This is a genomic window from Pseudomonas sp. F01002 (genome assembly GCF_004402115.1).
In the GTDB taxonomy this organism is placed as follows: domain Bacteria; phylum Pseudomonadota; class Gammaproteobacteria; order Pseudomonadales; family Pseudomonadaceae; genus Aquipseudomonas; species Aquipseudomonas frigoris.
This window is the reverse complement of record NZ_SOPU01000018.1, coordinates 458,912-515,387: the sequence shown is the minus strand read 5'-3', so window position 1 is coordinate 515,387 and position 56,476 is coordinate 458,912. Positions and strand designations below refer to the sequence as shown.

The window sequence follows — 56,476 nt, the reverse complement described above, 5'->3', positions numbered from 1 at the left end:
GCGTCTGCAAGACGTGCATCAGAAACTGCACGTTGATGTGCCGATTTATCTGGTCCTCAGCAAGGCCGACAAGCTGCTCGGTTTCGACGAGTTCTTCGATCAGCTGACCCGCGAAGAAAGCGATCAGGTGCTCGGCACCAGCTTCCGCAAAGAGCAGAGCGGCACCGACGTCGCCGTCCTGCGCGCCGAGTTCGAAGAGCTGCTGCGTCGCCTGAACAGCCAAGTGATCATGCGCATGCACCAGGAGCGCGACACCCAGCGCCGTGGTCGCATTCTCGACTTCCCGCATCAACTGGGGCAGATCGGCGAACGCCTGTGCCTGTTCGTCGACATGGCGTTCACCGGCAACCGTTACCAGCGTGTCAGCCAGTTGCGCGGTTTCTACCTGACCAGCGCGCCGCACCTGACTCAAGAGATGGACCAGACCACCGCCGGCATCGGCGCCAATCTGGGTATGAACGCTGGCGTGCTACCGACTTTGCGCAGCGGCCGTTCGCGCTTCATTCACCACTTGCTCAGCCGGGTGATTTTTCCCGAAGCCGACCTGGCCGGTCTGGACAAACGCGAACGCAGCCGCATCCACTGGGGTCAACGTGCCCTGTACGTGGGCGCTTTAGCGGCGCTGGCACTGTTCGGCATGCTGTGGGCGGGCGGATTCTCGGCCAACTACGAGCGTCTGGAAAACCTGCGCAACCTGGCGCAAAACTGGACTCAACAGCGCTCGGCCCTGACCGCGCGCGATGACTCCATGGCGGTGCTCAAGACCCTCGACACCAGCTACGCGGCGACTCAGGTCTTCCCGAAAAAAGGTGACGTGTCGTACCACGAACGTGGTGGTCTGTACCAGGGCGAAGAGGTCAATCCGGTGGTCAAGGAGGCCTACGAGCGGGAGCTTGAAGCGCAACTGCTGCCGAAGGTTGCGACGCTGCTGGAAGGGCAGATCCGCGCCAACATGAAGGACCGCGAACGCCTGCTCAACAGCCTGCGTGCGTACCTGATGTTGAACATGAAAGACCGTCGCGACGGCCCGTGGCTCAAGGATTGGGTCGCCACCGAATGGTCCCAGCGTTACGCCGGCAACACGTCGGTGCAGAACGGTTTGAACACGCACTTCGAGCGTTTGCTCAAGCAGCCGTTTATCTACCCGTTGAACGATCAACTGGTGGCCCAGGCGCGTCAGGTGTTGCGTAGCGAGTCGCTGGCCAACGTGGTTTACCGGATGCTGCGCGAGCAGGCTCGCAACCTGCCGGAATACCGTTTGAGCCAACACATGGGGCCGCAGGCTTCACTGTTTGTCGGCACCGAATACGTGATCCCGGGTTTCTACACCCAACAGGGTTATCAGCAGTACTTCTCGGTTCAGGGCAGTGCGCTGGTCACCGACATCCTGCGTGACAACTGGGTGCTGGGCGAAGGCTCGGGCATCAGCGGCATGGACTTGCGTCGCCTGATGGTCGAACTGGAGCAACTGTACTTCCGCGACTACGCCAACTTCTGGAGTGAAGCGGTCGGCCAGGTTGCCTTGCCACCGATCAACGACGCCGGTGAAGGCGCCGAGCAATTGGCAGGCCTGACGTCCGCTAATTCGCCTGTGCTGCAACTGCTGGTGGAAGTGCGCGAAAACACCCGTTTCCCGGTGATCGCGGACACCGCGGATGAAGCCGCCGAGGCGGCTGAAAAACTGGGCGAGAAGGGCGGCAAGCTCGGCAAACTGGCCGCTGCTGCAGCGGACAAGGCGTCGGACATGGCCAAGAACCTGCCCGACACCGCGAAGAAATCCCTGCAACGGCGCTTCGAACCGCTGCACCGTTTGCTGGATGACAACAACGGCCCGGCCGCTGATTTGACCCCGGCCCTGACGGCGCTCAACGACCTGCAACTGCAACTGGCGAGCCTCGCTCGTGCCAGTGCGCCGGAACAGGCTGCGTTCGAAATGGCCAAGACCCGCATGAGCGGCCAGCGTGATGCGCTGAGCAACTTGCGCAATGCCTCGAACCGTCTGCCGCGTCCGGTCAGCGTGTGGTTCAACGTACTGGCTGAAGACACCTGGCGCCTGGTGCTGAACGATTCCTACCAGTACCTGAACCAGCGTTATCAGAGCGAGCTGTACAGCTTCTATGGCAAGGCGATCAACAAGCGTTACCCGTTCAGCGCCCACAGCACCAGCGACGTTGCGATCAGCGACTTCCGCGAGTTCTTCAAGGCCCAGGGCATCAACGACCGCTTCTTCGAGACCTACATGCGTCCGTTCGTGAGTGGCGATCCAGGCAACTACCGTCTGCGCAGCATCGACGGTCACAGCATGCCGATCTCCAAGGTCTACCTCGACCAGATGGCCGCGGCACAAGTGATTCGCCAGAGCTTCTTCTCGATCAATCCGGCCGAGCCACAAGTGCAGTTCAAACTGGAGCCGTACACCCTCGACCCCGCCGTCAGCCGTTCCGAGTTCAAGTTTGGCGACAAGACCATCGAATACCGCCACGGCCCAATCGTGCCGGTGTCGTTCAAATGGCCAACCGATGCTGAAGATGGTCGCACCAGCCTGGTCCTCGACAAAATGGCCGGCCGCCCGATCGGCATCGAGAAGAACACCGGCCCATGGTCGCTGTTCCGTCTGTTCGACCTGATGCAGACCGAGTACCTGAGCGGTCGCGATGTGCTGGTGCTCAAAGCTGACGTAGGCGGCCTGCGCGCCAACTACTTGCTGTCGAGCCAACGCACACCGAACCCGTTCGACATGGGCGTGCTGCGTACCTTCCGTATGCCGGTGCAGCTCTGATGCTGGTTGCCAGTCCCTGGCGCAGCGCTGCGCGTACCGATCCGGGCAAGGTTCGGGCGCGCAACGAAGATGCTTTCCTGGACTGCCCACAGCAGGGGCTGTGGGTGGTCGCGGATGGCATGGGCGGTCATCAGGGTGGCGACATCGCCAGCCAGTTGATCGTCGCCAGCCTGGCGGAATTGCCGGTGCAGGATGATTTTGACGAACGACTCAAAGGCATACGCCAGTGCCTGCACTGGCTCAACCGCCGCTTGGGTCAGGAGTTGACCGTCACGGCCGGGCGCCACGACAGCATCATGGGCAGCACCGTGGTGGCGCTGCTGGTGGAAGGTAATCGCGCGGCCTGCATCTGGGCCGGCGACAGCCGTTGCTACCTGTGGCGTGGCCAGCGTTTGTATCAGCTGTCCAAGGACCATTCGCTGCAACAGCAACTCATCGACGAGCAACAGATGAGCATCGAGGACGCCCGTGCGCATCCTTCGGCCCATGCCCTGACCCGTGCGGTTGGGGCAGCCGATGTGCTGACGCTGGACGTGCTCGAACTCGAGGTTTACCCCGGCGATACGTTTCTGTTGTGCAGCGACGGTTTGTACCAGGGGCTGAGCACCGATGCCTTGGGCAACGCCCTGAGCCTGACCGCGCCGCACGTTGCGCTGGAGCGTCTGTTCGACGGCGCACTGCGTGGCTCGGCTCGGGACAACCTGACTGCTGTGGTGATCCGAAAATGACCCAACTCATGCCGCCGCTCGACGACCTGCTGGTGACCGACGAGGAGGCCAGTAACCTGACTTACTTTGCGTTCGCCAGATCCCATCAGGCTGAACCTGCGTTGGCGCCGACCAAGGCAAGCGTCGGTGAAATGCCGGAAGTACTCGCAGGCCGTTACCGCATCGAGCGCTTGCTCGGTGCTGGCGGCATGGGTGCGGTTTACCGCGCAAGGGATCTGCTGAGCGAGCAGTTCGGCGATCCCGACCCTTACATCGCGCTGAAAATCCTCAGCGAAGAATTTGCCGAATCGCCGGACGCCAGTGCCTTGCTCTACAGCGAGTTCGCCCTGACCCGACGCCTGCGCCACGACAACGTGCTGCGTTTGCACAGCTTTGAAGTGGACACCGACTGCCAGCGCGCCTTCATCACCATGGAACTCATGCGTGGGCTGACCCTGGACAAATTACTCTGCGAGCGGCCGCTGGGCCTGCCGTGGAAAGAACTGCGCGACATCGCGCTGCCGCTGCTCGACGCGCTGGCCTTCGCCCACGCTCGCGGCGTGCTGCACGGCGACATGAAGCCGAGCAACGTGATGCTCAGCGAAGAAGGCGTGCGCCTGTTCGACTTCGGTCTGGGCCAGGCCGAGGAAGGCATCTTGCCCGGCCTGCCACACCTGAGCCGCAACCGCTTCAACGCCTGGACCCCCGGCTACGCCGCCCCCGAACTGCTAGAAGGCCAACCGCTGTCGGCCAGTGCCGATGTCTACGGCGTGGCCTGCGTGCTCTACGAATTGGCGGGCGGCAAACACCCGTTCCGCCGCTTGCCCTCGACCGAGGCCCGCGACGGCCACCTCGAACGCGAGTTGCACGCACCCAGGAATCTACCGAAACACTGCTGGCCAGCCCTGCGAACGGCGCTGGCATTCAATGCGGCAGATCGAACGATCACTGCCGCCCAACTGCGTGACGCTATGGGCGCCACATCGTCTTGGCTGCAACGCCTGCGACGTCGGGCGTAACGGATGACTACCGAACAGGGATCAAGCAATGTTCAACTCAGCTAATGAAACCCACTTCAGCCTAATGGTTGAAGACTACGTCGGCGACCTGCAAGTGCTGTCGTTCACCGGCACCGAAGGCATCAGCCAGCCGTATCGCTTCGACCTGGAACTGGTCAGTGAAAACCCCGATCTGGACCTGGAAAAGCTCCTGCATAAACAGGCGTTTCTGGCGTTCGATCCGCAGGGAAGCGGCATCCACGGCCAGATCTACCGCGTTGCCCAAGGTGACGCCGGCAAACGCCTGACCCGCTACAAAATCTCCCTGGTGCCGCAACTGCAATACCTGCATCACCGCACTAACCAGCGCATCTATCAGCAGATGTCCGCGCCGAAAATCATCGCGCTGATCCTCGACGAACACGGCATCAAGGCCAACGCCTACAAATTCCAGCTGAGCCAGCCGTGCCCGGACCGCGACTACTGCGTGCAGTACGACGAAACCGACCTGCATTTCGTCCAACGCCTGTGCGAAGAAGAAGGCATTCACTACCACTTCCAGCACAGTTCCAAAGGTCATCTTTTGGTATTCGGCGATGACCAGACAGTGTTTCCAAAACTCGGGCAGCCCACCGCCTACGTACAAGGCAGCGGCATGGTCGCCGACGAGCCGGTGATCAAAGGATTCAAACTGCGCCTGGAAACCCGCCCCGGCCGCGTCACCCGCCGCGACTACGACTTCGAAAAACCACGCCTGCAACTCGAGTCCGCCTACAAACCCGAGGCGCAAAGCGATGCGCCGGACCTCGAAGACTACGACTACCCCGGCCGCTTCATCGACCGCGCACGCGGCAAATTCCTCAGCCAGCGCGCCCTTGAACGCCACCGCGCCGACTACCGCCAGGCCGAAGGCTTTGGTGACCAAACCCGCCTGATCAGCGGCCACTTCCTGGAACTCTCCGACCACCCACGCCAAGAGTGGAACGACCTCTGGCTACTGACCGAAATCTTCCACGAAGGCAAACAGCCGCAAGTCCTCGAAGAGTCGGTCACCAGCGACACCACCGACCACAAGGACGACTTCCACCAGGGCTACCGCAACCGCTTCCTCGCCACCCCGTGGGACGTGTTCTACCGCCCGGCGCTGGAACACCCGAAACCGCGTGTGCTCGGCAGCCAGACCGCCATGGTCACCGGGCCCAAAGGTGAAGAGATTCACTGCGACCAGTACGGCCGCATCAAGGTGCAATTCCACTGGGATCGCGAAGGTTTGGCTGATGACAAAACCAGCTGCTGGATGCGCGTCTCCTCCAGCTGGGCCGGCGACCGCTACGGCGCCATTGCTATCCCGCGCATTGGCATGGAAGTGCTGGTGACCTTCCTTGAAGGGGATCCTGATCGGCCGCTGGTGACCGGTTGCCTGTACCACAAGGAAAACCTCGTTCCCTACGATCTGCCGGCGAACAAAACCCGCAGCGTGTTCAAAACCCTCAGCTCACCGGGCGGCGGCGGGTACAACGAACTGCGGATTGAAGACAAGAAAGGGGCGGAGCAGATCTACATCCATGCCCAGCGGGATTGGGATGAAAACATTGAGCATGATCAGAAGGTTCGCGTGGGTAACGAGCGCCACGACACGGTGGAGAAGAACACTTACACCGAGCTGAAGGCGGAAGAACATCGGACCACGATTGCAGATCGCAAGACAGAAGCACGGATGGACGATCACCTGACGATTGGGCAGAACCAGCATGTGAAGCTGGGGACTGCGCAGCTGACTAGCGTTGGGAAAGAGATTCATCTGAAGGCTGGGGACAAGATTGTCATCGAAGCCGGGATGGAACTCACGGTTAAGGCCGGGGGGAGTTTTATCAAGCTGGATGCGGGTGGGATTACGGTTGTTGGGCCGGTGGTGAAGATTAATGCCGGTGGTTCGGTGGGATCGGGGACCGGGATCGGGATTAAACCGCCGGTGTTGCCGGGGGCTGCGGATAAGGATAAGGCGGGGAGTTTGATGGATCAGGCGTTGGGGAATGCGGTGCCTGAGAAGGTTAAACCTACTGTCGATTACCCTTTCTCGCTATGAACGGACTGACAAGCGTCAATATGAACAAGGAATTTTTTGAATGATCATTAGCCCTCCCTTTATTCCAGCTCCAGTTGCGGGAGAGACCGACGAGGCCTTCCTGGCTCGCGCCATGGTTGGCGGCGTTCCTGGCGATGGTGGGTATCCACTGAGCTTTGACCTCAACTGGCATGGTGGCATGCACCTGACCGCTCCAAAGGACGGTCAGAACGCTTTGCCAGTGCGCGCGATTTCTGACGGAACGTTGGCGTACTTTCGAAATCCGACGCCGGAGAACCCTGATCCGAATCATCCGCTACGCTACCGTGATAAATGGACCGATGATGGGTGTGTTGTTATTCGACATGAAACTGAGATTGGTGAAGGCGCGAAAGCTAAAGTCGCTTTCTATTCCATTTACATGCATCTATCGAAAATTTTGCTGGCAAGTCCTCAAAAAGGTAAGGCCATTTCCCGAAAGGATAAAGTCGGAGAGGCTGGAAGCATCTATGGCGAAAAGGACAGAATTCACTTCGAGGTGGTTGCAGATCAAAGCCAGATTGAGAACCTGGTAGGAAGAAAAGAAAGAGATCTAAAATTCCAGACAAGCCATGGAAGGGTAGATAGCTTTTGGGGTGATGCATATTTTTTTATACCGCCCGAAGTGCTCATTTACGAGAAGCCTCCTCAAAACATCCTGCAAGCGCAGAACAACTCGCCAGTTGTCTACCGCTGTCCAGCTATGCCCTCGGGGCCTGCCCCAATCCAGGAAGCCGGGTCGCCAGCCCCATCTGCCGGGACATCGGATTCAGTACAAGGGTACGAATGGGCAATAGCATCAGAATTGCAAAATGGCCTGTTTGTTCGAATGAACTATGCCAAAGGACAATGTAAGCTCACAACTTTCACCCATTCCGGGTTTGAGTTGGGAATCCAGGTCGAGAAAGCAGATTACGAATATGATTTATACAAAACAGCTTTAGAGACATTTCCGCAGTCCCCTAGCGCAGGGTTCGAGCTATTGCGATTTGGTCGAGTGCTAGGTGAGGATCGTCTTGTACCTGCTGACGCTGCCCACTGGCGTCAGATAAAGTTTCCTGGAAAAGCAGGTGAAGATAGTAAATCGGGTTGGGTAAACCTGAATTCTTTAACAATTAATAAGTTTAGCGATGCTGACTTCCCACATTGGCAGGGCTGGCGACTAATTGATGACGATACGGATTCGGATAGCCACTGCCAATCCGTATTTATCAGAGCGTTCTTGAGTCTGGACGCCAATAAAGTCGTTTCTGATAGCACAGATGCGGTCGGAATCGCAACTTCCCCGGCTTATAACGCACTCTCTCCAGATGAACAGAAAAAACTGTCAGAGCGTTATGTCTCTGAGCGTGGTGTAAGTAAAGCTAAACTTGAAACAGCGGAAACTCAAGAGCGTATAAAACGATTCATATGTAAATTCCCTAGTGAGTGGTGCAAGAGTGATTTTGATACCCGCTATGGCTGGTTGCTTAAAGTTGCTGAGGGCGGTCCTTTGCCCCAAGACAGATATGCGAAGCTAAAAGCCCACCAGCAAGCATTAGGCTTTTGGGAAGAGGCAGCTTTGGAGGGTATTGATCATACGCATTGGCATTTTCCTCCCAGAGAGTTTATTCATAATTTTAGACAATGCGGCTGGCTAAGTGAGCGCGATCTAAAAGGTATATATCCAGAAGCCACGAACGCCAAGATCGCTAAATACGTCGTTCATATCAATAAAACACTTCTAAAGTATCTTGTCGTAGGTGGTCTAAGGCGGTCGCACTTCTTTGGCCAAGCAGGAGTGGAAACAAATCAGCTTGTCTGGATGTCGGAGTTATATAGTGGAGACCCGTATACCTACTTTAGACGTTACGCAAACGCCAAGAATTTCAAGGGGTGGCTTGGTAACATAAAATATGATGATGGGGGTGATTTTAGAGGAAGAGGAATGAAGCAATTAACTGGCAGAGCGAATTACGCCGGGTATTGGGTTTATCGCGGGTGGCTCCGATTAGACTCATTCTTGGAGAATTGGTGGAAAAATTCTTTGTGGTGGGGGATCTCAGGCAACGTCGTAACTGCGAGTCAGTCCAGTACGCTTCCAATACAAAATGCTGCCTCTATTGCGCAATTAGAATCGACAATGCGGCCGCCAGTTATCATTAACCCCGATAGAGTTATGAATGAGCCATTCACTTGTGCAGATACTGCAGGTTGGTTTTGGGCTAAAAATAAACTAATAAAAACTGCTGACTTAAATGATATATCGGACATGACTAGACGTATTCGAGGAGACGGGCCTGGGGTTGGGGTGGGTAATACTCCATGGCCTGCCGCTGCAAACTTTCCGGGTAGGGAAGCATTGACAAATAAATTACTGAAGCATTTTTGAGGTTTGCCCATGAATCGTTTAATCGCTGTATGTGTATTTTTCTATTGTGGTGTGGCTTGGTCTGATGCTGATCGTCAATTGGAGTGTAAAAAGGGGAGTGACGTGCCCGGTGAATTGACACTCTCATTCAAAGAACAGGTATTCACGTTAAAGAACTCGGAGCGAGGGTGTGAATCAGAATACACATATAGAGATGTGTCTGATAAAACTAAGACGTATCTCATTTTTTCGGCGCCTGGTGGCGATGATATGGGCCTTAACGCTCAAAATATGATTTATGCAGTCCCGCCAGGAAGCAGTGAGGCGAAGTACATTGGATCTATTCCTGTAAGTGCAATTGAACTAGAAGATGGTAACTATAAAGACATCCAGCAGGTTGGCGGATCTATATACGAAAGTGTGTACGTAGTGGGTGACGAGAAAATTTCTACTGTTTCTCCAAGTAAGGAGCTAGTTATTTCTGGCGTTCAATGCGTGTACCAGGAGAAAAACGATAAAGCGTGTAAAAAAATGCAGGGTAGCTTCAAAAAACCATTGTGCGTGCTTAATTATGGTGAGCGTAAGGTGATTTCAAAAGCTGCAGACTGCGCTGGTATGAGTGACAGTTTATAACGCGCTGATCGAGAAAGGGCGGATTGGGTGCTATGTGCCAGGCATAAATAAATCCGTCCCTTTTTAGGATTGCAGTGCAGCAGGGCGTAGCAGACCGATTTTTTTCAGAAAAGACGAAAGCACAGGCGCGTTTGAAAGATGAAAGCGGCTACTAATATTTTGGTGTTTTCTGTTGCAGTGCTTTTTGCTAGTATTTCAATGGCTCAAAACAGTCTGGCGCTTTACGTTTCCAATTCAGGAAGTGCAGCTGTAACTGAAGTGCGAGGGAGCACCTCACTATTAGTTCTTGCTGGAGGAAATGATAATGGGCAGGCTACGTCGGGTAGTTGCGTAATCGCAGCCAGCTTAACAGCTGTAGAAGGAGGCTTTAAAGGTAGCCTCTTGCCAACTAGCACCGGCATAAACAGCTATAGTGAAGAACAAGCGCAGGGGAAAAAACTAAACGTTGAGAGTGATTCTGCGGCGATAATTATAACTGATGTGGAAGATGTCGGAATTTGCGCATTAGATAATAGCTTGGTTAATCACTACGGAAAAATTCTTCTCAATGACAAGAAACATAAAATTGTTTATGCGGAAATGATTGATCTCGCTCACGCCAATGCTCTGTCGTTGTTTAAAAAATGAAAAAAAAAGGAGGCGATCATCGGGCTTTCTCCTTATGCGGAGAATTATAAGCCTGCTTGGCTGGCTGACAAAGAATTGGCTGGTGTAGTTGTTTCAGCGATAAATGATTATGCCTATTTTCTACAGGAGAATAATCAAGCGGCGGAATCTATCCCGTTTCTAAAAGATATCGTAATTGCTCAGCAAAATAGAGCGGTCGCTTGGTTAAATTTGGCGGATTCGAACTGGGCGGTTGGCAACAAAAACGATGCCGTAAAACAATATGCTGAATATAAAAAGCTCATGCTGTCGGTAAACAAAAAGTCAAAAATCCCGGCGCGAGTATTTGAGCGCTCTGGAATTTCTTCTAGTCTTTAACGAAAAAGGGAAAAGGGGGCGGATTTGTTTAATTGATCTCGCCATTTTGTGGCGAGTCGTTAAATAAATCTGTCATCTTTATATTAAGTATGAAAAGATTTTTGCTGGTGCTGATAGGTTTGTTTTCCTCTGCGGCCCAAAGCGACGTCACCACCGAGACTTTATGCTTTGAACTCTCCCAATTAAGCCCAGTAAAGTTTGAATTCAGAACGTACTATGAACCAGTCAGCAAGTGGTCAGGTGGTTTCGTAAAGTATGCCAAATCGAACGTCCCCATTTCTATCGTGTTGAAGGATTCCCAAGACGAAATACTCGACCCGCAGGCGCCCTGGCAGCACACCACGATATGGTCTGAAGTCATGGGCGGGAAGGTCACGGGAACTTATGAGTTGGTGACTCAGGGCGCTCAGATAGTCTCGATGTCGTACACGAAGAAATCTAATGGCAAGGCGTACAGCTTCATGATTAATGCCAGCATCGACTCTTCTTTGGAAACCGGATGTAAGTGGGAATAGGGCGAGCACATGCGATTCAAGTATCTAGCCATATCATTGCTCGGCCTGCTGTGGACGGCGCCGGTATTTGCCGATGCAACCACTTTCAGCCCAACCAAAAACGTCGAAGCGACGCTCGTGCTGGAAGGCTCAATGTTAACGGTCGCTGTTAAAAGCGATACCCAAAGTGAATCTCGGACAATCGCTTTTCAAGCTGAAAACGAACTGCATGTGCAAATAGATGATTTCAATTTCGACGGTGTAAAGGATTTTTCGGTCTGGCAGATCGATGACGGAATGGGCACCTACACCATTCACAGGATTTTTGTTTACCAGCCCGAAGCAGGTTTTTTCAAGGAGCTGACTCCAGCTTGTGGTGACGACTTTGCCAATCTGCTCGTAGAGCGTGAGAAGAGAGCTCTGCTCAGCACCTACTGGAAAATGAATGAGCCAACGGTCTGTCTCACCAATTTTTCCGCAGATTAGGTTGCCTAGATTTCATCTGAATAGATCAAGGATAGAAGACAGTGAAACGCTTCGTTTTAAGGGTTATTTGTGCGCTGACATGCCAAGCCGTTCTGCCGGTTTCAATCGCGCTTGCTCAGGATGAGTGCACCGGGATCACCACAAGCCAACAAGTTGATAAGTGCTCTGAGGTGTCGAAAATCGCTGCCGATTCACAGTTGAATACGAGTTATCACCAACTGATGGCTCGACTCGAAACTCAGTATCGAGCCGAACCCGACACGGGTACGGCGTATACGGCGAAGGTCAAAGAAGCACAGCGCGCGTGGATAAAATTGCGTGACGCGAATTGTCCGCTCGAAGCGTTTGAGATTAAACCAGGTACTTCTGCCTACACGACGACCGTGAACAATTGCATCGCAAGAATGAGTCGAGAGCGTTCAGTCTTTCTGGACAATGTAGCGCCCGATATCGTGAGTGGCTCAGCTGTAGGGCATGGGGCAGATGTCTCCTGTCCATCTCAGAACTTTGCTCAGTTTCTGCCATTGTTCTCCGTCAATGCTGAGTCCCAGAAGCGTCTTACTGCGCAGGCAGTGAAAATACTGGTGTTGAAGCAAACAGAAGAGCCGGGCCAGTTTGAACCTTTCATTACTGCGCAAACGAATTCCGGTTTGGCGTTTCCGCTGATGGCAGCGATGGGAGCAGAAAAGGCTGAAGGGGTTGAGATCCGAAAGGTGGACGACAGTCACGTCAACGTTGTGGATAAACGGGCAGGTAACAGCAATATCAAGATCTTTAACTTTGCCCGTCAGGCATGTTGGGTGCTTGTGGGGGTTGAAGACTGGTCGATCAATCAGAAAGATCTTTCTGCTCCAAGTAAGGCGGGCATGAGCCGCGCAGAGAGCATCTGTTTCCAACGCGCGGAAGCGTTCAATGGGCTAGACGGCGTTGCGCAGTCTCCGTTAGCGAAAGAGCTATTTGAAGCCATCTTGGAAAACTATGTATGTGCCGCGGCGTCGGGGGATCCCGAGGCAAGCTTGTCTGCTGCGGAGCTGAGTCTTTCGGGGATGGCGCCTCAATTGGAAACCAACAAATTGGAGACACTTTACAAGGCAGCAGCGACCACGTTGGCGAGAGGTGCTTTCGGATTGTCGAACTTTTATTGCGATGGCAACGATACGGCTGGAAAAGGGCCATGTCAGCATCCGGTTGAGGCAGAAAAAGAGCTTATTCGCGCCGCTTCCATGGGCTCAACGGATGCAATCATCTATCTGGGTTCGACCTTTGAGAAGGGGAATCTAGGTACGACAGATCTGCCTCGGGCTTTGGCTTGTTATCAATTGGCCTCCGACAAAGGAAGTCCATATGCCCCTGATAATGTGAAGCGGTTGACATCGCAAAAAATCGAATCTGCCGAGGTAGGCAAATGTTATTAGCGCGGAGATTTGTTGATAACTGATCTTTCACCGGAGCGGTGAAATCTTTGAAAGAGGGGACGCCAAGTCCCCCTTTTTTACATCGATTGATGCGCCGCTGTCGCCAGCAAGCCGACTCCTACATGTCAGCTGACTCGGCTTTGTTGCTTGGCGAAAATCGCCGCCATTTCCGGTTCATTCAGATGATCCAGCGCTCGTTCAACCAGCAAATGCACCCCGTCGGCCATACGGCTGAGCGCCAGGGCAACGGAACGGCGTGAGCCGTCCACACCGTCGGCGAGGCCGGCGGCGATGGCACTGATGGACAAGAGGTCTTCCGAGGCGTTGGCGAGGAGGGTTTCTGTGTTGATGTCGGGGCAAACGCTGAAGAGGTCGCCATTGCGACGTTTAGGTTTTTTATCCGCGGGTGTGCCGAGGTGAAGATCGAGGGCGCGTTCGGCGGCTTCGTGGAGTTTTTTGGAATCGAAGGATTCGTAGGGGGATGTGTCTTCGTGTTCGGGGGGATTCGGTGTTGGTTTGATCATTAGGTATCTTCCGGAAATTGGAGCTGACACCGTTTCGCTCGCACTTCGAAAGAGGTGGCAACTGTGTATAGGTGTGCAAGACCGGTCCGGAACTCCGGCAGACCCGAAGGTCTCCCACACACAGTCGCCATAACGATTCGCGAGCATAAGAAAATGCTCGGTCAATAGCCATAACGAATGTGTTCCAGACCGGACTTGCACGTCCGTGTCACCGATTTGCGGCGACCACCAGAGACTATCGGTGATACCGAAGACTGCCTAGTTCACGGACAGCCCGGCATGTTGAAGGAAATGTCCGAGAGGTTTGAGGGGATCAAGATCAAAAGATCGCAGCCTTCGGCAGCTCCTACAGGATTGTATTTCTTCAGGTGTAGGGGCGGTGTCGGGAGGTGACGCGGAGCGTCACGGGATGCGCATTCCTTTGCTGCGCGTGGGAACGATCAGGTTGGCGTGACTTGGTAGTCATTGGCGTCAAAAACACCTGCATCTTCTTCTAACGCAACCAGACAGTGGCGTTCTCACTTGAAGCCGCTACACTGCGCCGGCCGTTCATTTTCCTTTTGAGGCTGTGCGCATGAAATTTCGTTTTCTTCTGTGGATGCTGGGTTTGTTGATGGGTAAGGCAAGTCGGACTAATCCTGCGTTTCAGCAGCAGTTGGGTGACAAGGAATTGGTGTTCCAGCTACAGACCCTGGACGGGAAAGTGGCGCGGCATTTCTTTGTGAAGGATCAGCGTATTACCAGCAAGTCTGGCGTGTATGCCGAGCCTGCGTTTGCGATTGCCTTCAAAGATGCGGCGTATGGTTTTGCCACGATGCAGGCGAAGAACAAGCAGTTGGCGTTTATGACGGGGATTCAGGACAAGTCGATTCAGATCAAGGGCAACCCGGCGCTGGTGATGTGGTTCCAGGGGTTGACCAAGTATTTGAAGCCGCGGAAGAAGCCTGCGACCGCTCGTTGATCAAATTGATGTCCGCTGACGTTAAGGCTTAAAGGGTCAGCGCTTTGGCCTGAAAAGACAATAGAACTGTCATTTCTTACAGGTGCTGAGCGTTGGGGTTAACTGCTCCAATGAAGTTCGAATCCGAAACGAATTCATCACTATCGACGGAGCAAGGCCATGACTCAGATTCAATCAGCGGCGCGACCAGGCACTCTTGACCCAAGCTTTGGCGAGAAGGGAGTGCTCAAGCTGTCAATCCCCGGTGCTTCCGGAAAACTTCCAGGTGCTGTCCTGGCGTTACCCGACAATAAGTTACTTGTGGTCATTCAGTCCCAGACGCCCAAGATTTTTGTCTCGGTGGCAAAGCTGAATGCAGATGGGACCCCTGATGATCAGTTTGGCGTTGGAGGGGTTGTTAACGTGATTTTGCCCGATCACGAAATGGAGATCCTGCGTGGCTTCACTCCATTGGCCGACGGCGGATGGCTGATCAGCGGTCAGTATCGGCAAGGCATGGTGGTCTTGCGTCAACGCAAAGATGGCAAACTGGCAGATAACTTCGGTGAGGGCGGCGTACTGCTTTTACCCAACAGACCTGGGAGCGATTCCGAGTGGTCGGATACCAAGGGTATTGAAGCTCATCGGCATGGCGAAAATAGCGCTGAGCAAGCCCCCAAGGCCATGATGAGTGGCGCAGTTGCTTCTTTGGCTGAGGATCCGGATGGAAAAATCATTCTGGCCAAATACCACTGGGATGCTTCGGGTAATTCTGGACAGGCTGTGCTTCGACTAAATGCCGATGGTTCTCCCGACAAGAGTTTTAATGGGACAGGCTTTGCGTACATCGATCTGGGAGGTATCACAACTAACTACATTACCATCGTTGCTGTCGCAGTTCAGGCGAACGGCCGAGTATTGGTGTGCGGCAATTTCCAAAGCGAAACCGATCCGCTGGTTGCCTTTGTGACGCGTTTTGACGCGCAGGGACGAGTCGATCCTGAGTTTAATCGCGGCCGGCCCTTGATTTTGTCTCCTGCCAATATGCTCTGGACTGAGCTTCGTGCAATTAAGGTCAATGAGAGCGATGGCAGAATTGTCGCAGTGGGCCTAGCAATCCGGGAGGATAGGCAAAACACAGGACTGATTGTTGTTCTAAATGCTAGCGACTCTTTCAACCGTGTCTTCAATGAAGGGCAGCCATTGTTCTCCAATATGTTGCCTCAGGGACTCCGTTGGGACAAATGCGCCTTGCAGGCGAATGGAGCATTCATCGTCAGCGGGAGTGGTGGTGACGGCTATGTGAGTAAAGATCTCTGTGCCGTGACTGCGCGATATCTTCCTGATGGTTCGCTGGATGCGGATTTTAACGACGGTGATGGCTATAGCGTTTTCCTGGAAGAGGGCTTGTTTACGGCGACTCAGGACATGACGGTCATGGGCGATGGTCGGATCGTATTGTGTGGCAACTACTGGGTGGATGCTGAACCTTGGCCCGACGTGATTGGCGGTTGGGTTTTGCGCTATCTTGCGTGAGTTATTCAGTTAGACCGAGCTGGATTCATCGCGAGCAGGCTCGCTCCCACAGGGATCACCTAAATCCTGTGGGAGCGAGCCTGCTCCCGAATGCTTTTTACGCCTGGGTGAATTGCGAAGCCAGTTCGCGCAGCAGCACTTCAGCCTCAAGCACTTTGCTGACGACGTCGTTGGCTTTGTCGCGAGTCAGGCCAACACGCTCCAACAACGCATCCGGAATGTCTTCATCCGGACCAGAGCCAATCCCGCGACTACGCAGCAATCGCACAGCCAGGCACACGAGGTTTGGGTACTCGGCGTAATCGCCGTCGTAGCCCGGGTCGTGCTGGAAGCGCAGCGCGGTGGCCAGTTCTTCGGGCATGTCCCAGTAGCGCATCAGCCACGAACCGATCTGTTCACGGCTGATGCCCAGCAAGTGTTGCTCGACGTAGCTGTGGCACAGGTGCGGGTTGACCTCCAGGTGGCGGCAGATCAGCGAGAAGTGCGGCGGGAAGACGTGGGCCAGCAGCAAGTAGCCGAAGTTGTGCAGCAGGCCGGCGAGGTAGGTCAGGCCGGCCTCCGGGCGCTGGGCGCGCGGCATGGCGCGGGTCAGGCCTTCGATGACGGCGGCGGTGTAGATCGATTGCTGCCAGTAGGGCGTGGTGTGTTGCGGATGGTCTTTTGGCAGGCTCAGGGTTTTGCCCAGGGCCAGGCCCAGCGCCAGGTTGATCACCAGGTCGAAGCCCAGCACTCGCACGATGGCGTCTTCCACTGAACGAATCTTGCCCGGTGACGCGTAGTACGGCGACGCCGCCCAGCTCACGACTTGTGCGGCCAGGGCCGGGTCGGTTTCGACGACGCCGGTGATGTCGTCGATGGTGGCGTTGGGGTCGACGCGCAGTTTGATGATTTTCTGCGCGGTCTCGGCCAGCGGCGGAATTTCGATGGTCTCTTCCAGACGCTGCTGGATGCGCCGCGCGGTGAACGCTTGAACGGCCTGGGTGATTTCCTTGCGGTCATCGTGAGGGCGGTCGAGGTTTGGGCGAATGCTGGTCAGCGCTTCGCCGAAGTTGGCGGCGCTGGCCTTGGTCAGCATGGTCTTGAAGTCTTCACTGGTGACTTCCAGCAGCACGCCGGGCTCGCCCGAGTTGATCAGCAACTTCGGCTCGCGCAGCAGGCTCTCTTCATACAGGCACGGTGAACTGGTGAGCGCCGGCATACCGGGCAGCAGGCTCAGGTTGTGTTTACCGAGCATTTTTACCAGCCGTTCAGTCGACACGGCGGTGAGGCGGCGGCCGGTCAATTCGGCGAGGCTATTGAGGTCCAGCAATTGGCTCTGCGGGAACAGCACCATGAGCGTGCCCACGGCGTCATCGAGCAGAACAGCCTGCACTTTGCGTGCGGCGTTCAGGCCGTGATGGTCGAGGACTTCTTCGTACGCAATACCCAGTTTGCCCAGCATCAGCCGAATAACCGACGGAGCGTGCGGGGTGGCAGGTGCGAGGGCAACTTCGGTCATGGTCTGTATCCGTTTTAAAACAATGGCAGGAGTATAACCAGCTTGCTCAGAACGGTGGTTCAGAAACTGCGACGGTGCTCACACTTGGCCGTATTGCTGCCCATGACGTAGCCAGCGGTCGAGCAGCGGGCTGACGTGATCCGGCCAGCGTTCCAGCAGCGCCTGGGCGGCGTCGCGCACGGCGGGCAGCAGATCGGCGTCGCGCATCAGGTCGGCGACCTTGAATTGCAGCAGGCCGGTCTGGCGCGTACCGAGCATTTCGCCGGGGCCGCGCAGCTCAAGGTCTTTTTCGGCGATGACAAACCCGTCGTTGGTTTCGCGCATGATGCCCAAACGCTGACGGCCAATTTGCGACAGCGGCGGATGGTAGAGCAGCACGCAATGGCTGGCCGCACTGCCTCGACCGACTCGACCGCGCAACTGGTGCAATTGCGCGAGCCCGAGGCGTTCGGGGTTTTCGATGATCATCAGGCTGGCGTTGGGCACGTCGACGCCGACTTCAATCACCGTGGTGGCGACCAGCAGTTGCAGGTTGCCGGCCTTGAATTCGGCCATGACCGCGGCTTTTTCGACGGGCTTCATGCGACCGTGGATCAGCCCGACCTTCAACTCGCCAAGTGCGGCGGTGAGGTCTTCGTAAGTGGTTTCGGCAGCCTGGCAAGTCAGCTCTTCTGACTCTTCGATCAGCGTGCACACCCAATAGGCCTGGCGCCCTTCAGCGCAGGCGCCGCGCACCCGTTCGATGACTTCGACGCGCCGGGTATCGGTGATCAGCACGGTGTTCACCGGGGTCCGGCCAGGCGGTAGTTCGTCGAGGATCGAGGTGTCGAGGTCGGCGTAGGCGCTCATGGCCAGCGTCCGGGGAATCGGTGTCGCGGTCATGATCAGCTGGTGCGGGCACATCCGCCCGCCGACACCTTTCTGCCGCAACGCCAGCCGCTGTTGCACGCCGAAGCGGTGCTGTTCGTCGATGATCGCCAGTGCGAGGTTTTTGAACTGCACTTCGTCCTGGAACAACGCGTGGGTGCCGACCACCATTGGTGTGCCACTGGCGATCTGCTCCAGTGCGGCCACACGGTTCTTGCCTTTGAGCTTGCCGGCCAGCCACGCCACTTCAATGCCCAGCGGTTCGAGCCAGCGTTTGAAGGTGATGAAGTGCTGCTCGGCGAGGATTTCGGTGGGCGCCATCAGCGCGACTTGATAACCGGCCTCCAAGGCCTGGAGTGCAGCGAGGGCAGCGACCACGGTTTTACCCGCGCCGACGTCGCCCTGAATCAACCGCAACATGGGCTCGTGCTGACTGAGGTCGTAGGCGATTTCGTTGCCGACCCGTTGCTGAGCGCCGGTCGGAGTGAAACCGAGGTTGGCTAGATACTGGGCCGGCAGCCGGGTGGCTTTCGGCATTGCCGGCGCGCGCAGGGAACGCATGCTCTCGCGCAGGCGCTGCTGGGATAGTTGATGGGTCAGCAGTTCTTCGAAGGCCAGGCGGTGCTGCGCCCAGTGATGACCGAGGGCGAGTTCGTCGACGTCGGCATCGGCCGGCGGGTGGTGCAGGTAGCGGATCGCATCGGCCAGCGGCGCCAGTTGATAGTCCCGCGCCAGTTCGGTCGGCAGCCAGTCGGGCAGGCTGGTAGGGCCGAGCATCGTCAGGGTTTGCATGCACAACTGGCGCAAGCGCTGTTGAGTCAGGCCTTCAGTGAGCGGGTAAACCGGGGTCAGGGTTTCGTCCACCGGCGGCGGCTCGTCGCCGGTAATGGCGCGGTATTCCGGGTGGTAGATTTCCAGCCCCGACGCACCGGGTCGCGCTTCGCCGTAGCAGCGAATGCGCGTGCCGCGTTTGAGGCCTTCTTTCTGGGCGTTGCTGAAATGGTAGAAACGCAGACTGAGCCCGCCGGTCCCGTCCTGCAGGCGCACCACCAGGCTGCGGCGGCGACCCATGACCACATCGGCGCCGCTGACGGTGCCTTCGATCACTGCGTCTTGCCCGGGTCGCAAATGGCCGATCGGGACCACGCGGGTGCGGTCCTGATAGCGCAGCGGCAAGTGGAACAGCACGTCCTGGAGATTCTTCAGGCCGACCTTGGCCAACTTCTCGGCCATGGCTTCGCCGACACCCTTGAGTGCGGTCACCGACACTTGCGACAACTCGGTCATGGCAGCGACTTAGGCCGCAACCACCGGTGCTTGCGGCTTGGCCACCGAGCACAGGCGAATGGAGTCAGCGAGGATTTCAATCGCCTTCGGCCGCGGGAAGCTCGCGCGCCAGGCAATGGCCACGGTGCGGAACGGCACCGGAGGCGTCAGTGGACGCACTTCGATCACGCCGGGGGCGTAGTGATGGCTGTCAACTGCCGACAATGGCAGGATCGAGATGCCGAGGCCGGACGCAACCATGTGGCGGATGGTTTCCAGGGAACTGGATTCCACCGTGGTGTGTTTGGCGCCGTCGTTGCCTTTGGCCAGGGTCGGGCAGGCTTCCAGCACTTGATCACGGAAACAATGGCCTTCGCCGAGCAGCAGCAGGCTTTTGTCGTTGAGCAGGGCGGCGTCGATGGATTCTTTTTGGGTCCACGGGTGCTGGGCCGGCATCAGGACGTAGAACGGCTCGTCGTAGAGCTGCAGGGTCAGCACGTCGGCTTCGTTGAACGGCAGGGCGATGATGATCGCGTCGAGCTCGCCGTTGCGCAGTTTGTCGCGCAGCACGTGGGTGAAGTTTTCTTCGATGTACAACGGCATCTGCGGGGCGACCCGGTGCAGTTGTGGAATCAGGTGCGGAAACAGGTACGGGCCGACGGTGTAGATGGCGCCGACTTTCAGCGGCGCGGTCAGCTGGTTCTTGCCGGCCTGGGCCAGTTCGCGGATGCCTTGGGCCTGTTCCAGCACTTTCTGCGCCTGGGCGACAATGCCTTCACCAACCGGGGTCAGGCGCACGGCACTCTTGCTGCGCTCGAAAATCAGCACACCGAGTTCGTCTTCAAGCTTTTTCACGCCCACCGACAGGGTCGGCTGGCTGACGTGGCAACGCTCGGCCGCGTGGCCGAAGTGCTGCTCTTGGGCGAGGGTAACGATGTAGCGTAATTCTGTAAGAGTCATAGCAAGCGTCCATGAAGTTGCGAGCCAAGCATACCGGCTGCAATCGATAGACGCACGTTATCAGACTGAGTGCGTTGAGTGACACAGGGCAAAGCAGGTTTGCCGCTGGCGGATATGCAAAAGGCACCTTTCGGGTGCCTTATCGCCGCTATTTCTGTCGCTGAGGATCCCCTGTGGGAGCGGGCTTGCTCGCGAAGACGCTGTGTCAGTCAAAGTTGATGTCGACTGTCACACCGCTTTCGCGAGCAAGCCCGCTCCCACATGGGGATCTGCGGCGTTTTAGCGCCGGCGTTTTTCCAGCGAGTAAACAAACGGTGCAACGATTTCGATGGCGCCATTGGTCAACATGTCGGCCGGTGGCTTTGGCAGCGGTTGGGCGCGGCGGATCATTTCCAGGGTGGCCCGGTCCAGATCGGCAGTACCAGAGCCGCCCACCAGTTCGAACGACAACACGTTACCTTCGGCATCTACCACGAAGCGCAGACGGTTCATGCCTTCCTTGTTCCGCGCCTGCGCACTGGCCGGGTACTTCTTGTACTTGGCCAAGTGAGCGAGCAGGGTGCCTTGCCAGCTGGCCTTGGCCGCTTGCTGCGCCGGTGATGGGCCCGGTGCCGGCTGAGCGGATTTCTCTGTTGGCGCCTGAGTCGGTTGCGCGTCGCTCGGTTTTTCCTCGGACGGCTTCTCTTTAGGCGGTTCCGGCTTTTTCTCCACAGGCTTGGGCGGTTGAGGCTTTGGCTTGGGTTTGACCGGTTTCGGCACGGCGATCTCGGCCTTTGGCGCTTCAGCCAGCTTCGGTATCGGCAGTTCTTCCACCGGAGCGGGTGGCTGTGGCGGCGTTATGACCTTCGGCGGTGCCGGCGGTGGCGGGGCCGGAACCGGCGCCAACTCGACCATCATTGCCTGCGGCGGTAGCTCGATCGGTGGGCGCGACGTCCAGTTCAGCGCCAGCGCAATGGCCAGCGCATGGACGCCCAGCACCACGGCCAGGCTCCCGCTGTAACGCGTCAGCTTTTGGCGCGTCGTGATCATTTCTTGACTGCCGTCTCGAGTCCGACCAGACCCACCTTCAGGTAACCGGCAGAGCGCAGGTTGTCCATCACGCTCATCAAGTCGCCGTAATCCACGCCTTTATCGGCCTGGAAGAAGATCGTCGTGTCTTTCTTGCCTTTGGTCTTGGCGTCGAGGGTGGCGCCGAGTGCTTCGGCCTTCACTTCGTCTTCGCCGAGGAACAGGCGTTGGTCAGCCTTGACGCTGAGGAACACCGGTTTCTCTGGCCGTGGCGCCGGTTTGGCGCTGGAGGCCGGCAGGTCGACCTTGATGTCCACGGTGGCGAGCGGGGCCGCCACCATGAAGATGATCAACAGCACCAGCATCACGTCGATGAACGGTGTGACGTTGATTTCGTGGTTCTCGGCCAGATCGTCATCTGCGCCTTCTTTCAAATGCAAGCCCATGGCTGATTACCCTACTTTGACCATGTGGGGTTGCGCGGATCGCTCGGTGGTCGGCAGGTGATCGAGGTCGCGGCTGACCAGCAGCAGGACTTCAGCTGAGGCATCGGATACTTGCGCCTTGTAACCGGCAATGGAGCGGGCAAAGACGTTGTAGATCACTACGGCTGGAATCGCTGCAACCAGGCCCAACGCGGTTGCCAGCAGGGCTTCGGCGATGCCGGGAGCCACGACGGCGAGGTTGGTGGTCTGGGTTTTGGCGATACCGATGAAGCTGTTCATGATGCCCCACACGGTGCCGAACAGGCCGACAAACGGCGCGGTGGAACCGATGGTGGCGAGCACGCCGGTGCCGCTGCTCATGTTGCGACCGCAGGCTGCAACCAGACGCTCAAGGCGGAAGGCGACGCGTTCCTTGATGCCTTCTTTCTCGCGGCTGTTGACCGACAAGCGCATCTCTTCCAGGGCGTCATGCACCAGCAAATTGGCAAGGGTGCCTTGCTTGGTGGCTGTCGCACTGGCTTCTTTGAGCGTGGTGGCTTTTTTCAGGTGGACGATTTCGGTGCGCAGACGACGCTTGGCGCCCATCAGCTCGAAGCCTTTGGCGATCCAGATGGTCCAGGTGATGATCGAGGCGATGGCCAGACCAATCATCACGATTTTCACGATGATGTCGGCGTTCTGGTACATGCCCCATGGGGACAGGTCGTGGGCCATGCCCAGAGTGTTGTCGGCTTCGAGGACTTCCGGAACGTCTTCGGCGGTGGTGTCTACGGCTTGGGCCGGGTCGGTCGCAGCTGGGGTAACATGATCGGCTGGAGCTGGAGCTGGAGCTGGAGCAGCAGCGGCGGCAGCCGGAGTGGCTGGCGCTTGTGCGTCAGCGAAAGCGGCGGTCGGCGCCAGCATCAGGCTGAGCAGCAGGGCGGCCACCGCGCTCCAGGCGCGAGGTCGTTTGGTTGGCGAAGCGGGGAATTGATTGGGTGTCATGCTGGCCGGACCTGAGAAAGAAAAACGGTAGATGCTCTTCCAGGCCTCGTAAGGCCGAGAACAAAAGTGGCTGGCATTATTGCAATTAATTCTTGTTAACAAAAGTAATAGCGTCTCTTTTTTTCCTCCATTACTAGCCGCTCATCCATTTCGGGCGCTAGTCTGTACCTTTCTTGAGGGAGTTTTCTGATGTCCGCGCCTTCTGTTTTGATTGCCGGTTGCGGTGATATTGGCAGTCGTCTGGCTACGCAATTGGTCGCTTGCGGGTGGGAGGTTCATGGCCTGAGGCGTGACGTTTCACGCTTGCCCGAGGGCGTCATTAGCGTTGCCGGTGACTTGTTCAATGAAGACTGCCCGGCGACCTGGCCGGTCGGAGCGGTGGATTACCTGGTGTATTGCGCGGCTGCCACTGATCACGATGAGGCGGGTTACCGCGCCGCTTATGTTCAGGGTTTGCAGCACGTGCTGGAGTGGCTGGGCGACTACGGGCAAGAGCCCAATCGACTGCTGTTCGTTTCCAGTAGCAGCGTTTACGGCCAGCAGGACGGCGAGTGGGTCGACGAGACTTCGCCTGCTGTGGCCGCTGGCTATTCAGGGCGTGTGATGCTGGAAGCCGAGCAGATTGCCCTCAATAGCGGCATTCCGGCCAGCATTGTGCGTTTAACCGGTATCTATGGTCCGGGCCGTGAGTGGCTGTTGACCCAAGTTCGCCGCGGCTATCGCGTTGCGGTCGATCCACCGTTGTATGGCAACCGTATTCATGCAGACGACGCGGCGGGGCTGATGGCCTGCTTGCTTGAGGCGGACCGGCGCGGCGTGGCGCTGGATGACGTCTATATCGGCGTCGACGATGCGCCAGCACCACTGGCAGAAGTGGTGGGCTGGCTACGAGAGTATTTGGGCGTGACCGAATGGGATGACGATGCGAGCGTGCGGCGCACTGGCAGCAAGCGCTGCCGCAATGTGCGGGCCAAAGCCTTGGGCTGGACACCGAAGTACCCAAGTTACCGCGAAGGTTATGCCGCGATACTTGCCCAGGGGGAGTTGAGCTGAGCGAGCTTCTAAACAACAGGCGCCTGCGGGCGCCTTTGTTTTTGGGTCATTGTTTTACCAGCAGCCACTGGCGTGGGCCGGGGGTGAATTGGGGGATTTCGTCTGGCCGGGATTGATTGATTGCCTGGAAAATCTCCAGTTGCTTGCCTTTGCGAACGAAAATCCATGTGTCACTCAGGTCACCCGTGCCCAGATACAAGGTGTCATTCCCTGCGCCTTGGCTGGCGCAATCACCGTCCAGGCATAACTCGTATCGATCGGTTCCCGGTAACCCTGAAACATGGCCATCTTCCGTAAACTCGACCCGCTGGCCTGTTCCGTGACTGTCGAAGATTTTCCACTGCCCGCCCATATAAGCAGCGTTCAGGGCGCTCCTGAAGGTGCTACCCCACTTCGTATGCGTTTTGGCGGTCTTGCTGGGGCGACTGAACACCTGCTGGGGGACGTGCTCCTTGGCCAGTTGGGTCAGTCGCTTGCCATCCAGGCGCAGCTCGTCAGTGCCGTAGCCGTTGTAGTCGACGGTCCAGGCATTGGGGGACTTTTGCAGCAGTTGGCCTCCACCCCTCTCAAAACCGCTGCTCACTTGCGCCTTGCCGGTGCGAGTGTTGATGTCCCATTCCAGATTCCGGCCATGGGTGTTTAAGGATTCATGTAAAGACTGGCCTTGGGCCGCTGCATCGATGGCCGCCTGATTGATCCAGATACCACTGATATCCGTTTCGGCGGGAATAGAGGTGCAGCCGCCGAGCAGCAAAAGGCTGAGGACAAGCAGTGGGCGCATGTCAATCCTTGAGAGGGGTGAAGAATTTCACGGCGCAGGCTAAAGAAAAAGGAGCCCGTAGGCTCCTATATTCTGTATCACTGTTTTTCCAGCAACCACTTGCGATCACCCGGGGTGAACTGCGGCATTTCATCCGCCTGGGCGGTGTTCACTGCCTGGAGGATTTCCAGTTCCTTGCCCTTGCGCGCAAAGATCCAGGTGTTGCCCTGACCATTCGCCTGTAGCCACATGTTGTCATTGCCGCCGCTCATCGACGCGCAATCGCCCGCCAGACACAAGGCATAACGATCCGCTCCCGGCAGGCCGGCAACCTGGCCGTCAGCCTGGAATTGCACGGTATTGCCTTCACCGGGACCGCTGACGACTTTCCAGCTGCCGCCCATGTAGGCCGAATACAGTGCGCGTTCAAAACTGGCACCCATCGGTGCGCCATCCGGCACCGTAACCTGCGCGCGGTGGAAGACTTGCTCCGGCTCATTGTCGCTGGCGACTTGGCTCAGTTGCTTGCCGTCACGCTTCAGCTCGCTGGCGGAGCTGCCATAAAAGTCGACTTTCCAGGCGCCAGACTCTTCGCCCAGCAGCTTGCCGTCGACGTTTTCAAAACCATTGGTGTAGCGGGCCTGACCAGCCTTGGTGTTGACGTCCCATTCCAGGTTCGGGCCATAGGCCTGGAGCGCTTCGCGCAGGGGGCCGCCTTTGGCTGCAGCATCGATGGCCGCCTGATTGATCCAGGTGCCGCTGATGTCACGGTCGGCAGGGTTGCTGGCACAACCGCCCAAGAGTAGGGCGACCAGCGAGAGAGCTAGCGCTTGGCGCATGGTGGAATCCTTTCAGAACGAAGTCAGCGCAACCCTTTGAGGGCTGCGCCGTACGCATTTACTCGATGACCAGAATGGCATCCATCTCAACCTGCGAACCCTTTGGAAGGGCCGCTACGCCGATGGCGGCGCGGGCAGGGTAAGGCTGGTCAAAGTACTTGCCCATGATCTCGTTGACCTTGGCGAAGTGGCTCAGGTCGGTGAGGAAGATGTTCAGTTTGACGATGTCCTTGAACGAACCGCCAGCGGCTTCAGCCACGGCTTTGAGGTTCTCGAACACCTGGACGGTCTGGGCTTCGAAGCCTTCAACCAGTTCCATGGTTTTTGGGTCCAGAGGAATTTGACCCGACATGTAAACGGTGTTGCCAGCCTTGATCGCCTGGGAGTAAGTGCCGATGGCGGCCGGGGCCTTGTCGCTGGTGATAACTGTTTTGGTCATGAATGACTCCTTGTAATGAGTGGCTTACGCACGCATGCGAGTGATGCGAATCACCCCGGTCAGGGCGCGCAGTTTCTTGATCACGCGAGCCAGGTGCACGCGGTCGTGCACGCTGACCACCAGTTGGACCACGCTGATGCGACCATCGCGTTCGTCCATGCTGATTTTTTCGATATTGCCGTCGGCCGCGTTGACGCTGCTGGCCAGCAGAGCGATCAGGCCGCGCTGGTGTTCCAGCTCGACGCGCAGCTCGACATTGAATTCGCCGGTGACATCCTTGGCCCACGAGAGCTGGATGCATTTTTCCGGGTTGTGGCGGATTTCGCTGATGTTGCGGCAGTTGTCCAGGTGCACGACCATGCCTTTGCCCGCGGACAGGTGGCCGACAATCGGGTCGCCCGGGATCGGCGTGCAGCACTTGGCGTAACTGAGCACCAGGCCTTCGGTGCCGCGAATCGCCAGCGGGCCTTCCGCGCTCGGCAGCTGTTCGCCTTCACCAAGCAGTCGGCGGGCGACCACGTAAGCCATACGATTGCCTAGGCCGATGTCTTCGAGCAGGTCTTCGATCAGTTCCAGGCGGTACTCGGTGAGCATCGCCTTGACGCGCTCGGCTGCTACTTTCTCCAGCGAGCTGTCGAAACCGTTGAGGACCTTGTTCAGCAGGCGTTCGCCGAGGCTGATGGACTCGGAGCGGCGTTGCAGTTTCAGCGCATGGCGGATGTGGGTCCGCGCCTTGCCGGTGACCACGAAGTTGAGCCACGCCGGATTCGGTCGCGCACCGGGGGCGCTGACGATCTCGACCGTGGAGCCGCTTTGCAGCGGTTCGGACAGCGGTGCGAGACGTCGATTGATCCGACAGGCAATGCAGCTGTTGCCCACGTCGGTGTGCACCGCGTAAGCGAAGTCGACCGCCGTGGAGCCTTTGGGCAGCTCCATGATCCGGCCTTTGGGCGTGAACACGTAGACCTCGTCCGGAAACAGGTCGATCTTCACGCTCTCGATGAATTCCAGCGAGTTGCCGGCCCGTTGCTGCATCTCCAGCACGCCTTTGACCCACTGGCGGGCGCGGGCATGAGTGCCTTTTGGCTGCTCATCGCCACTGGATTTATAGAGCCAATGGGCGGCGATGCCGTTGTTGGCCATCTCTTCCATTTCACGGGTGCGGATCTGAATCTCGATCGGTACACCGTGCATGCCGAACAGCGTGGTGTGCAGCGACTGGTAGCCGTTGGCCTTGGGGATCGCGATGTAATCCTTGAAGCGTCCCGGCAACGGTTTGTACAAATTATGCACAGCACCCAGCACGCGATAGCAGGTATCGACCTTGTCGACGATGATCCGGAACGCATAGACGTCCATGATCTCGTTGAAGGCCCGACGCTTGCCGCGCATTTTCTTGTAGATGCCGTAGAGGTGTTTCTGACGACCGCTGACCTCGCCCTGAATGCCGTCGATGGCCAGGCAGTGGCTGAGGGATTCTTCGATCTTGTTGACGATTTCCTTGCGGTTGCCCCGGGCGCGTTTGACCGCCTGGTTGATCCGTGCGGAACGCATCGGGTGCATCGCCTTGAAGCCGAGGTCTTCGAATTCTATGCGGATGGCGTGCATGCCCAGCCGGTTGGCGATGGGCGCATAGATTTCCAGGGTTTCCTTGGCGATCCGTCGGCGTTTTTCGCCGGACAGGACTTCCAGGGTCCGCATGTTGTGCAAGCGGTCGGCGAGTTTGACCAGGATCACGCGAATATCGCGGGCCATGGCCATGGCCATTTTCTGGAAGTTTTCAGCCTGGGCTTCGGCCTTGGTCTCGAAGTTCATCTGGGTCAGTTTGCTGACCCCGTCGACCAGTTCGGCCACGGTTTCGCCGAACTGCGCTTGCAGGGCTTCCTTGGCAATACCGGTGTCTTCGATTACGTCATGCAGCATCGCAGCCATCAGGCTCTGATGGTCCATGTGCATGTCGGCAAGAATATTCGCAACCGCGAGTGGGTGCGTGACGTACGCCTCGCCGCTACGGCGGCGCTGGCCATCGTGGGCTTGTTCGGCGTAGAAGTACGCTCGGCGGACCAGGTTGACCTGGTCCTTGCCGAGGTAGGTCGATAAGCGATCGGCGAGGGCGTCTATGCTCGGCATGATGAAACCTGCCGTTCGCTGTGACCCCGCGCCGTGCTACGTCGACCAGGCATGGCTTAGACTGCCTCGTTGGACTCGTCCTCGAACGCTGCGAACAGCGGTTCGTCTTCGACGATTTCAGCGTTGGCGATGAACTCGTAGCTCATCAGGCCTTCAGCGATTTCACGCAAGGCTACAACGGTAGGCTTGTCGTTTTCCCACTGAACCAGTGGCTCTTTGCCGCCGGTGGCCAGTTGACGGGCACGTTTGGTAGACAGCATGACCAGCTCAAAGCGGTTTTCCACGTGGTTTAGGCAATCTTCAACGGTTACGCGGGCCATGGTATTCCTCGGAGCGAATGCAATATGCGCGCTGCCCGGTTGGGCGAGCGGACTCAACAGTTTAAAAAATCACCAGCGATTAGGGAAGCGCTGATTTTTTGACCAAGCCCTTCAACGCGCTACAAGTGCCAATGTAAAGCCCTTGCAACGGTTTTGGGAAGAGCTGTTTAGCCGAGCAATTCGGCCAAAAGTTTTCCGTTACGCTGCTGCTGACGCTTCTGATGCAGCTGATTGGCACGGAAAATCGCCTGCAAATCGCGCAGTGCGTGGGCGAAATCGTCGTTGATGATCAGGTAATCGTAGTCGACGTAGTGGCTCATTTCGCTGACGGCTTCGCGCATCCGGCCTTCGATGATCTCGTCGCTGTCCTGGCCACGATTGGTCAGGCGCTGGTGCAAGGCCTGCAGGGACGGCGGCAGAATGAAGATCGAACGGGCCTGAGGCATCAACTTGCGTACTTGCTCGGCGCCTTGCCAGTCGATTTCCAGAATCAGGTCGTGGCCTTCATCCAGGGTCTGCTGCAGGTGGCTTTGCGAAGTGCCGTAGAGATTGCCGAACACTTCGGCGCGCTCGAGGAAATCCCCATGCTCGATCATCTTCACGAACTCGCTGCGTTCGACGAAGTGATAGTTCACGCCGTTCACTTCACCGGGGCGCATGGCGCGGGTGGTGTGGGAGACGGAGACGCGGATCTCCTGATCAGCGTCGGTCAGGGCCTTGACCAAGCTGCTCTTGCCCGCGCCCGAAGGTGCGGAAATGATGTACAGGGTGCCGGTGCTGTGGGTCATGTCAGGGTTGCCTTACTCAATATTCTGCACTTGTTCGCGCATCTGCTCGATCAACACTTTGAGGTTGACCGCCGCCTGGGTGCTGCGCGGGTCGAAGGCTTTGGAGCCCAGTGTGTTGGCTTCGCGGTTGAGCTCTTGCATCAGGAAATCCAGGCGCCGACCGGCAGCGCCACCGGATTTGAGCACCCGGCGAACTTCTATGATGTGAGTGCTCAGGCGATCCAGTTCTTCGGCGACGTCGCTCTTTTGCGCGAGCATGACCATTTCCTGCTCCAGCCGCTGCGGGTCCATCTCGGCCTTCATGTCGGCAAAGCGGTCGAGCACTTTCTGGCGCTGGGTGGCAAGCATCTGCGGGACCAGTTCACGCAGGGTCACCACGTCTGCTTCAATGGAGGTCAGGCGATCGTTGATCAACCGCGCCAGCTCCGCGCCTTCGCGCTCGCGGCCGGCCTTGAGTTCTTTCAGGCCTTCGTTGAACAGTGCCAGGGCTTCGGCATTCAAGGCTTGCGGGTCGGTCGCATCGCCCACCAGCACGCCGGGCCAGGCCAGGACTTCCAGTGGGTTCAGCGCGGCTGGATTCTTGATCAGGCCGGCGATGGTCTCGGCGGCAGCGACCAATTGCGCGGCGCGCTCGCGGTCCACTTGCAGTGGTTTGTCGGTATTTTCTTCGGTGAAGCGCAGGGTGCATTCCAGCTTGCCGCGCGAGATTCCCTGGCGCAGCGCTTCGCGGACCGCGCCTTCGAGGTCGCGAAAGGACTCCGGCAGACGCAGGTGCGGCTCCAGGTAGCGGCTGTTGACCGAGCGCAGTTCCCAGCTCAGGGTGCCTTGGGCGCCGGCTTTTTCGACGCGGGCAAAGGCGGTCATGCTGTGCACCATGGAGGTACCTCGCAATGCAGGTTCATGCGTTACCAAAGGTTTCGCAGGCCTGATCTATATGAATTTAAGCCCAGAGGCAGCAAAGGCGCAGGATTGTAGCGCAGTGGGGCGAATGCGCCCAAACACACGGTGTGACAAAGGGCTGCAGGTCGTCGGCAAAGCGCCGTTCAGGGCCTTCAGTCGTCGGGGGATTTTTTAGAAGTGCCCACTCGTGGCCCTGCGGCTCTATAATGCTCCGCAGTTTTCCGTCCCCCGTACAGGTATTCCCTATGAAACGTCCAAGTGGTCGCGCTGCCGATCAGCTCCGCTCGATCCGCATTACCCGCAACTACACCAAACACGCCGAGGGATCTGTACTGGTCGAGTTCGGTGATACCAAAGTCATCTGCACCGTCAGCGTCGAGAACGGCGTGCCGCGTTTCCTCAAAGGTCAGGGCCAAGGCTGGTTGACCGCTGAATACGGCATGCTGCCGCGCGCCACTGGCGAGCGTAACCAGCGTGAAGCGAGCCGCGGCAAGCAAGGCGGCCGTACCCTGGAAATCCAGCGTCTGATTGGCCGTTCCCTGCGCGCTTCGCTGGACATGTCCAAGCTGGGCGACGTCACCCTGTACGTCGACTGCGACGTGATCCAGGCTGACGGCGGCACCCGCACCGCGTCCATCACCGGCGCCATGGTTGCACTGGTCGATGCCTTGAAAGTGATCAAGAAGCGCGGCGGCCTGAAAGGCGGCGACCCGCTGAAGCAAATGATTGCTGCCGTATCGGTGGGCATGTATCAGGGCGAGCCGGTACTCGACCTCGACTATCTGGAAGACTCCGCCGCCGAGACTGACCTGAACGTGGTGATGACCAGCACGGGTGGCTTCATCGAAGTCCAAGGCACTGCCGAAGGCGCACCGTTCCAGCCGGAAGAGCTGAACGCTATGCTGGAACTGGCGAAGAAAGGCATGACTGAAATCTTCGAGCTGCAAAAGGCTGCACTGGCCGACTGATCGGACTGCTCCGGGCAAGGAGGGCGTTATGAGTGACGAGCAACAGCTGCTTCCCACACCGAGCAAAGAGGTTCGGCAGTGGGCAATGTTTTGTCACCTGTCCGCCTTGCTGGGGATCTGGATTCCGTTCGGCACGCTGATCGGCCCGCTGATTCTCTGGCAGATGAAGCGCGAGATGGACCCGTTCATCGATGCGCAGGGCAAGGAGGCGCTGAACTTTCAGATCACCGTCGCCATTGCCTCCGCCATCTGCTTGCTGCTGATGGTGGTGATCGTCGGGTTCTTCTTGTTCGCTCCGTTGGCGATCGGTGCGCTGGTACTGACGATCATCGGTGGCGTGAAGGCCAATGAAGGGGTGCCGTATCGGTATCCGTTCACTTGGCGGTTGATCAAATAACGATCAGCGCTAGATTCCCTTGTGGGAGCGACAGCTGTGTGAAATGCAGTTCGCCACGCTTTAAAGCAAATGCCCTGACTTGTCGGGGCATTTTTTTTTAGATTTGATTAACTTCCCCAACGTTGCCATTAGCAATATCCAGCGGCCGCAGGTATTGCTGCGCACTATCGCTCTTACACTTCTAGTCACAACTGCTTCGCCTCAACACCGCCTTTGTGCTTGGCAATGAGACTTCGCGGTTGATAAAGTTGCCCCAAGTAATATTCCTTCAGAAATATTTCGATATATTCAGTCCATTGAAGGTCCTTGAATTTAAAGCAAATCAGTGTTGATAAGATCAACCTGTTCAAGAGGCGTGTCCAGGTAAAAAGTTCGCCCCTGAATATATATAAAAGAATAATCCCAATGGTTCAGCTCGATTTCTATGGAACACTTGTGGCCGCCTCTTTAGTACTGTTGTTGGGGCGTGGACTTGTCACACGAATCGGTTTTTTACGCAGTTACAATATCCCTGAGCCTGTAGCAGGCGGCCTGGTGGTGGCTCTGCTTCTCCTGGCTTTGCGGGGATTTGATATTGACGTCCGATTTGACACCTCACTGCAGACGCCCTTGATGTTGGCGTTTTTTGCCACCATTGGCTTGAGTGCTGACTTCGCAAGCCTGAAGAAAGGCGGGCGCGTAGTGGGGGTCTTTCTACTGGCGGTCATCGGGCTTCTGGTGGTCCAGAATGCCATGGGCATCGGGCTCGCAAAGGCCTTGGGGCTCGATCCGTTGATGGGCTTGCTTACGGGCTCGATTACGTTGTCTGGCGGTCACGGTACAGGCGCTGCGTGGGGAGCGACGTTCAGCGAGAAGTTTGGCCTGGCGTCCGCCTCTGAACTCGCGATGGCCTCTGCGACGTTTGGCTTGGTGCTGGGTGGTTTGATTGGTGGTCCGGTCGCTCGCCTGCTCATCAAACGTGTCCAGACACCAGGTTGCGAGAAAGATAAGCCGCGTCCGCCGAAGGGCTTTGAGCAGCCAAACAAAGAGCGCTCGATCACGCCATTTTCGTTTATCGAGACGCTCGCCCTGATCGCCGTCAGTCTGATGGCAGGCTCCCTCTTGAATGGCCTGCTCCACGGAACTGCATTTGAGTTGCCGACGTTCGTATGTGTCTTGTTCGTGGGTGTGGTTTTACGCAACGGACTTTCCGCACTTGGCTTGTATCAGGTGTTTGAGCGTGAAGTTTCCGTGTTGGGGAATGTCAGCCTATCGCTGTTTCTGGCGATCGCTCTGATGTCGCTCAAACTGTGGGATCTGGCAGCGCTGGCGTTGCCGATCTTTATCATTCTGGCTGCGCAAGCGTTGGTCATGGCGCTGTTTGCGATTTTCGTGACATTCAGAATGATGGGCAGCAACTACGATGCGGCAGTTCTGGCGGCAGGGCACTGCGGTTTCGGACTGGGAGCAACGCCAACTGCCATCGCTAACATGCAAGCGGTGACACAACGTTACGGACCTTCGCAGATAGCGTTCCTGGTGGTGCCAATGGTGGGTGCTTTCTTCATCGACATCATTAATGTCATCGTGATCAAGTTGTACCTGGCGCTGCCGTTTTTCGCCGCTGCTTGAAGGGATAACGCATAAGAAAAATGCCCGTATCTTGCGATACGGGCATTTTCGTCAATCGGTCAGCAGGTTTTCGTGTCAGTGACCTAGATAGTCAGCGTCCAGTCGTAGTCCACGATCAGCGGCGCATGCTGCGAGAACCGTGGCTGACGTGGCAGGCGCGCACTGCGTACAAAGCGGCGCAAGCCCGGGGTCAGTATCTGGTAATCGAAACGCCAACCGAGGTTGAGCATTTCAGCCTGTTCGTTATCCGGCCACCAGCTGTACTGGTCACCTTCACGGCTGACTTCACGCAGGGCATCGACATAGCCCATGTTGCCGACAATCTCGTCCATCCAGGCACGTTCAGGTGCCAGGAAGCCCGGGGATTGCTGGCTGTCACGCCAGTTCTTGATATCCAGCTTCTGTTGCGCCACGTACAGCGAGCCACAGTAAATGTACTCGCGACGTTTGCGTCGCTGTTTATCCAGATAACGGGCGAAATCGTCCATTAGCTTGAACTTCTGGTTCAAATCTTCATCGCCGTTCTGCCCCGAAGGGAGCAGTAAGGTCGCGATGCTGACCTTGTCGAAATCGGCTTGCAGGTAGCGCCCGTAGCGGTCGGCCGTCTCGAAGCCGAGACCGCTGATGACTGCCTTCGGTTGCAGCCGCGAATACAAAGCCACGCCACCTTGGGCGGGAACTTCGGCTTCGCAGGCATAAAGGAAGTAGCCATCCAGTTGGAAGGCTGGATCGTCCAGTTCAAAGGCGGAGGCGCGGGTGTCCTGCAGGCAGATGACGTCGGCATTCTGTGCTTGCAGCCAACTGAGCAACCCTCGCTCCACTGCAGCCTGAATACCATTGACGTTCACACTGATGATCCGCATAAATGGCCCCAAAAATCGCGTGCGTGTATGATACACGGCGTCAACCTAATTAGCTAAATCCGTGGTATTTGGGGTTTTTTTCATGCAAGCGTATCAGCGCGATTTCATTCGTTTTGCCATCGATCGCGGCGTTTTGCGCTTCGGCGAGTTCACCCTGAAGTCCGGGCGCACCAGTCCTTACTTCTTTAATGCCGGCCTGTTCAACTCGGGTTCGGCCCTTGCGCAGCTGGGTCGTTTCTACGCGGCTGCAATCGTCGAGAGCGGTATTGCGTTCGACGTTTTGTTCGGTCCAGCCTACAAAGGCATCCCTTTGGCGGCGACCACCGCAGTGGCCCTGGCCGAACATCATGGCCGCGATCTGCCGTGGTGCTTCAACCGCAAGGAAGCCAAGGCCCACGGCGAAGGCGGCAGTCTGGTCGGCGCCCCGTTGACCGGCGACGTGCTGATCATCGATGACGTAATCACCGCGGGCACTGCAATCCGTGAAGTAATGCAGATCATCGCTTCCCAGGATGGCGCCAAGGCTGCGGGTGTGCTCATCGCTTTGAACCGTCAGGAGCGTGGCAACGGCGAGTTGTCGGCCATTCAGGAAGTGGAGCGTGACTTCGGCATCCCGGTGATCAGCATTGTTTCGCTGAACCAGGTGCTCGAATTCCTGGCGGACGATCCGCAGCTCAAGCAACACCTGCCAGCGGTTGAAGCTTACCGCGCACAGTTCGGCGTCTGACCATAGTCCCTTGTGGGAGCGAGCTTGCTCCGGGCGGCGTTCCGACGATGAGGCCATAACATTCAACATTGATGTGACTGAAAGACCGCTATCGCGAGCAAGCTCGCTCCCACAGGGTTGTGTAGGCCCAAAAGACCCCGCTCAGTCGACCTGAGCGGGGTCTTTTTTTTGCCGTCAGCGAAGCCTTCGCCATTTTCCTATCAGCTTTAGCGCCACCCCGACGTTGAACAGCGCAAACACCATCAGTGCAAACACAACCATCACATAAAGCGTGCGATCCACGTCAAAGTCCCAAAGATTCAGCGTGCTGCTACCCATGATTTTCACAGCGGCAGGCAAGTTGACGTAAAACAGCGCCAGGAAGGCGCTGGTCAGAGGGAGGGCGCAGGCGAACAAAACGTTCGTTACCTTTTTTCGACTACGTTTTCTGGCGAGCGGGCCAGATTGGCTTTCATCCAGCTCCAGTGCTTCATGCAGCCTGGGCCAAGCCAGGTTGAACATGAAAGTGGTCAGGGTCAGCAGCAAACCGCTGACCGCGACAATGTCACTGAACGACATTCAGACCAAGCGTCCTGCACAGCAAGTCGTGAGAGTCTTCGCTGATTTCGAACTGCCCGGCGCTGCCTTTACGTTTTGTGATGGGTTTGAAGGTCGGTTCGTTCTGTGTGATCAGCATGTTCAGTTCATCACGAATGACGTCCGAACTGATCACCACCAGATACACCGTCTGCGCATGCTCCGCAGACTCAATCACGGCTCGCATGCTGTGCTGCAGAATATCGTCCAGTTGATTGCGAAAGCGCGAAACCGTGTTTTTCAGCAGGGTTTTGCTTTGGCTCTGGGTCAGCTGAAAAATCGTCGATATCTGAGATTCGGTCGGCAATGTCTGCCCGAAGTAGCTTTGAATCAGATATAGCAAGCGGTCCTGTTTCGCTTCATCGGCCCGACTCGGCATGCCGCCTTCTACCAGCATTTTCAAGTATTCGGTCAGGCTCGCCTTGGCGATACGTTGTAAGGCATGAGCGATTTCGCTGTCGGATATCTTCAGGGTCTTTTTGACCGGCTCCTTCTGCTCCTGCTCGAAAGCCTGGGCGTCGATCGTGAACGAGATCTGCATGGCTGAGTCTCCCGTGATCACTTACCGGATTTGGGATAAGGGTCGTCCGTTGCGTCTCCTTGGCCGCTGAGGATTTTCCAGCCGTTTTGTACGTGCAATGAATCCAGGCGTTGCGGGCAGGGCGGCAAGGATTTTTTCGATTGGTTGGAATATTCGTAGCCGCAGTCGGCGCATTCGTAGGTGCCTGCGGAAACGTCGCTGCCGTTAGGTGCGTAAACTTTTTGCATGGGGTCGTTCTCCGGTGGATACAGGGAAGATCCTATGCGGACTAATGCTGGCTGGATGTCGGACGTTTCGCTTAGTCAGGTCAGACATTTCCTGCGCGCATAAAAAAGATCGCAGACTTCGTCAGCTCCTACGGAATATTCGTACATCCACAGGTGCTACTGAAGGGTGCGATCTTTTGACGTTCTTGAATCAGTGACGCTTGCGATTACTGATCAAGGTGCCCACACCGGTATCGGTGAAGATCTCCAGCAGAATCGCATTCGGAACCCGGCCATCGATGATCAACGAGCTGCCCACGCCACCTTGCACGGCTTCCAGCGCGCAACGGATCTTCGGCAGCATGCCACCATAGATGGTGCCGTCGGCGATCAGATCGTCGACCTGTTGAGTCGTCAGACCGGTCAGGACCGTGCCCGACTTGTCCATCAAGCCGGCGATGTTGGTCAGCAGCATCAGCTTTTCAGCTTTCAGCGCTTCGGCGACTTTACCGGCCACCAAGTCAGCGTTGATGTTGTACGACTCGCCGTTAGCACCGACGCCGATTGGCGCGATCACCGGAATGAAGTCGCCTTTGACCAGCAGGTTCAGCAAGTCGGTGTTGATCCCGACCACTTCGCCCACCTGGCCGATGTCGATGATTTCCGGTTGGGTCATCTCCGGCGTCTGGCGGGTCACGGTGAGTTTCTTCGCACGAATCAACTCGGCATCTTTACCGGTCAGGCCGATGGCGCTGCCGCCATGACGATTGATCAGGTTGACGATGTCCTTGTTGACCTGGCCGCCGAGGACCATTTCCACTACGTCCATGGTTTGCGCGTCAGTGACGCGCATGCCATCGATGAAGTGGCTCTCGATCGACAGACGCTTGAGCAGGTCGCCGATTTGCGGGCCGCCACCGTGAACCACCACCGGGTTAATGCCCACGGCTTTCATCAGCACGATGTCGCGGGCGAAGCCGGTTTTCAGCTCCTCGCTTTCCATCGCGTTGCCGCCGTATTTGATCACCAGCGTCTTGCCGACATAGCGGCGAATGTAAGGCAGCGCTTCGGACAGGACCTTGGCGGTGTTGGCGGCGGCTTCGCGTTCGAGGGTCATTCAGGGCTCCGGGTGCTTCAGAAGATCAAAACGGTAATTGGAGATCAGGTGCAACACGCTTCAACTGGACTTTGAACACGTCCTTGATGCGCTGCAGTTCAGCTTCGTCATCGGCCTCGAAGCGCAGCACCAACACCGGTGTGGTGTTGGACGCGCGAACCAGGCCCCAGCCTTTGGCGTAGTCGACTCGCACGCCGTCAATGGTGGTCAGGTCGGCGCCTTCGCCCCACGTCGCGTCGTGCAGTGCATCAATGATGCTGAATTTGCTCTCTTCGGTCACATGGATATTGATTTCCGGCGTAGAAATATCGTTCGGGAAGGTCGCAAACAGCTCTTCCGCGGTGGATTTTTCTTTGCTGAGGATCTCCAGCAGACGCGCAGCGCTGTAAATGCCGTCGTCGAAACCGAACCAGCGTTCCTTGAAGAAGATGTGCCCGCTCATTTCGCCGGCCAACAGGGCGCCGGTTTGTTTCATTTTCTTTTTGATCAACGAGTGACCGGTCTTCCACATGAGCGGACGACCGCCGTATTCCTTGATCAGTGGCGTCAGGCGACGGGTGCATTTGACGTCGAAGATGATCTCCGCGTCAGCGTTGCGCGCCAGCACGTCACGGGCGAACAGCATCAGCAAGCGGTCCGGGTAAACGATGCTGCCGGTGTTGGTCACCACGCCGACGCGGTCGCCATCGCCGTCGAAGGCCAGGCCGAGGTCAGCGTTGGTTTCCTTGACCTTGGCAATCAGGTCCACAAGGTTTTCAGGCTTGCCCGGATCCGGATGGTGATTCGGGAAGTTGCCGTCGACGTCGCAGAACAGCGGGATGACTTCGCAGTTCAGGGCTTCAATCAGTTGCGGGGCAATCACGCCGGCCGCGCCGTTGCCGCAGTCGACGACGACTTTGAGGCGGCGGGCGAGTTTGATGTCCTCGACGATTTCGGTGTTGTAGCGGTCGAGGATCTCGACCTGGGTGATGCTGCCCTTGCCGCTGCTCAGGTTGTTGGTCTTGAGGCGTTCGTGCAGGGCCTGGATCTGTTCGTTGGCCAAGGTGTCGCCAGCGATGACGATCTTGAAGCCGTTGTAGTTCGACGGGTTGTGGCTGCCGGTGAGCATCACGCCGGATTTGCCGGCCAGCACGTTGGCGGCGTAGTACAGCGCAGGCGTTGGCACCAGGCCGACGTCGCTGACGTGGCAGCCGCTGTCGGCAAGGCCTTTGATCAGTTGTTCGACCAGTTCTGGACCGGACAGGCGACCGTCACGGCCAACGGAAACGTTCGGTTCGTCCTGGGCCAGGCTCTGGGAGCCGATGGCGCGACCGAGCCAATAAGCGGTTTCAGCGTTCAAGAATTCCGGGACGGTGCCGCGAATGTCGTAGGCGCGGAAGATGCTGTCGGGGAACTTGGGTGCGACTTGGGCTGGGCTGCTCATTACTGGAAATGCTCCATCTCGAAGGGTGGTTGGACCTGCTGCGAAGAACTCGTCGACAGGCTCAAACTGAAGGGTATGACGACGTTTTCCACTGAGAGTTCGTGGTGTGCAAAGGCCATGCCCCCAACATTAGCGAGCGATTGGCTGGCCAATGCCTTGATTTTGGGCGGTAAACCTTCCAGATGAGGCTAGTGCAATTTTCATCATCCAGCGCACTTGCTCCCGCTTTCCCTGTAGGAGCTGCCGAAGGCTGCGATCTTTTGATCTTAAAAACGAAAATCAAAAGATCGCAGCCTTCGGCAGCTCCTACAGGGAGGGCTTCAGCGGATCAATGGCTACCGGAATGCCCGAAACCGCCGGCACCGCGCTCGGTTTCAACGAACTCTTCGACCATCTCGAAGTGCGCTTGAACCACCGGCACCAAAACCAGCTGGGCCAAACGCTCGCCCACCACCATGTTGAAGTCGGTCTGGCCACGGTTCCAGCACGACACCATCAGCGGGCCTTGGTAATCGGAGTCGATCAGGCCGACCAGGTTGCCCAGCACGATGCCGTGCTTATGGCCCAGGCCCGAGCGCGGCAGAATCAGCGCCGCCAGGCCTGGATCGCCAATGTAGACGGACAGGCCAGTCGGGATCAGCAGGGTTTCTCCTGGCTTGATGACGGTGTCTTTTTCCAGCATGGCGCGCAGGTCGAGGCCGGCGGAGCCTGGCGTGGCGTACTGCGGCAGCGGGAAGTCGGTTCCGATGCGAGGGTCGAGGATCTTGGCTTGCAAAGCGTGCATGTAAATTAAACCTGGTTCAGACGTTCGGCGATAAAAGTGATCAGCTGGCGAGCAATCTTGCTCTTGCTGGTCTGGGCGAAAAGTGTGGCGTGTAGCTGGCGGTCGATCACGCTGCAGGCGTTTTCTTCGCTGTTGAAGCCAATGCTCGGGTTTGCGACGTCGTTGGCGACGATCAAATCGAGGTTCTTGTCTTTCAACTTGCGGGCAGCGTAATCGAGCAGGTGTTCGGTTTCAGCGGCGAAACCGACACTGAACGGACGGTCAGGGCGGGTGGCGATGGTGGCCAGAATGTCCGGGTTACGCACCATCTGTAGCAACAAGCCGTCGCCGTTCGTAGGGTCTTTCTTGAGTTTCTGTGGGGCGACGACTTCCGGACGGTAGTCCGCGACCGCTGCCGAGGCGATGAACAGGTCGCAAGGGATCGCGGCTTCACAAGCGGCGAGCATGTCGCGGGCGCTGACCACGTCGATGCGGGTGACGCGATCCGGGGTCGGCAGGTGCACCGGACCGGTGATCAGCGTTACGCGGGCGCCGGCTTCCACTGCGGCCTCGGCCAGGGCAAAGCCCATTTTTCCGGAGCTGTGGTTGGTGATGTAGCGCACCGGGTCGATGTTTTCCTGGGTCGGGCCGGCGGTGATCAGCACGTGTTTGCCGGTCAGCGCCTGACGCTGGAAGCAGTCCGCCGCACACTGGGCGAGGTCGGTGGCTTCGAGCATGCGGCCCATGCCGACATCGCCGCAGGCCTGGCTGCCGGAGGCCGGGCCGAAGGTTTTCAGGCCGCGGCTTTCGAGGGTTTGCAGGTTGGCCTGGGTGGCCGGGTCGCGCCACATGGCCTGGTTCATCGCCGGGGCAACGGCGACCACGGCGTCGGTGGCCAGCACCAGCGTGGTCAGCAGGTCGTCGGCAATGCCTTGGGCCAGGCGGGCAATGAGGTCCGCGGTGGCGGGGGCGATCAGCACCAGGTCGGCCCATTTGGCCAGCTCGATGTGGCCCATGGCAGCTTCGGCCGCCGGGTCGAGCAAATCGAGGTGGACTGGATGCCCGGACAAGGCCTGCATGGTCAGCGGTGTGATGAACTCGCTGCCGCCGCGGGTCATGACCACGCGCACTTCGGCGCCCTGGTCGATCAAGCGGCGAACCAGGTCGGCGCTCTTGTAGGCAGCGATACCGCCGCCGACGCCCAGAACGATGCGTTTCCGATACAGCCGCTGCATAGGTCTGCCTTTCATTTCGTTGATGACTGCATGGCGATACCCCCTCCCCAGGGATGAAATCGCCCGCAAAAAAGATGGGCTACGATATCACAGCGACCGCTACGGAACAGCGGCGCCCACAGAGCAGGGAGGTGCTATGAGTATTCGCGATTGGCCAGCGGCGGAACGGCCGCGGGAGAGGTTGCTGGAGTTGGGCTCGGGGAGCCTTTCAGACGCCGAATTGCTGGCGATTTTTTTACGAACCGGCGTGTCGGGTAAAAGCGCGGTAGATCTGGCGAGACACCTGTTGAATCAGTTTGGCAGCCTGCGCTCACTGCTCGAGGCCGATCAAGCAGCATTCAGCAGGCAGTTGGGGCTTGGGCCGGCGAAATTCGCTCAGTTGCAAGCGGTCCAGGAAATGGGCCGGCGGCATTTGGCCGAACGTGCGCGCCAAAAATCGGCGCTGGAAAATCCGCAGGCGGTTCGTGATTACCTGAAGTCAATGCTGCGCCATGAGCCTCACGAGGTGTTCGGCTGTCTGTTTTTGGATTCCAGGCATCAAGTGCTGACCTTTGAAGTGCTGTTTCGCGGATCCATCGACAGCACCAGTGTCTATCCGAGACAAGTGGTTAAACGCGCGTTGGCCCACAACGCCGCAGCGTTGATCCTCTGCCATAACCATCCGTCGGGTAATACCAACCCCAGTCAAGCAGACCGAACGCTGACCAAGCGCCTGCAAGAGGCGCTGGACCTGATCGATGTGCGGGTGCTCGACCATTTCATCATCGGTGACGGCGATCCGCTGTCCATGGCTGAGTATGGGTGGATGTAGCGGGAAGCCCGACAAACACAAATCCCCTGTGGGAGCGGGCTTGCTCGCGAAGGGGCCGTGTCAGGCAACATCACTGTTGAATGATCGACCGCTTTCGCGAGCAAGCCCGCTCCCACAGGTTTTGTGGTGACGTTGTTACTTGAAGCTGACCTTCGAGTAATCCTGGCGACCAAAAGGGCTGACCTGATAGCCCTCAACGTCCTTGCGCGTCAGCACGAAGGCGGTCGGGTGGGCCAGCGGCAGCCACAGCGCCTGTTGCTGGATCTGCGCCTGAGCCTGCTCGTAGAGCTTGGTGCGCACACCTTGCTCGCCGGTGGTCTTGCCGGCGCTGATCAGCTTGTCCAGGTCCTGGTTGCAGTAGCGGGCGAAGTTGGTGCCGGACTTGACCGCCGCGCAGGAAAACTGCGGCGTGAGGAAGTTGTCCGGGTCGCCGTTATCGCCAGCCCAGCCCATGAACAGCAGGTCATGCTCGCCAGCCTTGGCGCGGCGAATCAGTTCGCCCCATTCGATCACCCGAATCTCGGCCTGAATGCCGATTTCCGCGAGGTCCGATTGCAGCATTTGAGCGCTGAGGCTCGGGTTAGGATTGAGCAGGCTGCCTGAAGGTCGGGTCCAGATGGTGGTCTGGAAGCCGTTCTTGAGCCCGGCCTTCGCCATGAGTGCTTTGGCTTTTTCGACGTCATGCGGATAACCCGGCAGGCCTTTGGCATAGCTCCAGGTATTCGGCGGGTATGGACCGTTGGCAGGTTCGGCGGTGTCTTCGAACACGGCTTTGACGTAGTTGGCCTTGTCGAACGCGAGGTTGATCGCCTGGCGCACTTCGGGCTTGTCCAGCGGCGGATGCTGGCTGTTGATGCCAACGAACGCGGTCATGAAGGCGTCAGTCTTTTCCACTTTCAAGGTCGGTTCTTTCAGCGCTGCCTGTACGTCCAGAGGCTTGGGCGACAGGGCGATCTGGCACTCGTTGCGGCGCAATTTCTGCAAACGCACGTTGGCGTCAGGAGTGATGGCGAAAATCAGCGGATCCACCGAAGGCTTGCCGCGGAAGTAGTCCGGGTTGGCCTTGTAGCGGATCGAGGCATCTTTCTGGAAGCGCGTGAAGACGAACGGCCCGCTGCCGATCGGCTGGCTGTTGAGCTTTTCCGGGGTGCCGGCCTTCAACAGTTTGTCGGCATATTCGGCGGAGTAGATCGAGGCGAAGCCCATGCTCAGGGTGGCGAGGAAAGTCGAGTCCGGGTGATCGAGGGTGAAGCGCACAGTCAGTGGATCCAGCGCATCGATCTTCTTGATCAGTGCCGGCAACTGCATCGACTGGGCATGCGGGAAGCCGCTTTGGGCCACTTTGTGCCAAGGGTTTGCCGGGTCGAGCATGCGGTCGAAGCTGAACTTCACGTCTTCGGCGGTCATGTCGCGCGACGGGCTGAAGTACTCGGTACGGTGGAATTTCACCTGCGGGTGCAATTTGAAGACATAGGTCAGGCCGTCGGGCGTGACTTCCCAGCTGTCCGCGAGGCTCGCGACCACTTTGCCGCTAGCGGTATCGAAGTCCACCAGGCGGTTCATCAGCACGTCGGCCGAGGCGTTGGTGGTGGTCAGCGAGTTGTATTGCACCACGTCGAACCCTTCCGGGCTTGCCTCAGTGCAAACGCTCAGAGCGGCGGCATGGGCCAATGGGCTCAGCAGAAGAGGGGCGAGCAACAGCGGCAGGGCAGCGAGGCGCATGGTCGGATTCCTTTACAGATCGAAGGCCCATCTGCAAGTGCAGTCTGGAAAAGGCTTACCCTAGTGGGCTCTTTTGCAAATGACTATCCCCTTTTTCATTTTAAGTGGACTATGTGCGCTTGTTTTCGGTGCGTGCTGGCTGAGAAAAACTCTGAATCGGCGTGTTGGCTGATTCTCTGCGACGAGCGGTCTTTAGCGACGACAGCCTTTATCCAAGGCGCTCGAAGCCCGAAAAGCGGGGTTTTTATCAAGTCTGTTCACACGGAATGTTGTTGCTCTCCAGTCTTTCTGGTATAAAGCAGCGCTCTTTTCTAGGGGCCCGGTTCCTTCACTGTAGGTGTAGCCGGTAAGACCTCTAAAGAAACGCGGCGCCTGGCGCCAAATGACTGAGAGATTAAGCGGCCAACCCATGCCGGGTTGGGCATGTGGTTTTAGAGGGCTGAGGCATGTCGAGAGTATGTCAAGTTACCGGTAAGGGTCCGGTGACTGGGAATAACATTTCCCACGCAAACAACAAAACCCGTCGTCGTTTCCTGCCGAACCTGCAGCATCACCGCTTCTGGGTTGAAGAAGAGAAACGTTTCGTGCGTCTGCGCGTATCTGCCAAAGGCATGCGTATCATCGACAAGCGTGGCATCACTGTCGTGCTGGCCGAAATCCGCAAAGCTGGCAAGATCTAAGGGAGCTAATCATGCGTGAATTGATTCGTTTGATTTCGAGCGCCGGTACTGGTCACTTCTACACTACCGACAAGAACAAGCGCACTACTCCGGACAAAATCGAGATCAAGAAATTTGATCCGGTTGTTCGCAAGCACGTGATCTACAAAGAAGGCAAAATCAAGTAATTGATTTTTCCCTCTTACGAAAAAGGCCCGTATCGCGAGATACGGGCCTTTTTTGTTGCTTGGGGTTTTGTGTTGCTCTTCAGGGCCCCATCGTCGGAACGCCGCCCGGAGCAAGCTCGCTCCCACAGGTTTTGTGATCGACACAACTCCCCTGTGGGAGCGAGCTTGCTCCGGGCGGCGTTCCGACGATGAGGCCGGCTGGGACAACCCAAATCCTCAGGCTTTCTGTTCAAACACCACATAGATCTTGCGGCACGGCTCCAGCACTTCCCAGGTGCCTCTGAACCCGGCCGGGATCACGAAGCGATCGCCCACGCGCAGGGTCTTGCCGTTGCCTTCGTTGTCGCGCAGCACTGAAACCCCCTGAACGATCTCGCAGTATTCATGCTCGGTGTAGTTCACATGCCACTGGCCGACTTCGCCTTCCCACACGCCTGCGCTCATCTGGCCGCAAGGGCTGTTGTAGTGGTTGTACACTGCTTGTTCGGGGTCGCCCTTGAGGACTTTCGCCGGGTCTGGCCGATAGCGATCGGGCTGGGTGGTGGCTTGGCTGAAGTCGACGATGTCCTGGATGCTCATTCTTATAATCCCCCGTGATTGCGGTGCGATGGCTGGAAAGTCCAAAGTCTATGTTTATTAAAATGAACACCGCAAGGTCGTTTGCCGACCTTGTGTCAAATATATTGAAACAACCCCGACCACTGGTTTAGGGTGACGGTTGCCTTGGGCCGAAAAAAGCAGGCTGGCCGGGCAGAATTCCTGAGGACGCCCGCGAAGAACGCGGGGCGCTCGTATTCAACAAGAGGAGGACACTCGAATGACCACCCTGACTCGTGCCGATTGGGAACAACGGGCTCGCGATCTGAAGATCGAAGGCCGCGCCTACATCAATGGCGAATACACCGATGCTGTCTCCGCCGAGACCTTCGAGTGCATCAGCCCGGTCGATGGCCGTCTGCTGGGCAAGATTGCCAGCTGTGACGCCGCCGACGCCCAGCGCGCTGTTGAAAACGCCCGCGCCACTTTCAATTCCGGCGTCTGGTCGCGCCTGGCGCCGACCAAACGCAAAGCCACTATGATCCGTTTCGCCGGCCTGCTGAAACAGCACGCCGAAGAGCTGGCCCTGCTTGAAACCCTGGACATGGGCAAGCCAATCAGCGATTCCCTGTACATCGATGTTCCAGGCGCGGCGCAAGCCCTGAGCTGGAGCGGTGAAGCCATTGACAAGATCTACGACGAAGTTGCCGCCACTCCGCACGATCAGTTGGGTCTGGTGACCCGCGAGCCGGTCGGCGTCGTCGGTGCCATCGTGCCGTGGAACTTCCCGTTGATGATGGCCTGCTGGAAACTCGGCCCGGCGCTGTCCACCGGTAACTCGGTGATCCTCAAGCCATCCGAAAAATCCCCGTTGACCGCCATCCGCATCGCTGCGCTGGCCGTTGAGGCCGGCATCCCGAAAGGTGTGTTGAACGTCCTGCCAGGTTACGGTCACACCGTCGGCAAGGCCCTGGCCCTGCACAATGATGTGGACACCCTGGTGTTTACCGGTTCGACCAAGATCGCCAAGCAACTGCTGATCTACTCCGGCGAATCGAACATGAAACGCGTCTGGCTCGAAGCCGGCGGCAAGAGCCCGAACATCGTGTTCGCTGATGCACCGGACCTGCAAGCTGCCGCTGAATCGGCTGCCGGCGCCATCGCCTTCAACCAGGGCGAAGTCTGCACCGCCGGCTCGCGCCTGCTGGTGGAGCGTTCGATCAAGGATAAATTCCTGCCGCTGGTGATCGAGGCCCTCAAAACCTGGAAACCGGGCAACCCACTGGACCCGGCAACCAACGTCGGCGCACTGGTGGATACCCAGCAGATGAACACCGTGCTGTCCTACATCGAATCCGGCCACACCGACGGCGCCAAACTGGTGGCGGGCGGCAAACGCATTCTTCAGGAAACCGGTGGCACCTACGTTGAGCCGACGATTTTCGACGGCGTCAGCAACGCGATGAAAATCGCTCAGGAAGAAATCTTCGGCCCAGTGCTGTCGGTGATCACTTTCGACACTGCCGAAGAAGCCATTGCGATTGCCAACGACACACCTTACGGCTTGGCCGCAGCGGTGTGGACCCAGGATATTTCCAAGGCCCATCTGACTGCCAAGGCACTGCGCGCTGGTAGCGTGTGGGTCAACCAGTATGACGGCGGCGACATGACGGCCCCGTTCGGTGGCTTCAAGCAGTCCGGCAACGGTCGCGACAAGTCGCTGCATGCGTTCGACAAGTACACCGAGCTTAAGGCGACCTGGATCAAGTTGTAAGCCAGTGAAGGAGCCCGATTGTAAGTCGGGCTCCTGAACGACGCAGATCCCTTGTGGGAGCGGGCTTGCTCGCGAAGGCGCCGTAACAGCCAACGATGATGTTGGATGTGATGGCCTCTTCGCGAGCAAGCCCGCTCCCACATTTGCTTAGTGCGGCGGTTAAAAAATAACAATCCACAGGAGCGTGGAAAATGCGTTGGGCGACTTATTTCGCCGTGTTGGCGTCTGTCTTGAGTGTCGGCCTGGCGCTGGGCGTCAGCATGCCGCTGGTGTCGTTTCGCCTGGAAGGCTGGGGTTACGGCTCGTTCGCCATCGGTGTGATGGCTGCGATGCCCGCCATTGGCGTATTGCTGGGGGCAAAGATCTCCAGCCATCTGGCCGCGCGTCTGGGCACGGCCAATCTGATGCGTTTGTGCCTGTGGGCCGGGGCGTTGTCCATCGGTTTGCTGGCGCTGTTGCCGAGCTATCCGATCTGGCTGGTATTGCGGCTGATGATCGGCGTGATCCTGACCCTCGTCTTCATCCTCGGCGAAAGCTGGATCAACCAACTGGTGATCGAGCAATGGCGTGGGCGATTGGTGGCGCTGTATGGCAGCAGCTATGCGCTGAGTCAGCTGGCCGGGCCGTTGCTGCTTGGCGTACTGGGCACTGAGCACGATTACGGATTCTGGGTCGGCGTCGGTTTGCTGATGGCAGCACCGTTCCTGTTGCTGGGCCGCAGCGGCGCGCCGACCAGTGAAGCCTGCAGCGTGACCTTCAGCGACTTGCTGGGCTTCTGCCGTGGCCTGCCGGCGATTGCCTGGGCGGTGTCGCTGTTCGCAGCATTCGAAGCGATGATCCTGACTTTGTTGCCGGTTTATTGCCTGCGTCAGGGCTTTACGACGGAAATTGCGTTGGCGATGGTCAGCACGGTGGTGGTGGGTGATGCCTTGCTGCAATTGCCGATTGGCGCACTGGCTGATCGCTTGTCGCGACGTACGTTGTTCACCGGGTGTGCGGTGGTCCTGCTGATCTCGAGCCTGGCCATCCCGTTCCTGATCGACACGTTGCTGATCTGGCCGTTGTGGGTATTGTTCGGTGCCAGTGCCGGTGGTTTGTTCACCTTGTCACTGATCCTGATCGGCGAGCGCTATCGCGACGATGCGCTGGTGCGCGCCAATGCGCATATCGCGCAGCTGTGGGGTATCGGTTGCCTGATCGGACCGCTGGCGGCCGGTGCCGGCAGTCAGTGGATCAGCGGGCATGCGTTGCCACTGCTGATGGCGGCCGGTGCGCTGGGGTTGGTGATTCTGCTGTCACGGCAAGGCGCGTTTGGCACGGTGGCGGAGCCGGCTTAAACCTGTGGGAGCGAGCTTGCTCGCGATGCGGTTGATCAGTCACAGGGATGTTGAATGTGATGACGCAATCGCGAGCAAGCTCGCTCCCACAGGGTTACAACATCCGTTCCAGGCCGACGGTGGTGCTCATCCACGCATTGAAGCGACGCCACCAAGTCCCCGGCTCCTTGGTCAGCGTGTGCAGTTTGCCGTCATCTTCGGTGACCCAGACAATCTGGCCATTTTCCAGCTTGGCCTGATAACTCAGGGCCGGCGCCATGCCTTGAAACGCCAATTCACGCACGCGCGCGGCGAGTTCCGGGCTGTCCACCAGCACCCCGACTTCGGTGTTCCACAGCACTGAGCGGTGGTCGAAATTGAACGAGCCGATGAACGACTTCTGCTGGTCAAAGATCATCGCCTTGGTGTGCAGACTGGAGTCGGAGCCGCGATAGGACTTGCTGTAGAACAGATTGGGTCCGCTGCCGCCGCCTTCGCCGGGCTGGCGGCGCAATTCGAACAGATGCACGCCATGCGCCAGCAGCGCCTTGCGATACGGCGCGTAACCGCCATGCACCGCCGGGACGTCAGTGGCGTCCAGTGAGTTGGTCAGCAGGCTCACCGACACCCCGGCATCGGCGCGCCCGGTCAGGTACACCAGCCCCGGCTGGCCGGGTACGAAGTAGGCCGTAACCATGATCAGCTCTTTGCTGACGCCATTGAGCTCGGGCGCCAACTGCGTGGTCAGCAGCAACTGCGGGTCGGGCTCGCCGTCGGCCAGCACCTTGCTCGGCGCGTCCCACAGTGCCTGGTTCCAGGCCCAGATCAACTCCCGACGCCAGATTGCCAGGCGCGGGTGAGTGGTGTAGGTCGTCAACTGCTGGTAGAGCGCGTGATTCTGTTTGCGCGTTTCCTCAAGCGATTCTTCCAGTCGGGTCCTGGTGTTTTCCAGGTCCCTGGCCGTCGGTTTGCTCGAGAGGAACTCGTCGATCGGCTTGCTCAGCGCACTGTTCCAGTATTGGTCAAAACTGTGCCCCAGCTGTTCGGCGACCGGGCCGACGCTGAGCATGTCGATGTCAGTGAAATTGAGGTTGGGTTCGGCATCGAAATACTCGTCCCCCAGATTGCGCCCACCGACGATGGCCACGCTGTTGTCGGCTAGCCAGAGCTTGTTGTGCATGCGTCGGTGTTGCTGCGACAGGTTGAGCAACCGTCCCGCCGTTCGTGTCACGCCGGTACTGCGGCCAAGGTGCAATGGGTTGAACACACGGATCTGGATCTGCGGATGCGCCGCCAGCGTGGCGATGATCCGGTCCAGGCCATCGCTGGTGGTGTCGTCGAGCAGAATGCGTACGCGCACACCGCGGTCCGCCGCCTTTAGCAGTTCATCCACCAACATCCGTGTGCTGATGCCGTCGTGAACGATGTAGTACTGCAAATCCAGGCTGCTTTGGGCGTTGCGGATCAGCTCGGCGCGGGCCGTGAAGGCTTCGGTGCTGTCGGACAGCAAGCGAAAGCCCGAGCGGCCCTGATGAGGCGCAGCCTGGGCCTGGATCGAACGGCCGAACGCCGAATCGCTGGCGGGCAGCGCCTGGCTGGGAGTCCTGTGCGCATCAAGGGTGGCACAACCGCTCATTAATACACTGAGCAATATCACCAGAGCGATGGTTTGTCTGGAACTCAAGTTGGTTATCTCGAATCGCGGCAAAGCCGGAGTATGGCACGGCCTGCGAGGAGCAGGTGTGAGTGCTGCGCTGACGAGTGTTATATGGCAAACGGCGTGCAAGTTTTTACGCATTGAATAAAGTCGAAATAAGAATGCATTTAAAGGATTTAAAGTAAGGGTTGTAACTTTAGATCATGAATTTCAGTTTGATGATTCTCATTGTGCTTTTGCTGTTTGATTTGTTTTGAATAAAAGTTTAATGCGTATTCGTGGCGCTGGAGAGGAGTGGTGCACGAAAAACAAACCGGAGCTCCAGTGTTGTCGGGTGTGGTTGGAAAGTCACACGGTTGGTGGTTGGAGTGCTACAAGTTTTTTCATTCAAAACTTTCAAGATAATTCTCGAAAAGCTACGCCAGCCTGAGCCTTATCCTATTAGTAGTAGAGATGCGTCCTACAGATAAATCCCACGTAAACGGCAATCATCGCCGGGCAAGTTAGGGGGAAATCAAACTTGTCTGTTTTTTGGAAGTTGTGGAATTCCAAAAGTTATATATCGATATTTAACAAGGATGGTAAAAATGAAAAATCTTTTTTTGATGGCCTCTATTGCAGTTGCAGCTTCCCCGATATTGGCGTCGGCAGCAAGTACCAGTTTGACGGTGACCGGCGCTGTTACGCCAACTTCGTGTATCCCGACGTTTGCCGGTGGTACGACGGTGGACCTGGGTAAGTTGTCTGCAAAAGAACTGAATGTTGTTGCTCAAACCAATTTTCCCGAGAAGGACATCACGCTGAAAATCGCGTGCACCGCTCCCGCTGCCGTGGAGTTCGCCGTGACGGATGGTCGTGGCGATACCAAGGCGCCAGGTTTGGTTTTTAGCCCTACCGGTTTTACCGGTGAAAATCTGTATTACGGTCTAGGTACCGTAAACGGCGTGGCGATTGGCGGTTTCGGCTTGCGAGTTGGCATCCCAAGTGCAGATCAGCAAGCACAGCGATTTCTGGTTCGCACCCCCGATAATCTTAACTGGCGTACCCCGCGCAGCCTGATGGTGTCGAATGCGCCTACCAGCTATTCCTGGGGCGAAGACGAGGTTAAAGGGCCGATTGCCGCCACTTTCCACTCCTTTCCCATGAAAGTGGCAGCGGCAATTCGCCCGGCCAGGGATCTTCCGGTCACCACCGATGAGTACAAGGTCGATGGGTTTGTGACCTTCGACGTTTACTACCTGTAACTCAAGTCCCCCGGGACGGCTACGGCCAAGCTCCCGGGCATGCCTGGTATCTATCTGGCGACACGAAGGCGACTGCTCGCGCAGTCGTCCCGGATCACGTGTGCCTACCGTCAGGTCTCTTTGATAAAAGCTGCGCTTCAGCGCACGTGCTGCCTCGCGGTGCTGCGTTGGCGCGCCTGGAAATCATTATGTTTTCATTAAAAAAGCAGGTCGCGCTGGGCGCGTTCATCGCGATCGGTATGGCCGTTTCCGGTACGAGCGCGTTCGCCGTTGGCATGGTGCCGGAGGTTCCGGTGCTGCTGGTGGATGAGGCCATCGGCGAAGCAACAATCAACGTTCGGAACACTGACGACCAGCCTGCGTTGTTGTACACCGTGATTGAGGATATTCCCCAGGACAGTGAGCATCTGCTGGTCGTCACCCAGCCGGTGGCGCGTGTCGAGGCGGGTGCAACCCAGCAGCTCAGGTTTATTCTACAAAGTGCCAAACCCCTCGAAACCGAACGCCTGAAGCGCGTCATCTTCGAGGGCATTCTGCCTGCCGAAACCGGAGGGCAGGCTCAAGTGAAACTGGGTGTGCGCCAGAATATTCCAGTGATCCTGCGCCCGGCCCATCTGCCGGTCGAACGTGAGCCATGGAAGCGTCTGAACTGGTCGTTACAGGGCGGTAAGGTTCAGGTCAAAAACGCCAGTCCGTATGTAGTCCGGCTGGCAAAGTCGGTCAGCATCATGCCTCTCGGCATACCGCTGGATTTACCGCGTACTTACGTGCTGCCCGGCGAGGAGCTGGTACTTACGGGCGTTGTGGTGGTGGGTGCGACTGTGCGCTTGTCGCCTGCGAGCACTTACGGGTTCGCAGTGGGCAGCTACGATGCGCCCTTGGTCGCCAGGTAATGCGTGGCACCTGCGTATGGATAGCCGCAGGGATAAGAGGTGTGGTTGGCATCACTCTCATGGCGGCTACGCTCGGCAACGTTGTGGCTGATGAGGGCGTTGTCTTTGATGCCCAGGTTCTCAAGGCGCGCGGGATCGATCCACAACTCGCGCAGTACTTCCGCCTGGCACCCCGGTTCGAGCAAGGCCTGCGGCGGGTGACCCTCGAGGTTAACGGCGTGGCGGAGGGGCGCATCCACGCAACGTTCAATGAACACGGTGAGCTGTGCGTGGACTCCTCGCTGCTGGCCAGTGCAGGCATTCACGCGCCCGAGCGCACACTGGAAGCTCAGGACATTGGCGCATGCCTGTCCTTTACCCAAGCGTTTCCCGAGGCCGTGGTGCGTCTCCTCCCCGGTAGGGAAGAAGTGGCCTTGCGGGTTCCAACCCATGCCTTGCTATCGCCGGTACCGATGCAACGCAGCTTCTCCAATGGCGGAAGCGCCGGACTGTTGAATTACGACGCATTGCTGGTCAGCCGGGAATTCAATGGCCAGTCCAGCCAGTACCGCAACTTCAACACCGAGGTCGGTCTGAATGGCGGGGACTGGCTTGTACGCAGCCGACAATCCTATAGCGCGTACGAGGGTGTCAGGCGCGCCGAACATCTGTATGCGTATGCCGAGCACACGTGGGAAAAACAACAGACCCGGATGCAGTTCGGGCAACTCACCTTGGCAGCGCCGCTCCTGGCGGGTGGCGCGTTTACCGGGGTTCAGTTACTGCCGGAAACCGCACTCAGCACCTTGACCAACGAGGGGATTGGCAGCAACACGGTTGTCGAAGGGGTGGCGTACTCGCCCGCTCGCGTCGAGGTGCGACAAAATGGTGTGGTGATTTACGCGACCCTGGTGCCGAGTGGGCCTTTTACCCTAAGTGGTTTACCGCTGCTGAGTCTCAACCTCGATCTGGACGTGACGGTGCACGAGGACGGTGGTTCACAGCACCAATTTACGGTGCCGTCGGCAACCTTGCGCCGCGGCAGCAACGCAGGACCAACCGGCTACACCTTGGCGGCAGGTCAGGTTCGCCGGTTCGGTAGCGATGATCGTGAAACACCCTTGTTTGCTGCCGCGACCCGCAGCTGGCAGTGGGGTGCAAGCACACATTTGAGTGCTGCTCTGATGGGGGCCGGTCAGTATCAGGCAGTCGGCTGGGGTCTCCAGCAGGCACTGACTGATCGCACCACGATCAGCGCTCAACATGTGTTCTCCAGCACTGCTGCGGTGCAATTGCGTGGCTCACAACTTCAAGCCTCAATTAGCACAGCCATCAACCGCCGCTTGTCCGCCGGCCTTACTGCTTCGCAGCAGACCGAGGGCTTCCGGACGCTGACCGATACGGCCTGGAACGAAAAACGCAAAGCCCCCGAATCACGTGCCAGCCAGCAGTTGAGCGCGTCGGTGAACGGTTCGCTGGATAAGCTGGGGACGTTGGGTGCCGTGGTCTCGCGCAACGCCACGGTCAACGGGCGAGCGCAATCTCGTTTGGGACTTTCCTGGTCGTCCAGCGCCTTCAAGGACACTCACTTTTCGCTGAGACTGGAAAAAAGTTTAGGTGCGTCGGTGCAACACAGTCCCGGAACCGCGGCGTTCGCTTCACTGAGTTTTACCTTGGGCCCGCGACGTAGCCTCAGTCATTACGCCCGCCACGACCGGGTAAATGGGCTGCGCACGGGGGCGCAATTGAGCGAACAGGTCGATGACACGCTGGGCTACACCATCGGTGTCGATCGAGCGGCAGCAGGACAATCCGATATGAATGGACGCCTCAGTCTGTTGCCGCGCTATACCAGCGTCGACCTCGGCTATTCCCATAGCGGTGCCGGAGCGACGGGTTATGACGCGGCCATGCGCGGTGGTTTGGCCATTCACTCCAATGGCATCACACCGTCGCCCTATCCGTTGCGCGACACGTTCGGGCTGGTGAAGATTGGTGAAGATGCCGGCATCAAACTGCGCACGCCGCAGGGGCCGGTGTGGACTGACAGTGCCGGTCGTGCGGTCGCGGCCAGTCTGCCGGCCTATCGCACGGGCCGGATCGAGATCGATACCGCCAGCCTGCCGCGCAGCATCGATGTGCTCAATGGCTATCAGGAAGTCGAGGCCGGGCGCGGCTCGGTTCAGGCGTTCGACTTTTCGGTCATCAGCGCCCGCCGCGTATTGTTAATGGCGCGCCGGGCGGATGGTCGGCCGGTGACTCAAGGCGTGGGCGTTTATGACGACGATCAGCGCTACCTGACGACGGTCGTCGACACAGGGAAAATCTTTCTTATCGACGCCCGTCCCGAGATGCAGCTGCGGTTGACGCTGCCGGACGGGGCATCGTGCAGGCTCAATGTCAGCCTCGCTCAAAAGTCTGAGTCTTCGGTGTTGTTCGAGACCGCCGAAAGCGTCTGCGAGGAGGCTTGAAGTATTCATTTTGATCAAGGGCTACCGATGAAAAATCCACCTGATATTTCGTTTGCTCCTCGCACGCTGCGAGCAATATTCGTCCGCTTGCTTTTCAGTGTTTTTCTGCCTGTTTGCGCTACTCCTGCGATGGCTGCGCAGCGCTGCACGTTAACCCTTGCGCCGTCCTCGATCGATTTTGGCTCGGCCACTCGCGGGGAGTTACTCGGGCGTTCGCCAGCCGGGGAGCCGTTGAACCTGGGCAAGCGACACACCCGGCTGCAGGTGCAATGTGATGCGCCAACGCCGATGAGTATCTGGCTGGACGGCGCAATGGTGGATACGCAGCACTACCCGTTTGGCGATGGAGTGTTGCAGGTCCGCGTACTGTCTGCCCGGCTGGATGGTGCTGCAATTGCGTGGCGGCGAGAAGGCGAGGAGAGCCCCGTTGATTCGGGTCTATTGCGTCCGGGTGAGCGGATCATGCCGTGGCATAACGGGGCCGCTGCGCTGGGCACACGTTGGGATCTGGAGTTGGAACTCGACGCCCGGATCAATGAGGAGGCGACCCGGGTGCGTGATATTAAAACCCTCGAAAGTCGAATCCGCATTGAGCTGGAGTAATCGCGCCAAGGCATAGCCTGTCAGTGATCAACCTCTGCCAGGAGTCTGATCGCTGCGGCACCGACCTTGCGCACCGCGTCTTCGATCTGCGGTGTTGGCTTGGCAGCGTAGTTCATCCGCAGGCAATTGCGGTATTTGCCGGAGGCGGAAAAGATACTGCCGACGGCAATTTGTACGCCTTGATCATGCAGCGCACGATTCAGTTTCAGAGTGTCGAAGCCTTCCGGTAGCTCAACCCACAACATGAAGCTGCCTTGTGGACGACTGGCGCGGGTGCCGACCGGGAAATAGCGGGTGACCCAATCGATCATCAAGTCGCGATTGCGCTGGTATTGCGTACGCATCCGTCGCAAATGCGGCTCGAAGTGCCCCGCCTTGAGGAATTCGGCGATGGCAATCTGCGGCTGCGGCGCCGTGGAGCCGGTGCTGATGTATTTCATGTGCAGCACCCGTTCCAGATAACGCCCCGGCGCCACCCAACCGATACGCAGCCCCGGCGCCAGGGTCTTGGAAAAGGAACTGCACAGTAGGACCCGACCGTCTTCGTCGAAGGATTTGATCGTGCGCGGGCGCGGGTAGGTGTAGGCCAGTTCGCCATACACATCATCCTCGATGATCGCCACGTCGAAGCGCTGTGCGAGTGTCAACAACGCGCGTTTTCGCGACTCCGGCATGATGTAGCCCAGCGGATTGTTGCAGTTGGGCGTCAACTGTATGGCTTTGATCGGCCATTGTTCCAAGGCCAGTTCCAGCGCATCGAGACTGATCCCGGTGAGCGGGTCGGTGGGGATTTCCAGGGCTTTCATGCCCAGGCCCTTGAGTGTCTGCATGGCGCCGTGAAAGCTTGGCGAATCCACAGCGACAATGTCGCCCGGTTCGCAGATGGAGCGGATGCTGGTGGACAGCGCTTCGTGGCAACCGGTAGTGATCACCAGGTCGTGGGCCGTCAATTGGCAACCGGAATCCAGCATCAGACGGGCGATCTGTTCGCGCAGTTCGAGGGTGCCGTAGATGTTGTCGTAATACAGGCCGGGCATGTCCTGCCGACGGCTGATCCGCGCCAGGTTGCGCAGCAGCGGTTTCATGGTCGGCGTGGTGATGTCCGGCATGCCGCGACCCAGTTGCACGACGTCCTTGCGTGGCACGGCGCGAATCAACTCCAGCACCTGATCCCACTGGGAAATATCCACCGGACGCTGGGCCGGGCGACCAATGGCCGGCAGCTCCGGCAGCTCGCGACCCACCGGAACGAAGTAGCCGGATTTGGGTTTCGGTGTCGCCAATCCGCTGTCTTCCAGCACGCGATAGGCCTGCTGCACTGTGCTCAGGCTGACGCCGTGTTCAACACTTAACGCCCGCACCGACGGCAGCCGGTCGCCGGGGCGATAGAAGCCCTGTTCGATCCGCGTGCCGAGTAGTTCGGCGAGGTTGACGTAAAGGGTCATGGCGCAGTCTCGGTGTGGGTGGTTCGGTTAACCAGTACAGATGGGTCGAAAATATTGGATTCAGACGCTGAAATGCAAAATCTGTATGGAGTTAATACAGTCTCGTTGAATCTGTAATGCTTTTTGCCGTCGACGCATCATGAAAGCTCTGGCTACCCAAGTAAACAGGAGCAATCAAAATGAACGGCTTGAGCGATGTGCGGCTGACGTTACACAGTCAGGAACTGGCGGCAGGGCAAAACAACGGCGCACGCGAGGCGGTCATGCGCAACGCACCGTCCGGCCTGAGTCGCTGGGGCCTGTTCTGGCATCGTCTGCACACGCGCAAGGCGNAGCAGCTTAAGGACGTTGGGTTGAGTCGGGCGCAGGCGAGGGAGGAGGGGCTCAAGCCTTTCTGGCGTCTGTGAGATGAAATGCGATCCCTTGTAGCAGCTGACGAGCACCGCGAGGCAGCGTTCGGCGGCGAAGCAGTCGTAAATCAGACACCGCGGTTTGCCTGAAAGAGCGCGGTTGCAGGATTTGCGACGGCTTCGCCGCCGAAC

The 56,476-nt window shown here is 57.9% G+C and carries 53 protein-coding genes and 2 pseudogenes (1 of these 55 only partly in view); 29 read left to right on the top strand and 26 right to left on the bottom strand.

Translation table 11 applies throughout. From position 1 onward, the window contains the following. The 11 genes from tssM to E3W21_RS16220 form a co-directional block, all read left to right on the top strand. Positions 1-2,779 carry the 3' portion of a type VI secretion system membrane subunit TssM gene (gene tssM / locus E3W21_RS16265; RefSeq protein ID WP_134420949.1) on the top strand. 746 nt of this gene lie to the left of the window's left edge, so only the last 2,779 of its 3,525 coding nucleotides appear in the window; the start codon falls outside the window, past its left edge; its stop codon occupies positions 2,777-2,779. After that, entirely contained in the window at positions 2,779-3,507 is a 729-nt protein-coding gene (locus E3W21_RS16260) for a PP2C family serine/threonine-protein phosphatase (protein WP_046045025.1), read from the top strand. Before tssM ends, E3W21_RS16260 begins: the two co-directional genes overlap by 1 nt. Continuing rightward, positions 3,504-4,505 carry a serine/threonine-protein kinase gene (locus E3W21_RS16255; RefSeq protein WP_166793833.1) on the top strand — a complete coding sequence of 334 codons (1,002 nt, stop codon included), beginning with the start codon at positions 3,504-3,506 and terminating at the stop codon, positions 4,503-4,505. The genes E3W21_RS16260 and E3W21_RS16255 overlap by 4 nt, the downstream gene beginning before the upstream one ends. A gap of 28 nt (positions 4,506-4,533) precedes the next feature. Continuing rightward, positions 4,534-6,570 carry a type VI secretion system tip protein TssI/VgrG gene (gene tssI, locus E3W21_RS16250; RefSeq protein ID WP_134420947.1) on the top strand — a complete coding sequence of 679 codons (2,037 nt, stop codon included), beginning with the start codon at positions 4,534-4,536 and terminating at the stop codon, positions 6,568-6,570. Positions 6,571-6,610: 40 nt separating this feature from the next. Next, positions 6,611-8,959, top strand: a complete 2,349-nt coding sequence (locus E3W21_RS16245) for a M23 family metallopeptidase (protein WP_134420945.1) — start codon at positions 6,611-6,613, stop codon at positions 8,957-8,959. 9 nt (positions 8,960-8,968) lie between these two features. Then, positions 8,969-9,571, top strand: a complete 603-nt coding sequence (locus E3W21_RS16240) for a hypothetical protein (RefSeq protein ID WP_134420943.1) — start codon at positions 8,969-8,971, stop codon at positions 9,569-9,571. A 138-nt stretch (positions 9,572-9,709) separates the two neighbouring features. Further along, positions 9,710-10,198, top strand: a complete 489-nt coding sequence (locus E3W21_RS31790) for a hypothetical protein (RefSeq protein ID WP_256661569.1) — start codon at positions 9,710-9,712, stop codon at positions 10,196-10,198. Positions 10,199-10,273: 75 nt separating this feature from the next. Then, on the top strand, positions 10,274-10,555 hold the full coding sequence (locus E3W21_RS31785; protein WP_256661568.1) for a hypothetical protein: 282 nt from the start codon (positions 10,274-10,276) through the stop codon (positions 10,553-10,555). A gap of 32 nt (positions 10,556-10,587) precedes the next feature. Continuing rightward, complete coding sequence (locus E3W21_RS16230; RefSeq protein WP_256661567.1) at positions 10,588-11,070, top strand: hypothetical protein; 483 nt, start codon at positions 10,588-10,590, stop codon at positions 11,068-11,070. 9 nt (positions 11,071-11,079) lie between these two features. Further along, positions 11,080-11,535, top strand: a complete 456-nt coding sequence (locus tag E3W21_RS16225; protein ID WP_134420941.1) for a hypothetical protein — start codon at positions 11,080-11,082, stop codon at positions 11,533-11,535. Between the two features lie 41 nt (positions 11,536-11,576). Next, positions 11,577-12,950 carry a lysozyme inhibitor LprI family protein gene (locus E3W21_RS16220; RefSeq protein WP_134420939.1) on the top strand — a complete coding sequence of 458 codons (1,374 nt, stop codon included), beginning with the start codon at positions 11,577-11,579 and terminating at the stop codon, positions 12,948-12,950. A 125-nt stretch (positions 12,951-13,075) separates the two neighbouring features. Here the strand turns inward: E3W21_RS16220 and E3W21_RS16215 are convergent, their stop codons facing one another. Beyond that, positions 13,076-13,474: a DUF6124 family protein gene (locus E3W21_RS16215; protein ID WP_134420937.1), complete on the bottom strand. Its 399-nt coding sequence runs from the start codon at positions 13,472-13,474 to the stop codon at positions 13,076-13,078. Between the two features lie 574 nt (positions 13,475-14,048). Here E3W21_RS16215 and E3W21_RS16210 point away from each other — a divergent pair. After that, positions 14,049-14,435, top strand: coding sequence for a helicase (locus tag E3W21_RS16210; RefSeq protein ID WP_134420935.1), 387 nt, complete (start codon positions 14,049-14,051; stop codon positions 14,433-14,435). A gap of 159 nt (positions 14,436-14,594) precedes the next feature. Beyond that, on the top strand, positions 14,595-15,950 hold the full coding sequence (locus tag E3W21_RS16205) for a hypothetical protein (RefSeq protein WP_134420933.1): 1,356 nt from the start codon (positions 14,595-14,597) through the stop codon (positions 15,948-15,950). A gap of 97 nt (positions 15,951-16,047) precedes the next feature. On the opposite strand, the gene E3W21_RS16200 is transcribed toward E3W21_RS16205, so the two are convergent. The 6 genes from E3W21_RS16200 to exbB all read right to left on the bottom strand — a co-directional run bounded on the left by E3W21_RS16200 (position 16,048) and on the right by exbB (position 22,979). Continuing rightward, positions 16,048-17,448, bottom strand: a complete 1,401-nt coding sequence (locus E3W21_RS16200; protein WP_134420931.1) for an aminoacyl-tRNA deacylase and HDOD domain-containing protein — start codon at positions 17,446-17,448, stop codon at positions 16,048-16,050. A gap of 78 nt (positions 17,449-17,526) precedes the next feature. Further along, positions 17,527-19,602 (bottom strand): ATP-dependent DNA helicase RecG, encoded by a 2,076-nt coding sequence (gene recG, locus E3W21_RS16195; RefSeq protein ID WP_134420929.1) that lies wholly within the window; start codon positions 19,600-19,602, stop codon positions 17,527-17,529. A gap of 9 nt (positions 19,603-19,611) precedes the next feature. Continuing rightward, complete coding sequence (locus E3W21_RS16190) at positions 19,612-20,541, bottom strand: hydrogen peroxide-inducible genes activator (protein WP_008150125.1); 930 nt, start codon at positions 20,539-20,541, stop codon at positions 19,612-19,614. 279 nt (positions 20,542-20,820) lie between these two features. Further along, complete coding sequence (locus E3W21_RS16185) at positions 20,821-21,570, bottom strand: energy transducer TonB (protein ID WP_134420927.1); 750 nt, start codon at positions 21,568-21,570, stop codon at positions 20,821-20,823. Then, entirely contained in the window at positions 21,567-21,995 is a 429-nt protein-coding gene (gene exbD / locus E3W21_RS16180; RefSeq protein WP_129439980.1) for a TonB system transport protein ExbD, read from the bottom strand. Before exbD ends, E3W21_RS16185 begins: the two co-directional genes overlap by 4 nt. 6 nt (positions 21,996-22,001) lie before the next feature. Continuing rightward, positions 22,002-22,979: a tonB-system energizer ExbB gene (gene exbB / locus E3W21_RS16175; protein ID WP_134420925.1), complete on the bottom strand. Its 978-nt coding sequence runs from the start codon at positions 22,977-22,979 to the stop codon at positions 22,002-22,004. Between the two features lie 189 nt (positions 22,980-23,168). Between exbB and E3W21_RS16170 the strand changes: the two genes are divergently transcribed. Next, a complete protein-coding gene (locus E3W21_RS16170; protein WP_134420923.1) occupies positions 23,169-24,032 on the top strand; it encodes an SDR family oxidoreductase in 864 nt (287 codons plus the stop codon). 46 nt (positions 24,033-24,078) lie between these two features. On the opposite strand, the gene E3W21_RS16165 is transcribed toward E3W21_RS16170, so the two are convergent. The 7 genes from E3W21_RS16165 to E3W21_RS16135 form a co-directional block, all read right to left on the bottom strand. Next, positions 24,079-24,813, bottom strand: coding sequence for a hypothetical protein (locus tag E3W21_RS16165; RefSeq protein WP_134420921.1), 735 nt, complete (start codon positions 24,811-24,813; stop codon positions 24,079-24,081). Positions 24,814-24,890: 77 nt separating this feature from the next. Further along, the gene (locus tag E3W21_RS16160) at positions 24,891-25,631 is read right to left on the bottom strand and encodes a hypothetical protein (protein ID WP_129439987.1); all 741 of its coding nucleotides are present in this window, start codon (positions 25,629-25,631) and stop codon (positions 24,891-24,893) included. A 58-nt stretch (positions 25,632-25,689) separates the two neighbouring features. Next, complete coding sequence (locus E3W21_RS16155; protein WP_003229509.1) at positions 25,690-26,070, bottom strand: RidA family protein; 381 nt, start codon at positions 26,068-26,070, stop codon at positions 25,690-25,692. A gap of 24 nt (positions 26,071-26,094) precedes the next feature. Next, positions 26,095-28,200 carry a bifunctional GTP diphosphokinase/guanosine-3',5'-bis pyrophosphate 3'-pyrophosphohydrolase gene (gene spoT / locus E3W21_RS16150; RefSeq protein ID WP_033059343.1) on the bottom strand — a complete coding sequence of 702 codons (2,106 nt, stop codon included), beginning with the start codon at positions 28,198-28,200 and terminating at the stop codon, positions 26,095-26,097. A 56-nt stretch (positions 28,201-28,256) separates the two neighbouring features. Next, complete coding sequence (gene rpoZ / locus E3W21_RS16145) at positions 28,257-28,520, bottom strand: DNA-directed RNA polymerase subunit omega (protein ID WP_007894670.1); 264 nt, start codon at positions 28,518-28,520, stop codon at positions 28,257-28,259. A gap of 167 nt (positions 28,521-28,687) precedes the next feature. Continuing rightward, positions 28,688-29,308, bottom strand: coding sequence for a guanylate kinase (gene gmk, locus E3W21_RS16140; protein ID WP_046045040.1), 621 nt, complete (start codon positions 29,306-29,308; stop codon positions 28,688-28,690). A 12-nt stretch (positions 29,309-29,320) separates the two neighbouring features. After that, a complete protein-coding gene (locus tag E3W21_RS16135) occupies positions 29,321-30,184 on the bottom strand; it encodes a YicC/YloC family endoribonuclease (RefSeq protein WP_134420919.1) in 864 nt (287 codons plus the stop codon). 269 nt (positions 30,185-30,453) lie between these two features. Here E3W21_RS16135 and rph point away from each other — a divergent pair, with 269 nt between their 5' ends. From rph to gltS, 3 genes are all read left to right on the top strand, one after another. Then, positions 30,454-31,176 carry a ribonuclease PH gene (rph, locus tag E3W21_RS16130; RefSeq protein WP_010465211.1) on the top strand — a complete coding sequence of 241 codons (723 nt, stop codon included), beginning with the start codon at positions 30,454-30,456 and terminating at the stop codon, positions 31,174-31,176. Between the two features lie 28 nt (positions 31,177-31,204). Beyond that, the gene (locus E3W21_RS16125; protein ID WP_129439989.1) at positions 31,205-31,573 is read left to right on the top strand and encodes a DUF4870 domain-containing protein; all 369 of its coding nucleotides are present in this window, start codon (positions 31,205-31,207) and stop codon (positions 31,571-31,573) included. A gap of 405 nt (positions 31,574-31,978) precedes the next feature. Beyond that, the gene (gene gltS / locus E3W21_RS16120) at positions 31,979-33,184 is read left to right on the top strand and encodes a sodium/glutamate symporter (protein WP_129445095.1); all 1,206 of its coding nucleotides are present in this window, start codon (positions 31,979-31,981) and stop codon (positions 33,182-33,184) included. Positions 33,185-33,267: 83 nt separating this feature from the next. On the opposite strand, the gene E3W21_RS16115 is transcribed toward gltS, so the two are convergent. Continuing rightward, positions 33,268-34,047 (bottom strand): exodeoxyribonuclease III, encoded by a 780-nt coding sequence (locus tag E3W21_RS16115; RefSeq protein ID WP_008030595.1) that lies wholly within the window; start codon positions 34,045-34,047, stop codon positions 33,268-33,270. Positions 34,048-34,129: 82 nt separating this feature from the next. Between E3W21_RS16115 and pyrE the strand changes: the two genes are divergently transcribed. Continuing rightward, positions 34,130-34,774, top strand: coding sequence for an orotate phosphoribosyltransferase (gene pyrE / locus E3W21_RS16110; protein WP_134420917.1), 645 nt, complete (start codon positions 34,130-34,132; stop codon positions 34,772-34,774). A gap of 174 nt (positions 34,775-34,948) precedes the next feature. On the opposite strand, the gene E3W21_RS16105 is transcribed toward pyrE, so the two are convergent. From E3W21_RS16105 to coaBC, 7 genes and pseudogenes are all read right to left on the bottom strand, one after another. Continuing rightward, the gene (locus E3W21_RS16105; protein WP_134420915.1) at positions 34,949-35,332 is read right to left on the bottom strand and encodes a hypothetical protein; all 384 of its coding nucleotides are present in this window, start codon (positions 35,330-35,332) and stop codon (positions 34,949-34,951) included. After that, entirely contained in the window at positions 35,319-35,891 is a 573-nt protein-coding gene (locus E3W21_RS16100) for a hypothetical protein (protein ID WP_134420913.1), read from the bottom strand. The genes E3W21_RS16105 and E3W21_RS16100 overlap by 14 nt, the downstream gene beginning before the upstream one ends. Positions 35,892-35,908: 17 nt before the next feature. Then, complete coding sequence (locus E3W21_RS16095; protein WP_134420911.1) at positions 35,909-36,118, bottom strand: hypothetical protein; 210 nt, start codon at positions 36,116-36,118, stop codon at positions 35,909-35,911. A 190-nt stretch (positions 36,119-36,308) separates the two neighbouring features. Further along, a complete protein-coding gene (gene argB / locus E3W21_RS16090) occupies positions 36,309-37,214 on the bottom strand; it encodes an acetylglutamate kinase (protein ID WP_008007602.1) in 906 nt (301 codons plus the stop codon). 25 nt (positions 37,215-37,239) lie between these two features. Next, a pseudogene (locus E3W21_RS16085) lies at positions 37,240-38,643 on the bottom strand (phosphomannomutase/phosphoglucomutase); the annotation flags it as partial. 322 nt (positions 38,644-38,965) lie between these two features. Beyond that, positions 38,966-39,421 (bottom strand): dUTP diphosphatase, encoded by a 456-nt coding sequence (gene dut, locus E3W21_RS16070; RefSeq protein WP_134420907.1) that lies wholly within the window; start codon positions 39,419-39,421, stop codon positions 38,966-38,968. A 5-nt stretch (positions 39,422-39,426) separates the two neighbouring features. After that, a complete protein-coding gene (gene coaBC, locus E3W21_RS16065; RefSeq protein WP_008150165.1) occupies positions 39,427-40,635 on the bottom strand; it encodes a bifunctional phosphopantothenoylcysteine decarboxylase/phosphopantothenate--cysteine ligase CoaBC in 1,209 nt (402 codons plus the stop codon). Between the two features lie 136 nt (positions 40,636-40,771). On the opposite strand from coaBC, the gene radC reads away from it, so the two are divergent. Together radC and E3W21_RS31780 are read left to right on the top strand one after the other, a co-directional pair. Next, positions 40,772-41,446: a DNA repair protein RadC gene (gene radC / locus E3W21_RS16060; RefSeq protein ID WP_129439997.1), complete on the top strand. Its 675-nt coding sequence runs from the start codon at positions 40,772-40,774 to the stop codon at positions 41,444-41,446. Further along, positions 41,433-41,567, top strand: a pseudogene (locus E3W21_RS31780) (metal ABC transporter ATP-binding protein); the annotation flags it as partial. The gene radC and the pseudogene E3W21_RS31780, both read left to right, overlap by 14 nt. A 14-nt stretch (positions 41,568-41,581) precedes the next feature. Here the strand turns inward: E3W21_RS31780 and E3W21_RS16050 are convergent. Next, positions 41,582-43,168 (bottom strand): ABC transporter substrate-binding protein, encoded by a 1,587-nt coding sequence (locus tag E3W21_RS16050; protein WP_134420905.1) that lies wholly within the window; start codon positions 43,166-43,168, stop codon positions 41,582-41,584. A 446-nt stretch (positions 43,169-43,614) separates the two neighbouring features. On the opposite strand from E3W21_RS16050, the gene rpmB reads away from it, so the two are divergent. Further along, positions 43,615-43,848 (top strand): 50S ribosomal protein L28, encoded by a 234-nt coding sequence (gene rpmB, locus E3W21_RS16045; protein ID WP_007894701.1) that lies wholly within the window; start codon positions 43,615-43,617, stop codon positions 43,846-43,848. 11 nt (positions 43,849-43,859) lie between these two features. After that, positions 43,860-44,015, top strand: coding sequence for a 50S ribosomal protein L33 (rpmG, locus tag E3W21_RS16040; protein ID WP_007894709.1), 156 nt, complete (start codon positions 43,860-43,862; stop codon positions 44,013-44,015). A gap of 216 nt (positions 44,016-44,231) precedes the next feature. On the opposite strand, the gene E3W21_RS16035 is transcribed toward rpmG, so the two are convergent. Continuing rightward, positions 44,232-44,594, bottom strand: a complete 363-nt coding sequence (locus tag E3W21_RS16035; RefSeq protein WP_095126919.1) for a cupin domain-containing protein — start codon at positions 44,592-44,594, stop codon at positions 44,232-44,234. Between the two features lie 238 nt (positions 44,595-44,832). Between E3W21_RS16035 and E3W21_RS16030 the strand changes: the two genes are divergently transcribed. Continuing rightward, a complete protein-coding gene (locus E3W21_RS16030; RefSeq protein WP_046045050.1) occupies positions 44,833-46,326 on the top strand; it encodes an aldehyde dehydrogenase in 1,494 nt (497 codons plus the stop codon). 191 nt (positions 46,327-46,517) lie between these two features. Next, positions 46,518-47,663: an MFS transporter gene (locus E3W21_RS16025; RefSeq protein WP_129440001.1), complete on the top strand. Its 1,146-nt coding sequence runs from the start codon at positions 46,518-46,520 to the stop codon at positions 47,661-47,663. Between the two features lie 94 nt (positions 47,664-47,757). Here E3W21_RS16025 and E3W21_RS16020 read toward each other — a convergent pair whose 3' ends face one another. After that, positions 47,758-49,278, bottom strand: coding sequence for a phospholipase D family protein (locus E3W21_RS16020; protein ID WP_371927104.1), 1,521 nt, complete (start codon positions 49,276-49,278; stop codon positions 47,758-47,760). A 608-nt stretch (positions 49,279-49,886) separates the two neighbouring features. Between E3W21_RS16020 and E3W21_RS16015 the strand changes: the two genes are divergently transcribed. The 4 genes from E3W21_RS16015 to E3W21_RS16000 all read left to right on the top strand — a co-directional run bounded on the left by E3W21_RS16015 (position 49,887) and on the right by E3W21_RS16000 (position 54,489). Continuing rightward, on the top strand, positions 49,887-50,543 hold the full coding sequence (locus E3W21_RS16015) for a DUF1120 domain-containing protein (protein ID WP_134420901.1): 657 nt from the start codon (positions 49,887-49,889) through the stop codon (positions 50,541-50,543). A 167-nt stretch (positions 50,544-50,710) separates the two neighbouring features. After that, positions 50,711-51,436, top strand: coding sequence for a fimbria/pilus chaperone family protein (locus E3W21_RS16010; RefSeq protein ID WP_256661565.1), 726 nt, complete (start codon positions 50,711-50,713; stop codon positions 51,434-51,436). Positions 51,437-51,477: 41 nt separating this feature from the next. Further along, positions 51,478-53,886 (top strand): fimbria/pilus outer membrane usher protein, encoded by a 2,409-nt coding sequence (locus tag E3W21_RS16005; RefSeq protein ID WP_256661563.1) that lies wholly within the window; start codon positions 51,478-51,480, stop codon positions 53,884-53,886. A gap of 27 nt (positions 53,887-53,913) precedes the next feature. Beyond that, positions 53,914-54,489: a hypothetical protein gene (locus tag E3W21_RS16000; RefSeq protein ID WP_129440009.1), complete on the top strand. Its 576-nt coding sequence runs from the start codon at positions 53,914-53,916 to the stop codon at positions 54,487-54,489. 20 nt (positions 54,490-54,509) lie between these two features. On the opposite strand, the gene E3W21_RS15995 is transcribed toward E3W21_RS16000, so the two are convergent. Continuing rightward, on the bottom strand, positions 54,510-55,934 hold the full coding sequence (locus E3W21_RS15995; protein WP_129440011.1) for a PLP-dependent aminotransferase family protein: 1,425 nt from the start codon (positions 55,932-55,934) through the stop codon (positions 54,510-54,512). 179 nt (positions 55,935-56,113) lie between these two features. Between E3W21_RS15995 and E3W21_RS15990 the strand changes: the two genes are divergently transcribed. Continuing rightward, on the top strand, positions 56,114-56,341 hold the full coding sequence (locus E3W21_RS15990; RefSeq protein WP_134420899.1) for a DUF1127 domain-containing protein: 228 nt from the start codon (positions 56,114-56,116) through the stop codon (positions 56,339-56,341). The last annotated feature ends 135 nt before the right edge of the window (positions 56,342-56,476 follow it).

Bases quoted from the DNA above. Each gene is read 5' to 3' on its own strand.
- E3W21_RS16020 (WP_371927104.1), bottom strand. From the start codon at position 49,278: ATGAGCGGTTGTGCCACCCTTGATGCGCACAGGACTCCCAGCCAGGCG.
- coaBC (WP_008150165.1), bottom strand. From the start codon at position 40,635: ATGCAGCGGCTGTATCGGAAACGCATCGTTCTGGGCGTCGGCGGCGGT.
- E3W21_RS16170 (WP_134420923.1), top strand. From the start codon at position 23,169: ATGTCCGCGCCTTCTGTTTTGATTGCCGGTTGCGGTGATATTGGCAGT.
- E3W21_RS16240 (WP_134420943.1), top strand. From the start codon at position 8,969: ATGAATCGTTTAATCGCTGTATGTGTATTTTTCTATTGTGGTGTGGCT.
- argB (WP_008007602.1), bottom strand. From the start codon at position 37,214: ATGACCCTCGAACGCGAAGCCGCCGCCAACACCGCCAAGGTCCTGTCC.
- E3W21_RS15995 (WP_129440011.1), bottom strand. From the start codon at position 55,934: ATGACCCTTTACGTCAACCTCGCCGAACTACTCGGCACGCGGATCGAA.
- E3W21_RS16035 (WP_095126919.1), bottom strand. From the start codon at position 44,594: ATGAGCATCCAGGACATCGTCGACTTCAGCCAAGCCACCACCCAGCCC.
- E3W21_RS16260 (WP_046045025.1), top strand. From the start codon at position 2,779: ATGCTGGTTGCCAGTCCCTGGCGCAGCGCTGCGCGTACCGATCCGGGC.
- pyrE (WP_134420917.1), top strand. From the start codon at position 34,130: ATGCAAGCGTATCAGCGCGATTTCATTCGTTTTGCCATCGATCGCGGC.
- E3W21_RS16030 (WP_046045050.1), top strand. From the start codon at position 44,833: ATGACCACCCTGACTCGTGCCGATTGGGAACAACGGGCTCGCGATCTG.
- E3W21_RS16215 (WP_134420937.1), bottom strand. From the start codon at position 13,474: ATGATCAAACCAACACCGAATCCCCCCGAACACGAAGACACATCCCCC.
- E3W21_RS16255 (WP_166793833.1), top strand. From the start codon at position 3,504: ATGACCCAACTCATGCCGCCGCTCGACGACCTGCTGGTGACCGACGAG.
- recG (WP_134420929.1), bottom strand. From the start codon at position 19,602: ATGACCGAGTTGTCGCAAGTGTCGGTGACCGCACTCAAGGGTGTCGGC.
- E3W21_RS16165 (WP_134420921.1), bottom strand. From the start codon at position 24,813: ATGCGCCCACTGCTTGTCCTCAGCCTTTTGCTGCTCGGCGGCTGCACC.
- tssI (WP_134420947.1), top strand. From the start codon at position 4,534: ATGTTCAACTCAGCTAATGAAACCCACTTCAGCCTAATGGTTGAAGAC.
- E3W21_RS16125 (WP_129439989.1), top strand. From the start codon at position 31,205: ATGAGTGACGAGCAACAGCTGCTTCCCACACCGAGCAAAGAGGTTCGG.
- E3W21_RS16185 (WP_134420927.1), bottom strand. From the start codon at position 21,570: ATGATCACGACGCGCCAAAAGCTGACGCGTTACAGCGGGAGCCTGGCC.
- radC (WP_129439997.1), top strand. From the start codon at position 40,772: ATGAGTATTCGCGATTGGCCAGCGGCGGAACGGCCGCGGGAGAGGTTG.
- dut (WP_134420907.1), bottom strand. From the start codon at position 39,421: ATGCACGCTTTGCAAGCCAAGATCCTCGACCCTCGCATCGGAACCGAC.
- E3W21_RS16135 (WP_134420919.1), bottom strand. From the start codon at position 30,184: ATGGTGCACAGCATGACCGCCTTTGCCCGCGTCGAAAAAGCCGGCGCC.
- E3W21_RS16115 (WP_008030595.1), bottom strand. From the start codon at position 34,047: ATGCGGATCATCAGTGTGAACGTCAATGGTATTCAGGCTGCAGTGGAG.
- E3W21_RS16000 (WP_129440009.1), top strand. From the start codon at position 53,914: ATGAAAAATCCACCTGATATTTCGTTTGCTCCTCGCACGCTGCGAGCA.
- gmk (WP_046045040.1), bottom strand. From the start codon at position 29,308: ATGACCCACAGCACCGGCACCCTGTACATCATTTCCGCACCTTCGGGC.
- spoT (WP_033059343.1), bottom strand. From the start codon at position 28,200: ATGCCGAGCATAGACGCCCTCGCCGATCGCTTATCGACCTACCTCGGC.
- E3W21_RS16015 (WP_134420901.1), top strand. From the start codon at position 49,887: ATGAAAAATCTTTTTTTGATGGCCTCTATTGCAGTTGCAGCTTCCCCG.
- gltS (WP_129445095.1), top strand. From the start codon at position 31,979: ATGGTTCAGCTCGATTTCTATGGAACACTTGTGGCCGCCTCTTTAGTA.
- E3W21_RS16205 (WP_134420933.1), top strand. From the start codon at position 14,595: ATGACTCAGATTCAATCAGCGGCGCGACCAGGCACTCTTGACCCAAGC.
- E3W21_RS16105 (WP_134420915.1), bottom strand. From the start codon at position 35,332: ATGTCGTTCAGTGACATTGTCGCGGTCAGCGGTTTGCTGCTGACCCTG.
- E3W21_RS16095 (WP_134420911.1), bottom strand. From the start codon at position 36,118: ATGCAAAAAGTTTACGCACCTAACGGCAGCGACGTTTCCGCAGGCACC.
- rpmG (WP_007894709.1), top strand. From the start codon at position 43,860: ATGCGTGAATTGATTCGTTTGATTTCGAGCGCCGGTACTGGTCACTTC.
- rpmB (WP_007894701.1), top strand. From the start codon at position 43,615: ATGTCGAGAGTATGTCAAGTTACCGGTAAGGGTCCGGTGACTGGGAAT.
- E3W21_RS16050 (WP_134420905.1), bottom strand. From the start codon at position 43,168: ATGCGCCTCGCTGCCCTGCCGCTGTTGCTCGCCCCTCTTCTGCTGAGC.
- exbB (WP_134420925.1), bottom strand. From the start codon at position 22,979: ATGACACCCAATCAATTCCCCGCTTCGCCAACCAAACGACCTCGCGCC.
- rph (WP_010465211.1), top strand. From the start codon at position 30,454: ATGAAACGTCCAAGTGGTCGCGCTGCCGATCAGCTCCGCTCGATCCGC.
- E3W21_RS16200 (WP_134420931.1), bottom strand. From the start codon at position 17,448: ATGACCGAAGTTGCCCTCGCACCTGCCACCCCGCACGCTCCGTCGGTT.
- rpoZ (WP_007894670.1), bottom strand. From the start codon at position 28,520: ATGGCCCGCGTAACCGTTGAAGATTGCCTAAACCACGTGGAAAACCGC.
- E3W21_RS31790 (WP_256661569.1), top strand. From the start codon at position 9,710: ATGAAAGCGGCTACTAATATTTTGGTGTTTTCTGTTGCAGTGCTTTTT.
- E3W21_RS16210 (WP_134420935.1), top strand. From the start codon at position 14,049: ATGAAATTTCGTTTTCTTCTGTGGATGCTGGGTTTGTTGATGGGTAAG.
- E3W21_RS16160 (WP_129439987.1), bottom strand. From the start codon at position 25,631: ATGCGCCAAGCGCTAGCTCTCTCGCTGGTCGCCCTACTCTTGGGCGGT.
- E3W21_RS16100 (WP_134420913.1), bottom strand. From the start codon at position 35,891: ATGCAGATCTCGTTCACGATCGACGCCCAGGCTTTCGAGCAGGAGCAG.
- exbD (WP_129439980.1), bottom strand. From the start codon at position 21,995: ATGGGCTTGCATTTGAAAGAAGGCGCAGATGACGATCTGGCCGAGAAC.
- E3W21_RS16225 (WP_134420941.1), top strand. From the start codon at position 11,080: ATGCGATTCAAGTATCTAGCCATATCATTGCTCGGCCTGCTGTGGACG.
- E3W21_RS16155 (WP_003229509.1), bottom strand. From the start codon at position 26,070: ATGACCAAAACAGTTATCACCAGCGACAAGGCCCCGGCCGCCATCGGC.
- E3W21_RS16190 (WP_008150125.1), bottom strand. From the start codon at position 20,541: ATGACTCTTACAGAATTACGCTACATCGTTACCCTCGCCCAAGAGCAG.
- E3W21_RS16245 (WP_134420945.1), top strand. From the start codon at position 6,611: ATGATCATTAGCCCTCCCTTTATTCCAGCTCCAGTTGCGGGAGAGACC.
- E3W21_RS16025 (WP_129440001.1), top strand. From the start codon at position 46,518: ATGCGTTGGGCGACTTATTTCGCCGTGTTGGCGTCTGTCTTGAGTGTC.